The 57671-nt window shown below is 43.1% G+C and carries 45 protein-coding genes and 3 tRNA genes; 31 read left to right on the forward strand and 17 right to left on the reverse strand.

The annotated features are described in order from the left end of the window. Positions 1–92: 92 nt before the first annotated feature. The 11 genes from NNC77_RS04570 (at position 93) to NNC77_RS04620 (ending at position 11859) form a co-directional block, all read left to right on the forward strand. Complete coding sequence (locus NNC77_RS04570) at positions 93–575, forward strand: DUF3408 domain-containing protein (RefSeq protein WP_254986863.1); 483 nt, start codon at positions 93–95, stop codon at positions 573–575. 184 nt (positions 576–759) lie between these two features. Next, positions 760–1173: a plasmid mobilization protein gene (locus NNC77_RS04575; protein ID WP_254970177.1), complete on the forward strand. Its 414-nt coding sequence runs from the start codon at positions 760–762 to the stop codon at positions 1171–1173. Next, positions 1170–2120 carry a relaxase/mobilization nuclease domain-containing protein gene (locus NNC77_RS04580; protein WP_254970178.1) on the forward strand — a complete coding sequence of 317 codons (951 nt, stop codon included), beginning with the start codon at positions 1170–1172 and terminating at the stop codon, positions 2118–2120. The genes NNC77_RS04575 and NNC77_RS04580 overlap by 4 nt, the downstream gene beginning before the upstream one ends. A 32-nt stretch (positions 2121–2152) precedes the next feature. Further along, positions 2153–2908 (forward strand): hypothetical protein, encoded by a 756-nt coding sequence (locus NNC77_RS04585; protein WP_254970179.1) that lies wholly within the window; start codon positions 2153–2155, stop codon positions 2906–2908. A gap of 283 nt (positions 2909–3191) precedes the next feature. Next, entirely contained in the window at positions 3192–3380 is a 189-nt protein-coding gene (locus tag NNC77_RS04590) for a hypothetical protein (RefSeq protein ID WP_254970180.1), read from the forward strand. A 66-nt stretch (positions 3381–3446) separates the two neighbouring features. Then, positions 3447–4211: a leucine-rich repeat domain-containing protein gene (locus NNC77_RS04595; protein WP_203055480.1), complete on the forward strand. Its 765-nt coding sequence runs from the start codon at positions 3447–3449 to the stop codon at positions 4209–4211. Positions 4212–4237: 26 nt separating this feature from the next. Further along, positions 4238–5749, forward strand: coding sequence for a vitamin K epoxide reductase family protein (locus tag NNC77_RS04600; RefSeq protein WP_254970181.1), 1512 nt, complete (start codon positions 4238–4240; stop codon positions 5747–5749). Positions 5750–5751: 2 nt separating this feature from the next. Then, the gene (locus tag NNC77_RS04605; RefSeq protein WP_254970182.1) at positions 5752–6585 is read left to right on the forward strand and encodes a GLPGLI family protein; all 834 of its coding nucleotides are present in this window, start codon (positions 5752–5754) and stop codon (positions 6583–6585) included. Positions 6586–6605: 20 nt separating this feature from the next. Further along, complete coding sequence (locus NNC77_RS04610) at positions 6606–9176, forward strand: carboxypeptidase-like regulatory domain-containing protein (RefSeq protein ID WP_254970183.1); 2571 nt, start codon at positions 6606–6608, stop codon at positions 9174–9176. A 3-nt stretch (positions 9177–9179) separates the two neighbouring features. Next, positions 9180–11369, forward strand: a complete 2190-nt coding sequence (locus NNC77_RS04615) for a peptidase domain-containing ABC transporter (protein ID WP_254970184.1) — start codon at positions 9180–9182, stop codon at positions 11367–11369. Positions 11370–11382: 13 nt separating this feature from the next. Then, positions 11383–11859, forward strand: a complete 477-nt coding sequence (locus NNC77_RS04620; RefSeq protein ID WP_254970185.1) for a hypothetical protein — start codon at positions 11383–11385, stop codon at positions 11857–11859. A gap of 761 nt (positions 11860–12620) precedes the next feature. Here the strand turns inward: NNC77_RS04620 and NNC77_RS04625 are convergent. From NNC77_RS04625 to NNC77_RS04665, 9 genes are all read right to left on the reverse strand, one after another. Beyond that, entirely contained in the window at positions 12621–13121 is a 501-nt protein-coding gene (locus tag NNC77_RS04625; protein ID WP_022120786.1) for a hypothetical protein, read from the reverse strand. Next, positions 13111–13626, reverse strand: a complete 516-nt coding sequence (locus NNC77_RS04630; protein ID WP_022120785.1) for an RNA polymerase sigma factor — start codon at positions 13624–13626, stop codon at positions 13111–13113. Before NNC77_RS04630 ends, NNC77_RS04625 begins: the two co-directional genes overlap by 11 nt. 113 nt (positions 13627–13739) lie before the next feature. Then, positions 13740–14510, reverse strand: a complete 771-nt coding sequence (gene argB, locus NNC77_RS04635) for an acetylglutamate kinase (protein ID WP_254970186.1) — start codon at positions 14508–14510, stop codon at positions 13740–13742. Between the two features lie 81 nt (positions 14511–14591). Further along, positions 14592–16484: a biosynthetic arginine decarboxylase gene (gene speA / locus NNC77_RS04640; RefSeq protein WP_117695298.1), complete on the reverse strand. Its 1893-nt coding sequence runs from the start codon at positions 16482–16484 to the stop codon at positions 14592–14594. 63 nt (positions 16485–16547) lie between these two features. After that, a complete protein-coding gene (locus NNC77_RS04645) occupies positions 16548–17075 on the reverse strand; it encodes a shikimate kinase (RefSeq protein WP_006849199.1) in 528 nt (175 codons plus the stop codon). A 31-nt stretch (positions 17076–17106) separates the two neighbouring features. Next, complete coding sequence (topA, locus tag NNC77_RS04650) at positions 17107–19437, reverse strand: type I DNA topoisomerase (protein WP_117695295.1); 2331 nt, start codon at positions 19435–19437, stop codon at positions 17107–17109. Between the two features lie 125 nt (positions 19438–19562). After that, complete coding sequence (locus NNC77_RS04655; protein ID WP_006849196.1) at positions 19563–20090, reverse strand: NUDIX hydrolase; 528 nt, start codon at positions 20088–20090, stop codon at positions 19563–19565. A gap of 118 nt (positions 20091–20208) precedes the next feature. After that, entirely contained in the window at positions 20209–21663 is a 1455-nt protein-coding gene (locus NNC77_RS04660) for a sialate O-acetylesterase (protein ID WP_234564156.1), read from the reverse strand. Between the two features lie 192 nt (positions 21664–21855). After that, on the reverse strand, positions 21856–23034 hold the full coding sequence (locus NNC77_RS04665; protein ID WP_022120778.1) for a TlpA disulfide reductase family protein: 1179 nt from the start codon (positions 23032–23034) through the stop codon (positions 21856–21858). A gap of 196 nt (positions 23035–23230) precedes the next feature. Between NNC77_RS04665 and pnp the strand changes: the two genes are divergently transcribed. Continuing rightward, a complete protein-coding gene (gene pnp, locus NNC77_RS04670) occupies positions 23231–25549 on the forward strand; it encodes a polyribonucleotide nucleotidyltransferase (RefSeq protein WP_022120777.1) in 2319 nt (772 codons plus the stop codon). 185 nt (positions 25550–25734) lie between these two features. On the opposite strand, the gene NNC77_RS04675 is transcribed toward pnp, so the two are convergent. Next, positions 25735–25808: transfer RNA gene (locus tag NNC77_RS04675), tRNA-Asn, on the reverse strand. A gap of 50 nt (positions 25809–25858) precedes the next feature. Further along, a tRNA-Asn gene (locus NNC77_RS04680) sits at positions 25859–25932 on the reverse strand. 277 nt (positions 25933–26209) lie between these two features. On the opposite strand from NNC77_RS04680, the gene NNC77_RS04685 reads away from it, so the two are divergent. The 14 genes from NNC77_RS04685 to NNC77_RS04750 all read left to right on the forward strand — a co-directional run bounded on the left by NNC77_RS04685 (position 26210) and on the right by NNC77_RS04750 (position 42023). Continuing rightward, positions 26210–27874: a S41 family peptidase gene (locus NNC77_RS04685; RefSeq protein WP_153093589.1), complete on the forward strand. Its 1665-nt coding sequence runs from the start codon at positions 26210–26212 to the stop codon at positions 27872–27874. 153 nt (positions 27875–28027) lie between these two features. Then, positions 28028–28495, forward strand: a complete 468-nt coding sequence (gene rimP / locus NNC77_RS04690; RefSeq protein ID WP_006849190.1) for a ribosome assembly cofactor RimP — start codon at positions 28028–28030, stop codon at positions 28493–28495. 3 nt (positions 28496–28498) lie between these two features. Next, a complete protein-coding gene (gene nusA / locus NNC77_RS04695) occupies positions 28499–29761 on the forward strand; it encodes a transcription termination factor NusA (protein WP_022120775.1) in 1263 nt (420 codons plus the stop codon). 61 nt (positions 29762–29822) lie between these two features. Continuing rightward, complete coding sequence (infB, locus tag NNC77_RS04700; protein WP_254970187.1) at positions 29823–32666, forward strand: translation initiation factor IF-2; 2844 nt, start codon at positions 29823–29825, stop codon at positions 32664–32666. A 138-nt stretch (positions 32667–32804) separates the two neighbouring features. Further along, positions 32805–34256, forward strand: a complete 1452-nt coding sequence (gene sufB / locus NNC77_RS04705; RefSeq protein ID WP_022120773.1) for a Fe-S cluster assembly protein SufB — start codon at positions 32805–32807, stop codon at positions 34254–34256. 24 nt (positions 34257–34280) lie between these two features. Continuing rightward, on the forward strand, positions 34281–34664 hold the full coding sequence (locus NNC77_RS04710) for a hypothetical protein (protein ID WP_203068626.1): 384 nt from the start codon (positions 34281–34283) through the stop codon (positions 34662–34664). 4 nt (positions 34665–34668) lie between these two features. Continuing rightward, positions 34669–35424, forward strand: a complete 756-nt coding sequence (sufC, locus tag NNC77_RS04715; RefSeq protein ID WP_022120772.1) for a Fe-S cluster assembly ATPase SufC — start codon at positions 34669–34671, stop codon at positions 35422–35424. A 14-nt stretch (positions 35425–35438) separates the two neighbouring features. Then, positions 35439–36782: a Fe-S cluster assembly protein SufD gene (sufD, locus tag NNC77_RS04720; protein ID WP_118255334.1), complete on the forward strand. Its 1344-nt coding sequence runs from the start codon at positions 35439–35441 to the stop codon at positions 36780–36782. A 36-nt stretch (positions 36783–36818) separates the two neighbouring features. Further along, positions 36819–38033, forward strand: a complete 1215-nt coding sequence (locus NNC77_RS04725; protein ID WP_117695266.1) for an aminotransferase class V-fold PLP-dependent enzyme — start codon at positions 36819–36821, stop codon at positions 38031–38033. A gap of 434 nt (positions 38034–38467) precedes the next feature. Further along, positions 38468–39076, forward strand: a complete 609-nt coding sequence (locus tag NNC77_RS04730; RefSeq protein WP_254970188.1) for a ribonuclease HII — start codon at positions 38468–38470, stop codon at positions 39074–39076. A 751-nt stretch (positions 39077–39827) separates the two neighbouring features. Next, on the forward strand, positions 39828–40316 hold the full coding sequence (locus NNC77_RS04735) for a hypothetical protein (protein ID WP_254970189.1): 489 nt from the start codon (positions 39828–39830) through the stop codon (positions 40314–40316). A gap of 4 nt (positions 40317–40320) precedes the next feature. Beyond that, complete coding sequence (locus tag NNC77_RS04740) at positions 40321–40857, forward strand: hypothetical protein (RefSeq protein WP_254970190.1); 537 nt, start codon at positions 40321–40323, stop codon at positions 40855–40857. A 343-nt stretch (positions 40858–41200) separates the two neighbouring features. Continuing rightward, positions 41201–41665 (forward strand): hypothetical protein, encoded by a 465-nt coding sequence (locus tag NNC77_RS04745; RefSeq protein ID WP_254970191.1) that lies wholly within the window; start codon positions 41201–41203, stop codon positions 41663–41665. Then, positions 41658–42023 (forward strand): hypothetical protein, encoded by a 366-nt coding sequence (locus NNC77_RS04750; protein ID WP_254970192.1) that lies wholly within the window; start codon positions 41658–41660, stop codon positions 42021–42023. Before NNC77_RS04745 ends, NNC77_RS04750 begins: the two co-directional genes overlap by 8 nt. 177 nt (positions 42024–42200) lie before the next feature. On the opposite strand, the gene NNC77_RS04755 is transcribed toward NNC77_RS04750, so the two are convergent. Together NNC77_RS04755 and NNC77_RS04760 are read right to left on the reverse strand one after the other, a co-directional pair. Then, a complete protein-coding gene (locus tag NNC77_RS04755; RefSeq protein ID WP_153139290.1) occupies positions 42201–43775 on the reverse strand; it encodes a glycosyl hydrolase family 28 protein in 1575 nt (524 codons plus the stop codon). Between the two features lie 235 nt (positions 43776–44010). Beyond that, positions 44011–44095: transfer RNA gene (locus NNC77_RS04760), tRNA-Leu, on the reverse strand. A 229-nt stretch (positions 44096–44324) separates the two neighbouring features. On the opposite strand from NNC77_RS04760, the gene NNC77_RS04765 reads away from it, so the two are divergent. Continuing rightward, positions 44325–45413, forward strand: a complete 1089-nt coding sequence (locus tag NNC77_RS04765; protein ID WP_254970193.1) for a mannose-1-phosphate guanylyltransferase — start codon at positions 44325–44327, stop codon at positions 45411–45413. An 80-nt stretch (positions 45414–45493) separates the two neighbouring features. Here NNC77_RS04765 and NNC77_RS04770 read toward each other — a convergent pair whose 3' ends face one another. Both NNC77_RS04770 and greA read right to left on the reverse strand, forming a co-directional pair. Continuing rightward, positions 45494–45895, reverse strand: coding sequence for an HIT family protein (locus tag NNC77_RS04770; RefSeq protein WP_118063359.1), 402 nt, complete (start codon positions 45893–45895; stop codon positions 45494–45496). Positions 45896–46080: 185 nt separating this feature from the next. After that, positions 46081–46548 (reverse strand): transcription elongation factor GreA, encoded by a 468-nt coding sequence (greA, locus tag NNC77_RS04775; RefSeq protein ID WP_022120765.1) that lies wholly within the window; start codon positions 46546–46548, stop codon positions 46081–46083. 319 nt (positions 46549–46867) lie between these two features. Between greA and NNC77_RS04780 the strand changes: the two genes are divergently transcribed. Together NNC77_RS04780 and NNC77_RS04785 are read left to right on the forward strand one after the other, a co-directional pair. After that, entirely contained in the window at positions 46868–47953 is a 1086-nt protein-coding gene (locus NNC77_RS04780; RefSeq protein ID WP_254970194.1) for a DUF1848 domain-containing protein, read from the forward strand. A 17-nt stretch (positions 47954–47970) separates the two neighbouring features. Then, complete coding sequence (locus tag NNC77_RS04785; RefSeq protein ID WP_254970195.1) at positions 47971–52920, forward strand: AAA domain-containing protein; 4950 nt, start codon at positions 47971–47973, stop codon at positions 52918–52920. Between the two features lie 75 nt (positions 52921–52995). Here the strand turns inward: NNC77_RS04785 and NNC77_RS04790 are convergent, their stop codons facing one another. Further along, a complete protein-coding gene (locus NNC77_RS04790) occupies positions 52996–54132 on the reverse strand; it encodes an AAA family ATPase (RefSeq protein ID WP_254970196.1) in 1137 nt (378 codons plus the stop codon). A 217-nt stretch (positions 54133–54349) separates the two neighbouring features. On the opposite strand from NNC77_RS04790, the gene NNC77_RS04795 reads away from it, so the two are divergent. Together NNC77_RS04795 and NNC77_RS04800 are read left to right on the forward strand one after the other, a co-directional pair. Beyond that, positions 54350–54817 carry a nucleoside deaminase gene (locus NNC77_RS04795; RefSeq protein ID WP_006847694.1) on the forward strand — a complete coding sequence of 156 codons (468 nt, stop codon included), beginning with the start codon at positions 54350–54352 and terminating at the stop codon, positions 54815–54817. Positions 54818–55023: 206 nt separating this feature from the next. After that, positions 55024–56331: a nucleobase:cation symporter-2 family protein gene (locus NNC77_RS04800; RefSeq protein ID WP_118063365.1), complete on the forward strand. Its 1308-nt coding sequence runs from the start codon at positions 55024–55026 to the stop codon at positions 56329–56331. Between the two features lie 231 nt (positions 56332–56562). Here NNC77_RS04800 and NNC77_RS04805 read toward each other — a convergent pair whose 3' ends face one another. Further along, positions 56563–57549, reverse strand: coding sequence for a YqiA/YcfP family alpha/beta fold hydrolase (locus tag NNC77_RS04805; protein WP_254970197.1), 987 nt, complete (start codon positions 57547–57549; stop codon positions 56563–56565). Positions 57550–57671 lie beyond the last annotated feature (122 nt).

Genomic DNA, 57671 nt, shown 5'->3' on the forward strand with positions numbered 1-57671 from the left:
ATGGCTGCACTCAGTACACTTACTTTGCACCCGACAATCGGTCAATGGTGCAAACCGTGACCACTATACTAACAAATAAAACAGCATAAGCTATGGCAAGAACAAAAGATGTAGTCTTGGCTCCTGAGCAAAAGGAGCTGATGGAAAAAGAGTATTTGGATTTTGTTAAACCATCTACGTATGGCAACAAAGCCAATCCAAGTAGTTGTAATTCTCTCTATGATGATGTAGAGAACCCAGAGTTGAGAGCAATTGTAGAGAAAGTTGCTGCAACAACTCCCTATAGAGAGGAAACATCAACGAACGAGGCTCAATCGCCACCGAATCCGCAGAAGCGCATCAGCGGCAAGCAGCGCAAGGCGACATTGGAGGAGTATCAGCAGACCTTCCTCCAGGTTCCAAGGATTGACGACCGCAAGCCAGTCTTCGTCAGTTCCGATGTACGAGACCGTCTTGATCGTGTCGTCCGCATCCTCGGAGGGATACGCATGAGCGTATCGGGCATCATCGAGAACATCGTGCGCCACCACCTAAGCCTTTATGAAGAAGACTTCGAGGCTTGGCGCAAATTGTGAGAATTAAGGTCTGCGACCTTGGACGTGGATAGCTGAAAGGCTGTAGTTCCAACTAACGTGTTCTGAGAGGGAGCGAGGTTATGTTTTGGGAACCCCAAAACGCCTCGCTCCACCATGAGGGCGGAGGAATTTTGCTCCCGGCGGTCGCAGAAAGTGAGTGTACCAACTGTAAACAGTATATCGAATGACAAGCATACATGAACAGGACAAGAAAAAGGGCGGAAGACCGCCCACAGGCAGGGTTCGCAAGTTGTCGAAGTCTGTCACGGTGAAGTTCTCGAAGCCAAGCTACGAGGCATTGAGACTGAGGGCGAGAAAAGCCAACCGCAAGTTGGCGGAGTACATCCGTGAGTCCGCCTTGAACGGCGAGGTGGTCAGCGGACACAACGCAGAGACGGTAGCCATCGCCAAGCATCTCATTGGCATGGCGAACAACCTCAACCAACTTACCAAGCTGTCGCATCAGAGAGGTTTCCACGAGACCCATGAGTACGTGATGGACTTGTTGAGAAGATTGAAAGAAATCCTTGGCGAGTATCGCCAAGCAAGTTATAAACCGAAGCCAAGCAGTATGGGCAGAAAGGAGGATACCACATGATAGGCAAGCTAAAGAAAGGTGCATCCTTTGGTGGTTGCGTCCGCTACGTGACAGGCAAGGACGAGGCGAAAATCCTTGCATCCGATGGAGTGTTACTCGGCACGAATGCCGAGATGACGCAAAGTTTCGAGCAACAAAGGCAGCTAAATCCAAGGATTAAGAAGCCTGTGGGACACATTGCATTGAGCTTCAAACCCGAGGACAAGCCACGTTTGACGGATGAGTTCATGGCTAAGATAGCCCTTGAATATATGCAGATGATGTGCATCACCGATACTCAATTCATCATCGTAAGGCATCACAACACGGACAATCCACATTGTCATATCGTATATAACCGCATCAATAATGAGGGCAAGCTCATATCAGACAGGAATGATTACAGGCGTAATGAGCAGGTGACCAAGGCTCTAAAATCCAAGTATGGACTGACTTATGGAACGGACAAGAGCAAGACTAACACTCGCAAATTGCGCAATGCTGAGCGTGCCAAATACGAGATTCACAATGCCGTCAAGGATGCCTTGAAAGGCGCTGATAGTTGGCAGAAGTTCAAGAATGAACTTGCAAAACGAGGTATTCTCTTGGAGCTTGTCTATAAGGATAAGGAGCAAACCAAGGTGCAAGGTATCCGTTTCTGCAAGGATGGATATAGCTTCAAGGGTACGCAGATTAGCCGAGAATACAGCTTTGTCAGGTTGGATGCAAGACTTGGCACTGAGTATAATCGTGTATCGCCAAGAGCCGAATCTATGCAGGGAGGACAACCAAGTTGTCACCAAGTAGAACAGACTCAACCAACGGCAGAACATACCCAAGACCCTTGGAGTGGTATTTCTTCTATCGGCTTGTTCGCTCCGTCTAATGCCCAAACTTATGAGCCATTCCCAGAGGATGAATCCGCCAAGAAGAAAAAGAGGAAACGCAGAAAGGGCTTCAGCCTTTGATGCAAGTTACAAACTTAAAATTAGAATCGAACATGAAAGAAGAACTATTGGAAGCCATCTACGGCACAGTTGAGAGATTGGAGCAGAAAGTTGATGAACTTTCTGTCTCCACAAAGAACGCAGGAGCGGAAACCGTTCCTGCAAGTAATGACATAACCAAGTTGGATAAGTCAATCAATGCGATGTTTATCAAAGAAGAGGAAGTCAGAGGTAAAATATCCAAATTAAGAGATGCCATTATCGTTTTTGCTGACCTTATTAAGGTTGAACTTGGCAAAAATGAGCAGCGAAGCAAGTTCTTGGTTGATGCAGTCAAGCAGATGATACAAGGGAATGATGTTTCCTCAAAGGCATTGCAAGATAAACTTGAAGTGATGAACAATTCACCTCAAAAGAAGGTTGTAACCCATCGCTTCGAGCCAACCTCAAAGAATGTTCTTCTTTTCACAGGTGGCTTGGCTCTATCTCTTGTCCTCTCCATTTGGGGCAATCTCAGCCAATGGCGAGAGCATCAAGATTGGGAGGAGGCAGACTTGAAATATAGGGCATTGAAAATGGTTCTTCCATCTGATGACCCGAATATTCGCTACATCGAAAAGCATTTCAATGTGCAACGAGATGAAGATGTGATATACAAGCTCAGAACCAGAGTTGATGTTTATGAAGATTCTGTCTATCAACACCATAAAATGGTTGAGGTAGCATCATATAAAGATAGTGTAGCAAGACAACTTATTAATGAATCAAATAGAATAAAGATGCAAGTAAACCGTAAAAAAAGTAAGTGAAAATGCTATTTTAGCGTTATTATGCAAAGTGTAATCACGTATAACATAGTTTAATGTAGTTTAAATATTCTCTGAAAATTACTTTGTTTCAAAAAGTCTTCATATCTTTGCACTCGGAATACAAAATGAGGCAAATAATTGCAGTTTGCTTTTGTTTTGGTGCAATTGTTCCAATAACCTTTACACAAGGTTGATACAGCCCCGTCTGTTTGAAAGGCGTAACTTCTAAGACACGTAGAATCCTAGGCAATTAACTGATGGTTTAATTTTAAAACTAAAGATTATGATTGTAAGTTTTAAAAATGGAGAAAGAGTGTTCACAATGGAAAACGCAGATTTGCGTTCCATTTGTGGTGGTACTGCGGTAGCAGCACAAAGTTTCCCTTGTACAGTTCATGAAAGTGATGGTTCTGTACACACGAAAGAGGTTTCTAGTGTTGAGGAATGTTTAGAATATGGTGGACTTAAGTAATTAAGTAATGTTGAAAGTTCTGAGTTTCGACTCAGAACTTTCTTCTTAGTTTTTAAATTTCTTAATATGCTTAGACTTATTTTTATATTTTTGCTTATATTGGCTCATTCTGTTTCGTATGGGAAAAAGTATACATTGTCAGAAACCCCTAATGGGTTATGTCTAAAGCAATGGTTAGGAAAGGATTCTGTCATAGATTTCAACAGCCATAAAGAACTAAAGAAAGTTAAGATTATAGGTGAGATGGCTTTTGAAAAGAACAATCATATAAAAAAAGTTATATTGCCAGCACAATTAAAAATTATAGAGAAGAGGGCTTTTAACACTTGTGAAAAGTTAGAACAGGTAAAGATTCCCCCGTCTGTAACATATATTGGTAATAGTGCATTTAATATGGACAGAAATTTACTTTTAGCTTCCTTACCAGATAGTTTAACAGAAATAGGAGAGTGGGCTTTTTGGGATTGCAATAAAGTCTCTATATCTACCATACCGCAATCTGTCATAAAGATTGGAAGACAAGCATTTACTTGCTGTGAAGGTATCACAACTCTGATTTTCAAAAATAATATGGAAGTCATTAATGATAGATGTTTTTCTGGTTGCAAAAACATAGAAAGAATAGTGTTTCCAAAAAATCTCAAGGTCATCGAGCATTTTGCATTTGCTCGTTGTATAAAACTAAAATGTGTGGATTTTCCCAAAAGTCTTGAAAAAATCAGTCATCAAGCATTTGCCAATTGTTGGGATTTAGAAATAGTGAATTTTTCATCAGCTCCCAATGTTGATTCGACGGCATTCGACAACTGTAAATATCACTTTGGTAAATAGCAATAAACATTTAAATACAGAAAATCATGGATGTTTTGAAGCATATATTATTTCTTTTAAATATAAAATTTACGTGCACATTCTTGCATAAACTTTATATGGAAAATCCTAACAATACTAATTTGTTAGGATTTTCAAATATGCTTAGACTTTATGGCATTGATACACAAGCAGGGAAAATTACCAATACGGAAACTTTTGGAAATGAGATTCTTCCATTTCTCACAAGAATAGATGATGCTTTTGTAGTTGTTGAAAATTGCAAAGAAAACATATATAAGCTATATACAGATGAATATACATATATAGAGAAAGATGCATTCTTTGAGAAGTGGGATGGTACCTTTCTTGCCTTTGAGAAAACACAATATAGTGGTGAACCTCAATATGAAAATCATAGAAAGGAGGAAAGACTGCAAACTCTTTATATAATATTGGGCTATTGTGGCTTATTGGTATTGTGTGTGTTTTCTGTTTTGGCAAATGAGAATATTTTTTCAATTTGCATGAATCTTTTAGGATGTGGAATCGGAGGATTTCTCACATACTGCATTATGGCTCAGCATGTAGGCAAAAACATTGCTAAGAAAATATGCACAAATAGTCATCATTTTGATTGTAATATAGAATATCGGTTGGGTGGTATAATAGACTTGGCTGATATTTGTGCAGCATATTTTGCTACCTTTTTCTCGTTAATAGTATTTTTAAAACTTTCAACATTATTTACAACATTATTTTGGGCATCAGCAATACCTGTTGTTGCCTGGAGTTTGTGGACACAAATCTTCGTGGTGAAGAAATTTTGCCCTATATGCTTATGTTTGCTAACAGACATATTTGTATTAAATGTATTCAATATATGTACTTTAGATTTTGGAAATGTGCATTTTTCGAACTCTGATATTAGGGATGTTATGTGTTGTGTTCTTCTTTTTATTGTATATTTGTCATTTTCGTTAAAATATTCAAAAGATATATTGGGGAAGTGTGTACAAACTGAAAATATTAGAAGAAGTAATAATTATCTAAAAGAACAATATTTATTGATGTTAAATACTTTCCCTCAAAATATAGATTCTATATCACAATGTTTGGATAGTATTAATTGGGGAGAGACAAATGCGCATAAGCATCTTGTTGCTGTATTGAATCCAACATGTGCTCCTTGTGCTTTAGATTTCTTGAACATGTATAATGCTATGGCTTTAAGTAATTCCATCAAAGTACATGTGTTTTTTGCATATTGGACAAAAGAGCAGCATGAAAAATTGGAGCTTTTAGTTTCTGCAATATTACAGAATCCCAATAAGGCAATGTATGTTATTCAAAATTGGTATGAGATTGGAGTTTATGACCAAAAGCTATTTGAGGAAAAATTCTGTGCAAAAAATATAGAACGTAAGTCTATAGACCAACTTATTGATAGGCAAAAAGAATGGTGTGTGAATAATAACATTCACTCCACCCCTTCATTTATGCTTAATGGACACTTCTTGCCAAAAGGATTTAATTTTATGGACATAATAAACTTTTAGATATGAAAAAAATAAGACTAACTTCACTTATTTTGTTTTTAGGTATGACACCTACTATAATGGGACAAAACAGTTCAACTTCCGTAGATGAATACGAATGTATATACGAGTATCAAGTAAAGAATGACAAAGGTTCTTCGGATGTAACTTCTACCATTTTGCAAATCGGCAGAAACATAGCCATGTTTTCCGATTACACTGCATTCCGAGCTGACTCTGCCATTGCCTGTAAAGCTCCAGAGACAGACATTCAGAAGTTCAAGACACAAGAAATGAGAAACGATATGTTCTTCGACCAGTCTGTCTCTCAAAATGTGCCAAAGGGTAAGCTGTCTGTTTATAGTGTCATTACGCCTAATTACTACAGCTATGCGGAGAGTGGCACACCGATTGTTTGGAATTTTGACGAGGATACAGACACCATCTGCGGATATACTTGCCAGAAGGCGGTGGGAGAATATGGCGGTAGAACTTGGATGGTTTGGTATTCCACCGAGATACCTGTGTCTTTTGGTCCTTGGAAACTTTGTGGTCTGCCAGGGTTGGTATTGGCGGCAAAGGATTCTGAAGGCATACATCAGTTCAAGGCAATCACTTTCCGCAAGTCGAGCACTCCTATGAACTTGAAACCATACGCCAATGCCATCAAGACCTCAAGGGAACAATTCATCAAGTCGAAGAACAAGTTTGAGCAAAATCCGCTGGTCAACATACCTGCTGAATCCATCAGTGAGATGACTATCGAGAAGTATGAGGATGGTGGACACAGGGCCTTGGTTAATGGTGTTGTGCTGAGAATGCGCCCTAACGGATATGTTCCTCTCGAATTGAAATAGACAAAAGGAGATTTTGGTATATGAGAAGATTTTTGTTTTTGATGATGTTGGCTTGCTTCTGTAACTGCACTTTTGCACAAAGTGTGGTTACAGGAGTTGTGCGTGATACCACAGGCACGAACTTGGAAGGTGTCATCGTTAGAATAAATGCCGACAAGGCAACGCTTGGTTTTGCGAGAACGGCAGAAAATGGCTCTTACAAGATAACTTTCAAGACCGATGCCAAGCAGATAACTATTACAGCCGAAGCCATCGGATATGAGAAAGCCAAGAAGGAAATCAAGAATCTCTCACAAGCGTGTAACTTCAATCTGAAGGAGAAGTCAACAGCCCTCAAGGAAGTTGTCGTAAAAGCCCCTGCCATCTATCAGCGTGGTGATACCTTGTCTTACAACTTAGCCTCATATATCGGAAAGAACGACTATACGCTGAAGGATGCCATGAAGAAACTTCCAGGAATCGAAGTTGGTGACAAAGGTTCCATCAAATATCTGGGCAAGGAGATTTCCAACTTTTATATCAATGGCATGGACTTGTTGGGGGGAAGATATAACATTGCCACAACCAACATACCTGCTTCCTTTGTCAACTCCGTCCAAGTGCTCAACAACCATCAGGCAGTAAAAGCCGACAAGGATGTTTTTTCAGACAATGTTGCTATCAACGTGAATATGAGCAACAAGGCTAAGTTCAAGCCTGTAGGCTCTTATGGCGTTTCGCTCGGTGCTGGCAAGCATACCTTGTATGAAGTGAATGGTGCGGGAATGCTCTTCAAGTCAAACTTCCAAATGTTGGCTTCGCTAAAAGCAGGCAACATCAGTCAGTTCGCATTGAATGAAGGAACGAACCATTTCGATAGCAAGGAAACTGTATCTACAGTGTCAAGTTTGCTGGGAAACATTTCCGCTTCCACTCCTCCCATTGAGGTGGATAGGTATGCCTCACCAACTGACCGCTTGTTGTCGTTCAACATATTGAGGAAGATTAGAAAGGATGTTACCCTTAAGGGAAATGTCGGATATAGCTATGCGAAAAGTCAATATGACTATAGCTTGACTAGAAGCTATACCGATGCGGAAAACAATATCGTTATCTCACAAGCATATTCACCTCTGTCATCTGTGCATCGCCCAAGCATTCAGTTGGAATACAAAGACAACTCAGACAAGACTTATCTCGTCAACACTTTGTCGGGCGTAGGCTCTTTCTTGACATCAGAGTTGCCGACAAGGGAAAATGGCACGCTCTTTAACCAGAAGCAGACCATGCGAGAGTTCTTTCTGAACAACAAGTTTTCTACATTATGGCATCACAAGGACTTGCGATGGTCGTTGACGTCGGTTGTCTCATACCAAGGTTCTCCCATGGGAAAGGTAGCTCTTGACAAAGAAACGAAAGATGCTGTTGTACAGAATGCCAATGGGCAAAGTTTCCGCACAGAGAACACACTCTCTCTGTCTAAGAAGCATCGTAATTCACGTATCTATTTGCCGATATTACTGAACTATTACATGGATAAAGTACAGACGACTTTACATCCTATGGATGAAAGCAACGATGTGAGTATGCAAAATCTCAGAGTGGCATTGGCTCCACAATATGAATATTCGCATTTTCAATACAGATATGTCTTACGTTTGGAAGTGCCTGTGCGCATGGACTATATAGCTCACAGAGACCACATGATTGCATCTTCTTCTGGCTCTTGGTATTTTTCTGTTTGCCCAAGTATGTATTGCAACTATAAGCTCACTTCTCGCTCAGTGCTTCGTACCAACATATTCTACGCCCGTACATTCGGAGACATCTTGGATTTCTTGAAATCTCCTGTCCGAATCGATGATACTTCCATGAAGATGGGTTCGGGCATCTTGGCGGATAACAAGAGTTTGAACGCCTCGTTGCATTACGACTATAAGATACCGCTGAAAATGTGGTTCTTCAATGCTGATATTCTGTATAATCAAGAGAGAAGCAACATTCTGGCAAGCCAGGATGCAAGCAATACGCTCGTAACCATGTCGAAGATATATGCCCCAAACACAGCAAAAAGTCTCATAGGGCAAGTAGGCATTACCAAATTCATAGAGTCCATCAAGACCAAGATTTCCTTGAACGGTGGCTATCAGTGGAGACGGCAAATGACCTTGCAGAATGGTTATCAACAGAAATATACATGGAAGAGCTTGACGTTCTCTCCTTATCTGACATCGCAACCTTGCAAATACGTAGAGTTGGATTACAATGGCATGTTTGCCAAGACTTATCTTTATGCTGCTTATCAAAACGACAGCTATCTGAGCCAACAGCACAAGGTTTCTTTGAAAATCATGCCCTTTGATGGCTTCGTATTTGACACATCTACAGATATTGTAAAAAATGAGTTGACGAAAGATGTGACCAAGACGATGGCTCTATTGGATATGGGCTTGTCTTATCGAAAAAAAGCGATAAAGGTATCCCTTGACATCAGAAACATTCTGAACCAACATCAATATGGCTACAGCATCTACAATTCCGTCAACACTTTCACATATAATTATCAACTGAGGGGAAGGGAGTGTGTCTGCTCGGTAAAACTAACGATATAAAGAATGAATAAAATACATTTCATAAAGCAACACGATGGCATGCAGTGTGGTGCTGCATGTTTGGCAATGATTGTCAATTCATATGGTGTCAAGTGTTCCTTAGAATATGTTTCACAAATGTTACATATAGGGAAAAATGGCGTCTCAATGTTTGCTATTACAGAGGCTGCAAATGAAATTGGTTTCAATTGCCAAGGGCAATTGTATACTGTTGAACAATTGAAAGAAGCACAAATGCCTTGTATTTTACATTGGAACCAGAACCACTTTGTTGTATTATTTAAGATTAGTAAAAAAGAAGTTTTTTGCATTGCAGACCCAGGAAAAGGATTGCTAAAATTAACTTTCGAAGACTTTTGTAGACATTGGATTAGTACAGAACAGCAAGGAACGAGGGGGACTGTGTTATTGCTGACTCCTACAGAAAAGCTGGAAAACTTTCATATAGACAAATATCACTCAAACAAATCCAAGCATGTTTTGTGGAAATACATATTGAAATATAGGTATTTGTACATTATGTTATTATTGGGGCTATTTGTCGGTAGTCTCTTGCAACTTGTCTTGCCATTCCTTACCCAATCCATCGTGGATGTTGGTATCAAGAACCAAAACATAGGATTCGTTTGGCTTATACTGTTGGGACAGTTAATGCTCACAATCAGTAGAACGGCTATTGACTTTATCCGCAGATGGCTGTTGCTCCACATATCACTGCGCATCAACATATCGTTGGTGAGCGACTTCTTCATCAAGCTATTGAAGTTGCCGATGTCTTTCTTTGACACGAAACTCATGGGCGACTTGATGCAGAGAATGAACGACCATAGTCGAGTAAATACTTTCTTGACACAGCAGACTCTCAACATAACTTTTGTAATATTCACCTTTGTGGTGTTCTCATTGGTTCTGTTCTTCTACAACAAATTGGTGTTTGTCATCTTCTTGTTGGGAAGCATCCTCTATGGTGTATGGATGACCTTGTTTTTGAAACGAAGAAAGGTTCTTGATTATGAACTGTTTGAGCAGCAAGCCATCAATAATAACAAGACTTATGAATTTATCACTTCTATGCAGGAAATCAAATTACAGGGTTGTGAGCAACGCAGAAGATGGGAATGGGAGGACACACAAGCTGACTTGTTCGGCGTGCAGATGAAGTCGCTCAAACTCCAACAGACTCAGGAGGCAGGAAGCATCTTTATTAACGAGGTGAAGAACATCATCATTACGGTAGTCGCTGCAACCGCCGTGATTCATGGGCAAATGACACTCGGTATGATGCTTGCCGTGCAATACATCATCGGACAGCTCAACTCACCAGTGGAGCAACTGATGAACTTCTTCTATTCCCTGCAAGATGTGAAGATTAGTTTGGAACGTATCAACGAGATTCACCAGATGGATGATGAGAACGGAAAGGAAGGCTTGCAGACTTCCATCGAGGACAAGAGCGAGGGCATTGACATTAAGAACATCATGTTCAAGTATGACCCACATGCTTTGCGCAAAACCATAGACGATGTGGGCATTCACATTCCGCAAGGTAAGGTAACAGCCATCGTTGGCGCATCTGGCAGTGGAAAGACTACCCTCATCCGTTTGATGCTTGGTTATTATCCTGTCTTGGAGGGAAAAATCAATATTGGAAATACTGATATCAACAAACTCAACAAAAAGTGGTGGCGCAGACAATGTGGCGTTGTGATGCAGGATGGTGTCATATTCTCGGAGAGTATCGCACGAAACATTGCCGTTGACGATGGCGACATAGACAAGGAACGGTTGTTGAAAGCAGCCGAGATAGCTTGTATCAAGGACTATGTGATGGCTTTACCTCTGAAGTTCAACACCAAGATTGGACGTGATGGCGTGGGACTGAGCCAAGGACAGAAACAGCGTATCTTGATAGCAAGGGCGGTGTATAAGAATCCCGACTACATCTTCCTTGACGAGGCGACCAACTCGCTGGATGCCAACAATGAGAGAAGCATCGTGGAGAACTTGGATAAGTTTTACAAGGGAAAGACTGTCGTGATTGTAGCTCATCGACTGAGTACGGTGAAGAATGCCGACCAAATCGTAGTCATAGACCATGGTAAGGTCGTTGAGGTTGGCAACCATGAGTCTTTGACTGCCAAGCGAGGGGCATACTATAATCTTGTGAAGAATCAGTTGGAATTGGGAAACTAAAAAAGCGTTTGATATGGAACAGAAAGAAAAAGAATCAGATAACATCGAGTTGAGAAGCGAGAAGGTGAGGAACGTGATAGGCAAAGTTCCTCCTCGCCTCGTCAGTTTGGGGACAGTTATCATTACGATCATAGTCCTCGCCCTCGCAGTTGCTTTCTACAAGATACCTTATCCTATATCCATAGAGGCTAATGGTGAGGTCATCAATCAAAGAACAGTGCAAGTGTTTGTACCATATAAGTATTTGCATCTTTTCGATGAGCCAAGGACAGCTCATGTTTCTTTCGAGGGCAACGACAATGTATCTTATAACTGCAACATTATAAGCCATAATGCCAAGCTCATACATAGGGAAGATGGCAACTATTTTATGGCTATAGCCACAGTGAGCACACAGGGACAAAATACTCCTATACTGCAAAAGTATATGAAAGCTGATGCCAGAATCATTGTCAGCAATAAAACGTTATGGCAGCAGGTGTTCGGATAGTCTATGTCCGAACACCTGCCGTTTGTTTTAGGATGCATATTGTGTTGCTAAGCATCAGATTTTACGCAAAAGTTCTAATTTCCATAAAATTCCTCTTGTAAATCATTGGATATTTAGAAAAATATCGTATCTTTGTCCCCGAATTGAGGCGTTCTTTGCATATTGCAAAATACAGAAACGAGCAGAAGTCCGCTCGTTTCCATATTGTTACCTATATAATATAGGCAAACGCCCAACTTCTTGATTTTCAATCAAAGCCCAATTTAGAGCGAGTTAGTATTTTTAACAAAAGGGGCAAAGGGTTAACAGGTTAACAGTTAACAGCTGTTTTTTGCATCCTCCCCCTCTCCTATACCTTATATTATATATAAATATATATACTTATTATTATATGTGAGTGGGGGAAAGTATACATTTTGGGCTGTTAACTGTTAACCCTGTTAACCCCCATCAGGAAAAAGTACTCTCTCAAGAGTCTTTCTTAAGCTAGCCAAGAGCCTTATATGAAGGCAGGCAAGAGTCATCAATGATGACCGGAAGGAGGCTTAAATGAAGCCTCGCAGTGGCGATAAATTGAGCCACTTGTGTATCCTTTATCATACGCTTGCGTGCAAAATATATAAAATAAGTAAGGGCTGCCAGTACATCCTGGCAGCCCTATTACGTTAGTATGTTATGAAAAATTTGAGAGAATTGAAACTTCACAGCTTCAGAATTGTTTTACTAAACATGATTTTTTATAGAGAAAGCATAGAAATAATCTACTTTAATAACGTTGGAGACGTTGTTGGAGTGCTTACCTGATCGATGCCTGTGCGTTGCATAGAATCAACCGAAGCAGAATCTCCCATGGCTACGGACACGCCCTTGCCACTCTTGATGTATCCTACGTTTTCAACAGAATCAATGTCATTGCTCTGGAAAGGAACCTGAACTGCATTGCCTAATGTCAGGATGATAGCTACTACGGCAGCAGCCTTGAAGAGAGGCTTCAAGCGCTCTGTCAAAGAAATCACCTTTGCCTTGTTAGGCTTCTTGGTGTATTCGTCCTCAATCATCGCCATCATCTTCTGGTCGAAGTCATCACCCAGCGCCTCTTGCTTAGCCTCGCCCATCTCGTAAGAGAAGAGCGCTTGATATGGCTTCAGCTCGGCAGGCAACTCGTCCTGGCTGAAGAATGCGCGGAGAATCTCCTCTTCTTCGAGAGAAGTCTCGCCCTTCCAGTAGCGATCCAAAAGTTGGTTGATGTACTTATAATCCATATCTGTCGAATTGTTGAAATCTTTGTTTGACTGTTTGACGGGCCCTGAAGATGTTCACCTTGACCTGGTCTTCCGTGATGCAGAGGATGTCTGCTATTTCCTTGTAGGACTTTCCTTCGATGTCTCGAAGCTGCAGACAGCTGCGCTGCTTTTCAGGCAACTCGTCGATAATATTCTTTACGATGTTCAGTTTGTCTTTCTGAATCATCCTTTCGGAGGGGGTAGAAGTGTTTTCGTCTAACCTTTCTGTATTCTGCTCTTCCAGCGAATCATTCTGATTTTCCATCTTCTTGATGCGGTCGAGCGAGAGGTTGCGAGTGATGGTGAGGCTGTATGCCTCGATGGAGTCAAGCTCCTGCCATCTGTCGCGGGCGTTCCAGACTTTAATCAGCGTATCCTGCACAACGTCTTCCGCTTCCTCCCGGTTGAGAGTAATGCGAAGGGCCAGCCTGAAGAGTTTGTTCTTCAGCGGCAAAACATCGTTCTGGAAACTGATTTCTTTCATCCCTCTATAATTAATGACGACTATGTTATAAGAAAGTTACAACCAATCTTGATTTATTTCTATTTTTAACTCTTGTTAAGAAAAAAGGTGATGAATTCTTCACTCTTCGTTCTTCACTTAATCACCGTTCCGTGCTTTCCGTCGATGGCGGTAGCAAGGGTAATAATCACCTCTTTCACACCAGCATCGATGGCTGCAAGGGCATTCTCCAACTTAGGAATCATGCCGCCTGCCACGGTACCATCTGCTTTATATCTCTCAAAATCGGCATGGGTAATCACTGGAATCACGCTGTCGTCATCCTCAGGATTACTGAGCACGCCTTTCTTTTCAAAACTATATATCAATGTCACATCGTAGTAAGGAGCCAGAGCCTTGGCAGTCTCGCTGGCTATGGTGTCGGCATTGGTGTTGAGGATATTGCCCTTGCCGTCATGGGTCAATGGGGCCATCACTGGAGTAATGCCTTCATTAATAAGGGTCTGGAGCATCTTGCCGTTGGCACGCTCTACATCGCCCACGAATCCGAAGTCGATACCGTCCTTCAACGGACGCTTGTGACTGTGGATTACGTCCATATCAGCACCGGTCAGACCGAGAGCATTCACGCCGTTAGCCTGGAGCTTGGCAACCAGGCTCTTGTTGACCAGACCGCCATAAACCATTGTTACCACTTCCAGCATGTCTGCATCTGTGATGCGGCGGCCGTTTACCATCTTGCTCTCTATGCCGAGGGCTGCGGCTACCTTAGTGGCACGGCGGCCACCGCCATGTACCAATACTTTCTTGCCAGGAATGGCTGCGAAATCCTTCAAGAGCTGTGCCAGCTGCTCGCTGTCTTCAACGATGGCACCGCCTACCTTTACTACTGTTACTTTTTCCATCTTTAAGTTTAGTTTATAGTTTATAGTTAATAGTTTATAGGGCAATCTTGCTGTAAACTATTAACTATCAACTGTTAATTCTTACTGAAGATATGTGTATCCGAAGAGACCATTGCGATAGGTGCCCAGGAATTCCTTGCCCTCATCGAGCGAAATCTTACCTTCCTTCACACTCTTGGTTACCCACTGCTCCAACTGGCGGACGAGCTTCTTCGGATTGTACTGTACGTAATCCAATACCTCCTCTACGGTCTCGCCATCGAATATCTGGTCGATGCAATATTTGCCGTCCTTTACAGAGATGTGGGCAGCATTGGTGTCGCCGAAGAGATTGTGCATGTCGCCCAGAATCTCCTGGTAGGCACCAACGAGGAATACACCGAGATAATATGGCTCGTTCTTCTTCAATGGATGAAGAGGAAGAACGTTGCCGATATGACCGTCGGTAACGAAGTTGGCAATCTTTCCGTCGCTGTCGCAGGTGATGTCCTGCAAGGTAGCGTTGCGGGTAGGACGCTCGTTCAGACGCTGGATAGGCATGATAGGGAAGAGCTGGTCGATAGCCCAACTGTCTGGCAGGCTCTGGAACAGAGAGAAGTTGCAGAAATACTTATCGGCAAGAATCTTGTCCAGACCTCTGAGCTCCTCAGGTACATGCTTCATGTGCTTGGCAAGATTGTTGATCTCGTGGCACACGCTCCAGTACATTGCCTCAATCTCTGCACGGGTCTTCAAATCTACGATGCCGTGAGAGAAGAGCTGCAAGGCCTCTTCGCGAATCTGCTCGGCATCATGCCAGTCTTCCAGCATGTTGCGAGGATTCAGGTTGTCCCATATCTCATAAAGATCCTTCACCAGCTGGTGGTCGGTCTCCTTCGCCTCAAATTCCTCAGGCATCTCTGGCAGGGAAGCTGTCTCCAAGACATCGATGACCAGGACTGAGTGATGGGCAGAGAGCGAACGGCCGCTCTCGGTGATGAGGTTAGGGTGCTCGATATTGCTCTTGTTGGCTGCATCTACGAATGTATAGACACAGTCGTTCACATACTCCTGGATAGAGTAGTTTACGGAGCTTTCGCTGCTTGAAGAGCGGGTGCCGTCGTAATCTACACCGAGTCCGCCACCGCAATCTACGAAATCTACATTGTAGCCCATCTTGTGGAGGCTAATATAGAACTGGGCTGCCTCACGGAGAGCAGTCTGAATGCGGCGAATCTTGGTAATCTGACTTCCGATATGGAAGTGGATAAGGCGCAGACAGTCGTGGAATCCCATCTCGTCTATCTTCTTGAGGGCTGTGAGCAGTTCTGCGCTGGTCAAGCCGAACTTAGATGCATCGCCGCCGCTTTCAGCCCATTTGCCTGAACCTGAAGAAGCCAGTTTAATGCGGATACCGATGTTTGGCTTTACGTTGAGCTTTTTGGCTACCTTTTCGATGATATCCAGCTCATTGAGCTTTTCTACTACGATAAAGATGCGCTTGCCCATCTTCTGAGCCAGCAAGGCAAGTTCGATGTAGCTCTCGTCCTTGTAGCCGTTACAGATGATGAGCGAGTCGCTCTGTGCCTGTACGGCGATGACGGCGTGGAGTTCAGGCTTAGAGCCAGCCTCCAGTCCGAGGTTGAACTTCTTGCCGTGAGAGATAATCTCCTCAACGACCGGCTGCATCTGGTTCACCTTAATAGGATAGATGACAAAGTTTTCTCCCTTGTATCCATACTCTTCCTTTGCCTTTTGAAAACAGCTGGCTGTTTTCTCGATGCGGTTGTCGAGGATGTCTGGGAAACGGAGCAGTACGGGAGCGTTGATGTCGCGTAATGCCAACTCGTCCATGATGTCGCGCAGGTCTATCTGTGTGTTGTCCTTGCATGGAGTTACATAGACATCACCCTTGTCGTTGATGCCAAAGTAAGAAGTACCCCAACCACAGATGTTGTAGAGCTCCTTCGAGTCTTCAATAGTCCATTTCTTCATTTTCTAATCTTGCTTGCTGGAAATCAGTTTTGTTTGTTACCTTTATTATTTTATTAGATACGGCTATATGTTCAGCAGGTCTCTGATCTGCTGAACAATAGCGTTGATTTTATCATAATTGTCCATCACGTTGATATCGATGATGTGTTTTGCCTTCTCGTAGTAAGGCTCGCGAAGTTTCAGCTGCTCATGGATAAACTTGTCTACCTCTTCCGGTGTTTTGTTGAGCAGCAGAGGGCGTACGCCTTTGCCCATCTTCAGATGAGCGTGAAGGGTCTCTGGAGATGCCTTCAGGTAAAACGTTTCGCCAAGTTGGTTCATGTAGTCCATGTTGTCGAAGAAACATGGTGTTCCTCCTCCGCAACTTACCACTACATTTTCAAACTCTGCCACTTCGTGTAGCATATTGTGCTCTATCTTGCGAAATCCCTCTTCTCCAACTTCGTCGAAGATCTGTTTAACGGTCTTGCGCATTCGGCTCTCGATATACCAGTCGAGATCGTAGAACATAACGCCAAGGTCTTTGGCGAGGGCTTTGCCGACCGTTGTCTTGCCGGCGCCCATGTATCCTATGATGATGATTGACTTCATTTTCTTCTGTTTCTATGTCAATGAGGCATGTTTATGATTTCTTTCTGCCTCTAGCCTTTGGTTCTGGAGCAGCTTTGATAATTTCCATACACTCCTCGTATGTAAGCTCCTCTGCACTCTCATGTTTTGCCTTTGGAATGCGGTAATTCTTGCCGTCGTAAGCAATGTATGGACCATACTTGCCATTGAGAATTTCCATCTTATCGTCCTCATCGAAGACTTTGAGATGGCGCTTCTCTTCGGCTTCGCGCTTTTCCTTGATCAGTTCGATGGCTCTATCCAGGGTGATGGTCAGCGGATCATCCTCCTTTGGAATAGAAACATACTTGCGGTTATGGAGGATGTAAGGGCCGTATCGGCCAGAGCCAACTGTTACAGTAATGCCTTCATAATCACCGAGTTCTCTTGGTAGCTTGAAGAGTTCCAAAGCCTCTTCCAAGGTGATGGTTTCGATGCTCTTGTCTGATGGCAACTGGGCAAACTGAGGCTTGTCCTTATCCTCAGCAGAACCAATCTGTACCACTGGTCCAAAACGGCCAATCTTGACGAATACTGGCTTTCCTGTCTTTGGATCATTTCCGAGATTGCGCTCGCCGGCTTTGTGCTGGTTGCGGGCTTCCAGGACTTCCTTCACTTCAGGCTCAAAGCCCTTGTCGAAATCCTTCATCCAGTTGGTCCATTCGGTCTTTCCTTCTGCAATATCATCAAACTTCTTCTCTACGTCTGCCGTAAAGTTGTAGTTCATGATGTTCGGGAAGTTCTCCATCAGGAAATCGTTTACTACGATGCCGATATCAGTAGGCAGAAGTTTGCCCTTTTCAGAGCCTGCCATCTCTTTCTTCAACTTCTGGGTTATCTTGATGCCCTTCAGAGAATCTATGGTAAATGTGCGCTCTTCACCCGTCTTGTCACCCTTTACCACGTATTGACGCTGCTGGATGGTACTGATGGTTGGAGCATAGGTAGATGGACGGCCGATGCCGAGATCTTCCAGTTTCTTCACCAGACTGGCCTCGGTGTATCTTGCAGGAGCCAGAGAATACTTCTCTGTAGCAAGGATTTCTCTGCGCTGCAATTCATCGCCTTCTTTCAGGGCTGGAAGAATGTGGGAAGAATCCTCAGCATGCTCTTCATCGTCGGTTGACTCGAGATAAACCTTGAGGAAACCATCGAATGAAACAACCTCGCCGGTAGCAACAAACTTTTCGCTTGTGTTGCCGATATTGATGTTGATGGTTGTCTTTTCGAGTTGTGCGTCAGCCATCTGAGATGCGATGGTACGCTTCCAGATGAGTTCGTAAAGGCGCTTCTCCTGAGCGGTTCCTTCAATGGTTGGTTCATTCATATATGTAGGACGGATAGCCTCGTGCGCTTCCTGTGCACCCTTTGAACTGGTGTGGTAGGCACGAGTCTGGCTGTATTCCTTGCCATATTCTCTGATAATCTCATCTTTGCTGGCGTTGGAACAGAGCGTAGAGAGGTTTACGCTATCGGTTCGCATGTAAGTGATGCGTCCGCTTTCGTAAAGTTTCTGGGCTATCATCATGGTCTGTACAACGGTGAAACCAAGCTTGCGTGCAGCTTCCTGTTGCAAAGTAGAAGTAGTGAAAGGTGGTGCAGGAGAACGCTTTAAAGGCTTCTTGGTTACAGATTCAACCATAAACTTAGCGTCTTTACACTTCTCAAGGAAAGCTTCAACCTCTTCGTGGGTATTGAAACGCTGGTCCAGTTCTGCCTTTACCTCTGTTGCATTGCCGCTGTCGCTGATCAGGGCGAAAATAGCGGTAACGCGATAGTATGGAACACTCTGGAACTTCTGGATTTCACGCTCACGTTCTACTATCAGACGGACAGCAACACTCTGTACACGACCTGCAGAAAGGGCTGGCTTAACCTTTCTCCACAAGATAGGAGAAAGTTTGAAACCTACCAGTCGGTCGAGTACACGACGTGCCTGCTGGGCATTCACCAGGTTCATGTCCAGATGGCGTGGGTTCTTGATTGCGTCAAGAATAGCCTGTTTGGTAATCTCGTGGAAGACAATACGGTTTGTCTTCTCCTCATCCAATCCCAGTACTTCGCAAAGGTGCCAGCTGATGGCTTCTCCCTCGCGGTCCTCATCGGATGCTAACCAGATTTTCTTGGCTTTCTTCGCATTCGTTTTCAATTCTGTAACGAGTTTTTTCTTTTCCTCTGGAATCTCATAATCAGGTTCCATGGTTTTCTCGTTTATACTAAGTTCCTTCTTCTTCAGGTCACGGATATGACCGTAAGAAGACATAACCTTATAGTCCTTACCTAAAAACTCTTCGATCTTTTTAGCCTTCGCAGGGCTCTCGACGATTACTAAATTCTCTTGCATAAGCTTATACACAATTTTTTTCGGTTGGCAAAAGTAAGTAAACTTTTTGCTTATACCTTATTATATGGTGTTTTTTTTGGTTTTTTTAATGTTTGGGAGCCATATTTGGCTGTATTGAACCCTTTTTACCCCAATTTCGTTTCCAAATAACGATGGAGCCCCTTGCGTATGGAATCGAATGCAAACTCATCAGGATTGAGTCTGCTCAATGGTATCCAGAATGATTCTTCTGCATCGTCCATTGCTTCTATATGAGTGTCGTCTTTCACCTTCACTTCATAGAACATATCGAGGGTATGGACCATGAAACCTGAGTAAAGGTAGAGATTTGGGTAGCTGAACTGATACTTAACCTCAGTTGCATCCAGTCCGGTTTCCTCTTTTACCTCTCTTGCCATACCTTCTTCACCTGTTTCATCCATGTCAACAAAACCGCCTGGCAAATCGAGTGCTCCTTTGGCAGGGTCTTTCTTTCTTCTTACTGCCAGGAGTTCTTCCTTGCTGTTGAGTATGAGAGCTACCGTAGCACTGCTTGGATTGAGGTAATAAGAGAATCCGCAATCCTTACACTTTTTGCTCTTGATGTTGTTGATTTCGAAATGATTAGAGCCGCAAACCGGGCAAAACTGAAACTTATCTAATACGTGACTCATATTATGATTAATGTATAATGATTGATGTTTAATGGAAAAGAATTTATCTTCATGTTATAATTGAAAAGCGGCCGGTCTTTGACTGCTGAACAAAGATCGGCCGCTGGTTATCTGATATTTACCAATTATCTGTACGGAATGGGAAGAGAGGCAGGTTGCCTGCATTTGCCATATTGCCGAGTTGGAAGTTGCGGAAACAGTAGCGAAGGGCTACTGGTTTCTTTACCTCAGGACTAGTTACGATGACGCACTCATTCCAAGGATCGGTGCCTTCCTGCCAGAAGTGCTTGGCTGTAGCCTTATGGAATACCTTATCTTCGCCTGCAACTTCGAAACCTTCGATACCTTCAAAGCGGTTGTAGGCTCCGTAGGTGTTGTCGAAATGCACCTTTACAGTATCACCTACAATCTTCATCTCCTTGAAGGTCATGCTCTCGCTGAAGAGTCCCTTCATGCCATAGGTCTTGCTGAGTGCCTGGAGTGCAAGACGTTCGCCTACAGGCTGTTTCTGACATGGATGAATCTGCTCAACCTCGTATGGGTAAACCAGGTCTTCGGTACAGACGATGCCGCTGTTTGGAATCACCTTGGCTGCATTGAACTGCTGTTCACGGAGCTTAGGTCCCCAATCGCCATTTACGTCGCCATTATGATAAGGTGCAATCTGTACGAAATAGAATGGCAGTTCGCCCTGCTTGAAGTCTCTGCGCCACTGGGCAACGAGGTCGGCAAGACGTTTGGTATACTGGCCGTCCGGGTCGCCCACGTTAGAACATCCCTGATAGAAGAGAATACCCTTTACGCTATAGTTGAGGATAGGGTGGAAAGTTCCGTTACCCCAGAGAAGAGGGTAGAGGAAATCCCACTTAAACTTAGGGTTCTTGGTCATCTTTACAGAGTCGAGATCTTCCTTGGTGTTCTTCTTCAGGTAGTCGCGGTCGAGCCAGCTTTCTACACGGCTTCCACCCTTGTTTGCCATGACCAGACCTACCGGAATATCAAGAGTCTTGTTTATTACCTGTGCAAAGAAGTATCCTGTAGCAGATGCATCGCCTACGGTTTCCGGGTTAACCTCCTTCCATTTGCAGTTGGTATCATCTAACGGCTTACTGCTCATTACGCTAGGAATCTTTACGTAATGTACGCCTTTGTACTGGTTCGCTTCGAGCACCGCCTTGTTGTAACCTTCTACAGGGCAGTTGCCGAATCCTTTTACAGGCATCTCCATGTTGCTCTGACCTGCACAAACCCATACTTCTCCTGCCAGCACATTGTTGAGAGTGGTCTTTTCGCCATCATCGAAAGTGATGGAGAGTGGGGTGTAGCTCGCCTTCGGGGTTTGTACTTTGATAGCCCATTTGCCATCCTTTCCGGTCTTGGCAGAATATTTCTGCCCAGACCATGAGGTGGTTACCTCTACGGTGGTTCCTGGTTTGTCCCATCCCCAGAGGCTAGCCTCTGTGTTTTGCTGTAAAATCATGTTGTCACCCAAGATGTGTGGCAACTTTACTTTAGCCTGCGCTCCTGTTGTGATAAGTGCCAAGGCTGCCATTGCTAAAAATTTCTTATTCATTTTTTAGGGTTTAAAAGTTTATCGTTTTTTGTTCTTAAGTTCCTTGTATGGTTTGTATTCTGATATTGCCATCTATGTTATCATGAAAGCAGATACAGAACTGACGTTAAAGAATAAGAGTTAGAAGCTGGAAGATGAAAAACCGAAACTGTTCTCTCCAAACTTCTAACTCCTGGTTATCTTATGGTTATCTTAAAGAAGGTTCTTGATGGCTGCCTCTATGTCCTTAATCTGTGCATCACGTGCCTGCAGGGTGTTGGTGCGGTCGATCAGGAAGAAGGTAGGAATGCTCTGGACATTGTAGAGAGCCAGACTCTTGCCCTGAATGCCATCTTCATCGCGTACGCAAATCCAAGGGATGGCAGCGGTAGAGGTCTTCCAGAAGTGCTCGTCAGGGTCTACTGATACCTGATAAATCTCCAGTCCGGCAGCATGATACTTGTTGTAGAGTTCACGCAACATCATGATGCGCTTGGTGCTCTCTTTGCTGGCGAAGAGATGGAAGTCGAGCAGTACCACCTTGCCCTTGAGGTCGGAGAGACGGCGTACCTGTCCCTTGTTGTCCTGAAGTGCAAGTTCGATGCATCCGTTTACGCTCACCTTGCTGGCCTCAATCTGCTGCTGTGCCATCTGGTTCTCGATGATGCGGATGTCCTTCATTCCCTCGATGGCGATATTGTGGAGGTTCTTGCCACGCTCAGCGCCAGGATAGTAGGTATCCCAACTGGTTGCTACGGCAGCAAATACCTTCACGTCGTCTTTGTTGTTGCGAGGGTTGAAGATAAGTGTATTCACATTGCCCAACTGTACCGTTTGGAAGAGCGCATAGTAAGCGTATGCCTTCATTGGCTCCTTGAAGATGTAGTTGGTCTTGATGTCCTGTTTGTAAGCCTGGAGCATGCGGCCTACGATGGATTCGATAGAATCGTTGCCGATGTTAGGATCTTTCACGAGCCCGTTGATATTGCTCTGGAGAGTCATCTGCTTAAGAGACAACTCTTTGATCTTGTTGCAGTTTTCAGAACCTTCCACTTCGTATTTGAAGCTCATCTGCGGATAAGCCGCCTTTACCTTGACGGTTTCTGTAGAATCGATGGAAAGATTGATGGTTTGGTTGGCGATGCGTAAGCGGTAGAACTCTGGGGTAACAGAGTCCATGGCAGCCTCGTCGAAGGCAAAGGCACCATCCTCGCCCAGTTTCACAGAGTCGATTTTCACAGGACCGTTCAGGCTGATGTTCTCCAAATAGAGCATAGAGTCCTGAGCCTCTGTGATATTGCCGTTGATGTGGAATTTCTTGTTGTTACAAGAAGTTAAAGCCAGTGCAGCTACCATAATCGCTGCCACTGAAAAGAGTCTAGTTATCTTCATGAATTTTATTATTTTGCAAAATTATCGAGTGCAAAGATAGTAATAAAATTGCGAATAATGCACCTTCTATAGATAAATTATTTAAAAAAGTGGAAAATAATTGCTTATTTATTTGTTTATTAATAATTAAAGAGGTATCTTTGCAGCGTTTTAGATATTTTAGATGTTAGACAAAACAATAAGTTTTTTAATTTAGATGAACGTAATTACAAAAAGTGTTCAGTTGCCTGATGGAAGAACCATCACAATTGAGACCGGAAAAGTTGCAAAACAGGCTGATGGTGCTGCGGTTCTCCGCATGGGTAACACAGTGCTTCTCGCAACTGTTTGTGCAGCAAAGGATGCAGTTCCGGGTACAGATTTTATGCCTTTGCAAGTAGATTATCGTGAGCAGTACAGTGCTGCAGGTCGTTTCCCTGGTGGTTTCACCAAGCGCGAAGGCAAAGCCAGCGATGAGGAAATCCTTACCTCTCGTCTTGTGGACCGTGCTTTGCGTCCACTTTTCCCTTCTAACTACCATGCAGAAGTTTACGTACAGGTAATGTTGCTCTCAGCCGATGGTGTTGACCAGCCAGATGCCCTCGCAGGTTTCGCTGCTTCAGCTGCCATGGCTTGTTCAGATATTCCTTTCGAGTACTATATCTCTGAGGTTCGTGTAGCTCGTATCAATGGTGAGTATGTTGTTAACCCTACATTCCAGCAGATGGAAGAGGCAGACATGGATATCATGGTTGGTGCTACCAAGGACAATATCATGATGGTAGAAGGTGAGATGAAGGAAGTTTCTGAGCAGGATCTCATTGGTGCCCTCAAGGTGGCTGCCGAGGCTATCAAGCCTATGTGCGAACTCCAGTATGAGTTGGCTAAGGAGAAGGGTACTGACGTGAAGCGTGAGTATGACCACGAGATCAACGATGAGGAACTCCGTGAGCAGATCAAGTCTGAGCTTTACAAGCCAGCTTATGATATCAATCATCAGGCTTTGGAGAAGCATGCACGTCAGGATGCTTTCGACAAGGTTTTGGCTGATTTCCTCGAGAAGTATGACGCTGCTCATACCGATCTTTCTGAGGAAGACTTGGAGGAGAAGCACGCTGAGGCTACCCGTTACTATGATGACGTAATGCGCGATGCTATGCGCCGTTGCATCCTCGACGAGGGCTTGCGCCTTGATGGCCGTGCTACTACAGAAATCCGCCCTATCTGGTGCGAGGTATCTCCACTCCCAATGCCTCACGGAAGCGCTATCTTCCAGCGTGGTGAGACAATGTCTCTCTCTACATGTACGCTCGGTACCAAGATGGACGAGAAGCTTATCGACGGTGTGCTCGAGAAGAGCTACCAGCGCTTCCTTCTTCACTATAACTTCCCTCCATTCTCTACAGGTGAGGCTAAGGCTCAGCGCGGTGTAGGCCGTCGTGAGATTGGTCACGGTCACTTGGCATGGCGTGGTTTGAAGGGTCAGATTCCTACAGACTTCCCTTACACCGTACGTTTGGTAAGCCAGATCTTGGAGTCTAATGGTTCTTCTTCTATGGCTACTGTTTGTGCCGGTACTCTCGCCCTGATGGATGCAGGTGTTCCTATGAAGAAGCCAGTTTCTGGTATCGCTATGGGTCTTATCAAGAACCCAGGTGAGGACAAGTACGCTATCCTCAGTGATATCCTCGGTGATGAGGACCACTTGGGTGATATGGACTTCAAGACCACTGGTACCCGCGATGGTTTGACCGCTACACAGATGGATATCAAGTGTGATGGTTTGAGCTTCGAGATTCTTGAGGAGGCTTTGATGCAGGCTAAGGCTGGTCGTGAGCACATCCTCAACTGCATGATGGAGACAATCTCTGAGCCACGTGCTGAGATGAAGCCACAGGTTCCACGTATCGTAGCATTCGATATCCCTAAGGAGTTCATCGGTGCTGTTATCGGCCCTGGTGGTAAGATTATCCAGCAGATGCAGGAGGATACTGGTGCGACAATCACTATCGAGGAGACTGATGGTAAGGGTCACGTCCAGGTATCTGCTCCTAACAAGGATTCTATCGATGCAGCTTTGGCTAAGATTAAGGCTATCGTAGCTGTTCCTGAGGTTGGTGAGGTTTACGAGGGTACTGTCCGTTCTATCATGCCTTACGGTTGCTTCGTAGAGATTCTCCCTGGTAAGGATGGTTTGCTCCACATTTCTGAGATTGATTGGAAGCGTCTTGAGACAGTTGAAGAGGCTGGCATCAAGGAAGGCGACAAAATCAAGGTGAAGTTGATGGAGATTGATCCTAAGACTGGCAAGTACAAACTTTCTCATCGTGTATTGATGGAGAAGCCAGAGGGTTATGTAGAGCGTGAGCGTCGTCCACGTCCTGAGCGCGGTGAACGTCGCGGTCGTCGTGATGATCGTCATGAAGGTCGTGGTGAGCGTCCAGCTCGTCAGCCACGTCGTTACGAGCATCGTAATGATGAGCAGGCTCCTAAGGAGTTCAACGACTCTTTGGATCACAACAATGATGTAGAATAATCTGCGTATTAGACACATTATTATATATAAAGGCACATTCCGCATAGGAATGTGCCTTTTTTAAATAGTACTTTCTCTAATTATTGCCGGATATTGTATTTGTATATGGGAATGGAGAATGTAAAGTGTGGATCATGTAGGGATAAACAAAAAGAGTCACAAGTAAAACTTGTGACTCTTTTCTGCGCTTCAAGATGGGCTTGAACCAACGACCCCCTGATTAACAGTCAGGTGCTCTAACCAACTGAGCTATTGAAGCAATTTGCTATGAAAGAAGATGAGTTACGAGGCTAACCTGAAACTCTCTTGCGCTTCAAGATGGGCTTGAACCAACGACCCCCTGATTAACAGTCAGGTGCTCTAACCAACTGAGCTATTGAAGCGTTTTTTTTTTCTGTAAAGAACATGACGTTCCTTATTTGCGTGTGCAAAAGTACTAACTTTTCTTCATTCTGCCAAATTTTTTGCTGACTTTTTTCGCTTTTTCCCTAAAAAAGTGTATTTTTTCTTATCTTTGTGCCACTTTTTGCCTATTTTATGGTGTTTTTCGCAAAGAAATGAGTACTTTTGTGGTCGAAATCTTCTCCCGAGGGCGAATGCCGTGAAGAGGGGGAGGAAATAACCAATAAGTTGAATCATATACAATTAAATAAGGTAACAATGAAAAGAATACTGTTCTCCTTGCTTATGGTGCTCCTGGCAGTTCCTACTTTTGCCCAGGTTGACAAAGATCATGACTTCAAAGCCGCAAAGAATATGGAAATATTCAATGCCATCTACAAGAATCTCGATTTGATGTATGTTGATACGCTCGATGCTGAAGTTGTGGTCGGAAATGGTATCAATGCCATGTTGCGTAGTCTCGACCCTTATACTACCTATTATCCTGAGCAGAAGATGAAGGAACTCAAGAACCTGCTCACCGGCAAGTATGCGGGTGTAGGTGCGGTGATACGCTACAATTTCCAGTTGCAGCGCGTCTGTATCAGCGAGCCTTACGAGAATATGCCTGCTGCAGAAGTGGGACTGAAGAAGGGTGACATCATCCTGAGTATTGATGATGAGGATATGACCAATAAGGAGGTGAGCTATGTCAGCGATCATCTTCGTGGTGACCCGGGTTCTTCTTTCATGCTGAAAGTTAAGCGTCCAAGTACAGGCAAGACGATGAAGGTGAAGGTAACACGCCGTACCATCCAGTTGCCGTTCTTGCCTTATTATGGCATGTTGGAGGGTAACATCGGTTACATCAACTTCAATTCCTTTACCGAGCAGTCTGCCAAGGAAGTGCGTCGTGCTTTCATCGATTTGAGAAAGCAAGGAGCCAAGAGTCTTGTCTTCGATCTGCGTAATAATGGTGGTGGTTCTGTTACCGAAGCGGTCAGCATCATCAATATGTTCTTGCCTAAAGGTAAGACAGTCTTGGAGATGAAGGGAAAGTTGCAGCGTTCTAATCATGTTTATAAGACCACGGTTGAACCGATAGATTCCGTTATGCCGATGGTGGTATTGGTGAACGAGAATTCAGCCAGTGCCAGTGAAATCATGAGCGGCAGTCTGCAGGATTATGACCGTGCTGTAATATTAGGTACGCGCACGTATGGAAAGGGATTGGTGCAGACTACCATGGATTTGCCTTATAACGGACAGGTGAAACTTACTACTGCTAAATATTTCATTCCTAGCGGTCGATGCGTTCAGGCACTCAACTATAAGCACGATAAGGGTGGTTATGTGGAGCATGTTCCCGACTCTCTTACCAAGGTGTTCTATACCGCAGGTGGCAGAGAAGTGAGAGATGGAGGTGGCGTGAAGCCGGATGTAGAAGTAAAGCCTGATTCTTTGCCAAACATCGCCTTCTATCTGGCTGGTGCCCGCGACAGTAATGAGGTGATGCTTAATTATGAGGTGGATTATATCGCCAAGCATCCTGCTATTGCTCCTGCGAAGGAATTCTCGCTGACCGATGCCGACTATGATGAATTCAAGACACGCGTGTTGAAGGCTAACTTCCAGTACGACCGTGAAACAGAAAAGTATCTCAAGGACTTGGAAAAACTCGCTAAGTTTGAAGGCTACTACGATGATGCCAAGGCAGAGTTTGAGGCTTTGAAGAAAAAGCTGAGCCATAATGTGGCAAAGGATCTGGATTATAACAAGGATTACATCAAGCATCTGTTGGAAAATGACATCGTTTCTGCCTATTATTTCCAGCGCGGTGCCATCCAGAATTCCATGCGTTATGACAAGCAGATTAAGGAAGCAGTAAAATTGCTGAATTCTCCATCAGAATACGAAAAAATACTGCATCCTGTGAAGAAATAAGTACAAAAACGTGCACAATCGATTAAAAATGTGCACGTTGCGAATAAAAAGTTGCATTTTTTTTGGCTAATCACAAAAATATTTGTAATTTTGCAACGTTCAGTGGAATGAGGGGCTCACAAGAGTTCCTCATTTTATTTTAATAAGGTATATATGATTGATAAAAACGTCGTAAAAAAATTAGTTGAAGAATGGCTCCAAGATAAAGAATATTTCTTGGTAAGCATTGAAATCAGTCCCGACGATAGAATCGTTGTTGAGATTGACCATGCCGATGGAGTATGGATTGAGGATTGTGTTGCCTTGAGTAAGTATATTGAGGATCATTTGAACCGTGACGAGGAAGACTATGAGCTCGAAGTTGGCTCTGCAGGCTTGGGTCAACCGTTCAAAGTTCCGCAGCAGTATATCAATTTCATTGGCAAGGAGGTAGAGGTGCTTGATGCCGACGGCAAGAAGGTGAAGGGTATCTTGAAAGCTGTTGAAGGAAATGACTTCACAGTTGGCGTTGAAGAAAAGGTAAAGGTTGAAGGTAAAAAACGTCCGGTTAAGCAGGAGGTTGATCACGTTTACCAGATGGATAAAGTAAAATATACAAAATACATAATTAGTTTCAATTAAGTTATGGCTAAAAAAGAGCAAGAATTGACAGCGAGTATGATTGATACATTCCGCGAGTTTAAAGAAACAAAGAATATCGACCGTACTACATTGGTAAGTGTATTGGAGGAGAGCTTCCGTAATGTACTTGCCAAGATTTTTGGTAGTGACGAAAACTTTGATGTCATCGTGAACCCTGACAAGGGTGACTTCGAAATTTATCGCAACCGTATAGTTGTTGCTGATGGCGAAGTTGAAGATGAAAATAAGGAAATTACACTTTCTGAGGCTCGTAAGATTGAGCCGGATTACGAGGTTGGTGAGGATGTAAGTGAGACGGTTGACTTCAATAAGTTTGGTCGTCGTGCCATCTTGACTCTTCGTCAGACTTTGGCTTCCAAGATTCTTGAGTTGGAGCATGATTCACTCTACAACAAATACAAGGATCGCGTAGGTCAGGTTATCTCTGGTGAGGTTTATCAGGTTTGGAAGCGCGAGGTTCTGATTGTAGATGATGAGAACAACGAGCTCATGTTGCCTAAGACTGAGCAGATTCCTGGTGATACTTACCGCAAGGGTGAAACTGTTCGTGCGGTCATCCTTCGTGTAGACAACGAGAACAATAATCCAAAGATTATCTTGAGCCGTACTGCTCCAATCTTCCTGCAGCGTCTGTTGGAGGCTGAGGTTCCTGAGATTGCAGACGGTCTGATTGCAATCCGCCGTATCGCCCGTCTTCCGGGAGAGCGTGCTAAGATTGCTGTTGAAACATTCGATGAGCGTATCGACCCGGTTGGCGCATGTGTAGGTGTTAAGGGTAGCCGCGTTCACGGTATCGTTCGCGAACTTTGCAACGAGAATCTCGATGTCATCAACTACTCAAGCAATACCAAACTCTTCATTCAGCGTGCGTTGGCTCCAGCCAAGGTTTCTTCAATCAATGTTGATGATGAGAACAAGAAAGCAGAGGTTTACTTGCAGCCTGAGGAAGTTAGTTTGGCTATCGGCCGTGGCGGTATGAACATCAAACTGGCTTCTATGCTTACAGAATATACCATCGACGTATTCCGTGAGGTAGACGAGAATGAGGCCGATGAGGATATCTACTTGGATGAGTTCTCTGATGAGATTGACCAGTGGGTTATCGATGCTATCAAGGGCATCGGTCTTGATACTGCCAAGCAGGTACTCAATGCACCTCGCAACTTGCTGATTGAGAAGGCCGACCTCGAAGAGGAGACCGTTGATCATGTACTCAGTGTGTTGCGCGCCGAATTCGAACAATAATTCCCTTGCCAGCGAGTGCTTGCAGGGAATCTAACTTTAAAAATAGGAGAATAAATAATTTATGAGCATCAGATTAAATAAAGCACTACGTGAATTAAATATAGGACTTCAGACGGCAGTTGAATTCCTAGAGAAAAGAAAAGACCTGGGAGATGTCAAGGCAGAACCGAGCTTCAAACTCACCGACCAGCAATACAAGGCATTGAATGATGCCTTCAGTCAGGACAGAGAGGTTCGTGATCAGGCTGAGAAACTCTTTACCAAAAAAGCAAAAGATAAGAAGCGTGCGCCAGAGCAGAAGGACAATCGCGCTGAAAGCTTGTTGGAGTCTAATGGACAGCAGCAGTATAAGCCGCTGGGAAAGATTGACTTGGACAATATCGGTAAGAAGCCTGCTGCAGAGTCTGTTGCGGAAAAGCCTGAGACTGCTGCCGTCAGTCCTGAGCAGAAGAAAGACGCTCCTAAGGCTGAGCAAAAGAAGGAACAGAAGCCACAACAGGCTTCTCAGCATAAACAGCAAATGAAACAGGAAAATCATCAGAAATCACAGCAGTCAAACGCTCAGATGAATAAGCAGAATGCTCCTCAGGGAAAGAAAGAGCATCATCATGCTAAGAATGAAACTGCACAGCATTCTGCTGGCGCAGCAGACAACAGCGTGTTTACTCTCAAGAGTGAGAAGAAGTTTACTGCTAATGAGCCTAAGGTGTTGGGCAAGATAGATTTGTCTTCTCTCAACCAGAGCACTCGTCCTAAGAAGAAAACCAAGGAGGAGCGCCGCAAGGAACGTGAGGAGAAAATGGCTCAACAGCACAATGAGCGCAAAAAGCGTGTTCGTATCAACAAAGAACGTGTTGACATCAATGCCGAAGCTAAGAATAATGGCGGAGGTAATGGCAACAACGGCGGTAATAACAAGAAGAATAAAAACCGCAACAGAAATAATAACAATAATAATCGCGGCAATAACAACAACCGCGGCAACCAGCGCCAGATCGAGGTTGATGACGAGGCTGTAGCACGCCAGGTTAAGGAGACTCTTGCACGTTTGACCAGCAAGAGTCAGAACAAGAAGGGTGCTAAGTACCGTAAGGAGAAGCGTGAGGCTGTTCAGGAGAAGTTGCAGGATCAGGCTCGTCAGGAGCAGAAGGAAAGCAAGACCCTGAAACTTACTGAGTTCGTTACCGTTAGCGAGTTGGCTACGATGATGGATATCAGCGTTACTCAGGTTATCTCTACCCTGATGGGTGTAGGTATCATGGTTTCTATCAACCAGCGCCTGGATGCAGAGACCATCAACATGGTAGCTGAGGAGTTCGGTTTCAAGACCGAATACGTGAGTGCCGAGGTTCAGGAGGCCGTGAGCGAGGAAGTGGATGATGAGAACGACTTGGTTCCACGTGCTCCAATCGTAACCGTCATGGGTCACGTTGACCACGGTAAGACCTCTTTGCTCGACTATATCCGCAATACCAATGTGATTGCCGGTGAGGCAGGTGGTATTACCCAGCATATCGGTGCCTATAGTGTGACCCTGAAAAGCGGTCGCAAGGTAACCTTCCTTGATACTCCAGGTCACGAGGCGTTTACCGCCATGCGTGCCCGTGGTGCCCAGGCTACCGATATCGCCATCATCATCATCGCAGCCGATGACTCTGTGATGCCTACTACCAAGGAGGCTATCGCTCATGCGCAGGCTGCCGGTGTGCCTATGGTATTCGCAATCAACAAGATTGATAAGCCAGGTGCTAACCCAGACCGTATCCGTGAGGACTTGGCTAACATGAACCTGCTCGTTGAGGAGTGGGGTGGTAAGTATCAGTGCCAGGAAATCAGTGCCAAGAAGGGTATCGGTGTTCACGATTTGCTCGACAAGGTGCTCCTCGAGGCTGACATGCTCGACTTGAAGGCTAACCCTAACCGTCGTGCTACAGGTACCATCATCGAGTCTTCTCTCGACAAGGGTCGTGGATATGTTTCTACCATATTGGTTGCCAACGGTACCTTGAAGGTAGGCGACATCGTACTCGCCGGTACTTCTTGGGGTCGTGTCAAGGCGATGTTCAATGAGCGTAATGCCAACATCAAGTCAGCAGCTCCTGCTGAGCCAGCTATCATCCTCGGTTTGAACGGTGCGCCTACTGCAGGTGACCAGTTCCACGTAATCGAGACAGAGCAGGAGGCTCGCGAAATCGCCAACAAGCGTGAGCAGTTGCAGCGTGAGCAGGGCTTGCGTACTCAGAAGCGCTTGACCTTGGGTGATATTTCTCACCGTATCGCACGTGGTGAGTTCCACGAGTTGAACGTCATCGTGAAGGGTGATACCGACGGTTCTGTTGAGGCTTTGAGCGACTCATTCATCAAGCTTTCTACCGAGAAGGTTCAGGTGAACGTGGTGAACAAGGCTGTGGGTCAGATTTCAGAGAACGACGTGATGCTGGCATCTGCTTCAGATGCAGTCATCGTTGGTTTCCAGGTTCGTCCATCTGCCGATGCTCGTAAGGCTGCCGACCGTGAGGGTGTTGAAATCAACACATACTCTATCATCTACGATGCTATCGACGATATCAAGAGTGCGATGGTTGGTATGCTCGACAAGGTGAAGAAGGAAATCGTTACCGGTCAGGTTGAGGTTAAGCAGACCTTTAAGATTTCTAAGGTGGGTACTATTGCCGGTGGTCTCGTTACCGAGGGTAAGGTACACGCTAAGGATAAGGCTCGCGTCATCCGTGACGGTATCGTGATACGTACTGCTGAAATCGGTGCCTTGAAGCGTTACAAGGACGATGTCAAGGAGGTGGTTACCGGTATGGAATGCGGTTTGAGCCTCGTCAACTACAACGATATCCAGGAGGGCGACGTTATCGAGACCTTCACTGAGATCGAGGTAGAGCAGAAGCTTTAATAAAGTGAAGAGTGAAGAACGAAAAGTGAAGAATTCATTTGTTTTTCGCTCTATCATATATATAATAAGGTAGGGATGAGTCCTCAGCGGCTTATCCCTATTTAGGGTTAAAATAACGAAAGGTTATTCTAAATAACAATGGCAGAAATAGAGAAAGAACAGAATCAGGTTGTCAAGGATGTGATAGACCAGAAATACGAGTATGGTTTTACCACCGATGTACATACTGAAATCATAGAAAAGGGTCTCAACGAGGATGTTGTGCGCCTGATCTCGCAGAAGAAGGGAGAGCCAGACTGGATGCTCGAATTTCGTCTGAAAGCCTACAATTACTGGAAGACGCTCAAGGAGCCAAAGTGGGGACACGTTCACGTGCCACCTATTGACTACCAGGAGATTTCATACTATGCCGACCCTTTGGCAAAGAAGCCAAAAAACAAGGAGATTGATCCTGAGCTGGAGAAGACATTCGATAAACTCGGTATTCCTCTGGAGGAGCGTCTGGCTTTGAGCGGTACCGCCGTAGATGCCATCATGGACTCTGTGTCGGTAAAGACTACTTTCAAGGAGAAACTCCGTGAAAAGGGCGTCATCTTCTGCAGTATCGGTGAGGCTGTGAAGGAGCATCCTGATTTGGTAAGAGAGTATCTGGGAACCGTAGTTCCTTATCGTGATAACTTTTATGCAGCCTTGAACAGTTGTGTTTTCAGTGATGGCTCATTCGTTTATATTCCTAAGGGCGTCCGCTGCCCGATGGAGTTGAGCAGTTACTTCCGCATCAATGCCCGTAACACCGGTCAGTTTGAGCGTACATTGATTATCGCTGATGATGATGCTTACGTTTCTTACCTGGAGGGATGTACAGCGCCAATGCGTGATGAGAACCAGCTCCATGCAGCTATCGTAGAGATTATAGTCAAGGATAATGCTGAGGTGAAATACTCTACTGTTCAGAACTGGTATCCTGGTGATGAGCATGGTAAGGGTGGTGTGCTGAACCTGGTAACCAAGCGAGGTGACTTGCGTGGTGTGAACTCTAAGTTGAGCTGGACTCAGGTAGAGACCGGTTCGGCTATTACATGGAAGTATCCTTCCTGTATCTTGCGTGGCGACAACTCTGTAGCTGAGTTCTACAGCGTGGCTGTTACCAACAACTATCAGGAGGCTGATACCGGTACCAAGATGATTCACATGGGTAAGAATACCAAGAGCACCATCATTTCGAAGGGTATCTCGGCTGGTCATAGCCAGAACTCCTATCGTGGTCTGGTTCGTGCTACATCCAATGCCGACAATGCGCGCAACTACAGTTCCTGCGACTCCTTGTTGCTGGGCAGCGATTGTGGAGCGCATACCTTCCCATATATGGATGCCCATAACGACACAGCCGTGTTCGAGCATGAGGCAACTACCTCGAAGATTTCAGAAGACCAGCTCTTCTATTGCAATCAGCGAGGTATTCCTACCGAGGAGGCTGTCGGCTTGATCGTAAACGGTTATGCCAAGGATGTGCTCAACAAGTTGCCTATGGAGTTTGCCGTAGAGGCTCAGAAACTCCTCAGTGTTTCACTCGAAGGCACCGTTGGCTAAGAATAATAAGAAAGAGAGGTGGTTATGAAAAGAATGTTGTTGATGTTATTGTTAGTTGATAGCTTGAACTTAACGGCTCAAGACCTTTTCAATCATCAAAAAAATGGCTTGACGGCACAGCAAGATTCCATCGTTGCATCTTTTGTTGCGAAATGCAAGCAAGAGCAAAATGTGTATCTTCGTTGTGGTCGATATTGTCATGTTGATGAGTCTGACCCTACATTGACCAAGTCCATTATGCAGACATCGAGTTATGTTCTGCAGATGAAGGGTAAAGTCATACGACCAGGTGAGTGCTCATTTTGGGTACTAGACCCTCCTTCGTTGTTTGTGCAATGGGGCTGGGAGAAGCCACCATCTTTCTTTGAAGAGTTTTGTTCCAATATTTTGAACGCATTTTTTAAGTAATAATATGTTAGAGGTAAAGAATCTGCATGCTACTATTGCAGGCAAAGAAATATTGAAAGGTATCAACCTGACTATTAACGATGGTGAGATACACGCTATCATGGGACCTAACGGTTCCGGTAAGTCAACCTTGAGCGCTGTGCTTACAGGTAACCCTCTCTATACCGTAACCGAGGGTGAGGCTATCTTCAACGGCAAGAACCTCCTGGATATGAAACCAGAGGACCGTGCCCGTGAAGGCTTGTTCCTCTCTTTCCAGTATCCGGTGGAGATTCCTGGTGTATCCATGACCAACTTCATGCGTGCGGCTATCAATGCCAAGCGTGAGTATCAGGGTTTGGAACCATTGAATACAAGCGAATTCATGAAGCTGATGCGTGAGAAACGCGAGTTGGTGGAATTGGACAGCAAGTTGGCTCGCCGTTCAGTAAACGAAGGTTTCTCGGGTGGTGAGAAGAAGCGCAACGAGATTTTCCAGATGGCTATGCTGGAGCCAAAGCTCTCTATCCTCGATGAAACCGACTCTGGTCTCGACGTGGATGCGATGCGTATTGTAGCAGATGGTGTGAACAAGATGCATACCGACAAGACTTCAGCCATCGTCATCACTCACTATGAGCGTCTGCTCGATATGATTAAGCCAAGTGTGGTTCACGTTCTCTATAAGGGTAGAATCGTGAAGACAGCCGGTCCTGAACTTGCCAAGGAGATTGAGGCTCGTGGCTATGACTGGATCAAGGCAGAAGTAGATGAGAAATAATAGGGAGGATGGCTATGCATTCAGAAAAACAATATTTAGACTTGTATCAGTCTTCTTCGAGAATAATCAAGAAGAACAGTGCTGAGGTGCTCAATGCGGTGCGCGATGCTGCGTTTGAGAACTTCCGTCGCTTGGGCTTCCCTTCCCGAAAGGTAGAAAGATACAAGTACACAGATATGAGCGCCATCTTCGAGCCAGATTATGGCTTGAACTTGAATCGTCTGGAAATTCCGGTAGATCCATACGAGGCTTTCCGCTGCGATGTGCCTAACCTGAGCACTTCGCTCTACTTCGTTGTAAACGATGCTTTTTATAACAAAGCATTGCCTAAAGTAGAGCTTCCGGAGGGCGTAATCGTGGATTCTTTGAACAAGATTGCTGCAGAAAACCCTGAATTCATCGGGAAATACTACGCTAAGATTGCCAAAACCGATGAAGATGGCATCACCGCATTGAATACATTCCTGGCACAGGATGGCTTGCTTATCTACGTACCAAAGAACGTGAAGGTGGAGCGAACCATTCAGGTCATCAATATTCTCCGTTCGGATGTTGATTTGATGGTAAACCGCCGTGTTCTCATCGTCATGGAACAGGGTGCTGAGGCTAAATTCCTCTTCTGCGACCATGCAGCCGATGACAAGAACTTCCTCGCAACCCAGGTAATCGAGGCTTATGTTGGCGAGAATGCCAGTCTCGACCTCTATTGTCTGGAGGAGACTCATTACAAGAACCGCCGTGTCAGCAACGTTTATATCGAGCAGCAGGCTAACAGCCGCGTGAACCATAACGTTATCACGCTTCATAACGGTATTACCCGCAACCGTCTTGACCTCGTATTCAAGGGCGAGGGAGCTGAGTGCTTCTGCAATGGTTGTGTGATTGCCGACAAGAACCAGGTGGTTGATAACAATACGCTCATCGATCATCAGGTGGGTCATTGTACCAGCAACGAACTTTATAAGTATGTGCTCGATGGTGAGGCACGTGGTGCTTTCGCCGGCAGAGTATTGGTTCGTCATGGTGCCCAGAAAACTGTTTCTCAGGAAACCAACCAGAACCTCTGTGCTACGAAGACTGCCCGTATGTTCACCCAGCCGATGCTGGAGATTTATGCCGATGATGTGAAGTGTGCGCACGGTAGTACTGTAGGTCAGCTCAACGATGCCGCATTGTTCTATATGCAGCAGCGTGGTGTGAGCCGCGAGGAGGCTAAGTTGCTCCTTCAGTTTGCATTTATCAACGAAGTCATCGACAAGATGGAGCTGGAGCCATTGCGCGATCGCCTACATCATCTCGTAGAGAAGCGATTCCGTGGTGAACTCAATAAGTGTGAGGGCTGCAAGCTTTGCAAGTAGATAATATCCTTTTAAAGGAGTTAAGTTCTTAAAAATATGTATGATATCAATCAAGTAAGAGCAGATTTCCCGATTTTATCGAGAAAGGTCTATGATAAGCCATTGGTGTATCTGGATAATGCGGCAACCACGCAGAAGCCATTGTGCGTGCTCGATGCCATGCGCGACGAGTATCTCAATGTAAATGCCAATGTGCATCGTGGTGTTCACTATCTCTCTCAGCAGGCTACCGACCTTCATGAGGCAGCCCGCGAAACTGTGCGCAAGTTTATCAATGCGCCGAAGGTTGAGGAAGTCATCTTTACCCGTGGCACTACAGAGAGTCTGAATCTCGTGGTTTCATCGTTCTGCGATGCCTTTATGAGCGAGGGCGACGAGGTGATTATCTCTACCATGGAGCATCACTCCAATATCGTGCCTTGGCAGTTGCAGGCTGCCAAGAAGGGAATCGCTATCCGTGTAATCCCTATCAACGATAAAGGTGAGATTAACCTCGATGAATTCGCCAATTTATTTACCGAACGCACCAAAATCGTGAGCATTGCCCAGGTGAGCAACGTGCTCGGTACGGTGAATCCGGTAAAAGAGATGATAAAGATAGCTCATGAGCACGATGTACCTGTCATGGTGGATGGCGCTCAGAGTACTCCTCATTTTGCTGTGGATGTACAGGATATGGATTGCGATTTCTTCGCTTTCAGCGGACATAAGATTTATGGTCCTACCGGTATCGGTGTGCTTTACGGCAAGGAAGAATGGCTCGACAAGTTGCCTCCTTATCAGGGCGGTGGCGAAATGATTGAGAGCGTAAGTTTCGAGAAGACTACTTTCGAGAAGTTACCTTTCAAGTTCGAGGCTGGTACTCCTGATTATGTAGCTACCCATGGTTTGGCAAAGGCCATCGATTATGTCTCTGCACTCGGCATGGATAACATTGCCAAGCACGAGCAGGAACTCACCCGTTACTGCATGGAGCAGATGCGAACCATCGATGGAATCAGACTTTTTGGTGAACAGGAGGGCAAAGATGCCGTTGTCAGCTTCTTGGTTGGTGATATTCATCACATGGATATGGGCACCTTGCTCGACCGCCTGGGCATCGCTGTACGTACCGGTCATCACTGTGCTCAGCCTTTGATGGATCGTTATGGCATTCTCGGCACCGTTCGTGCCAGCTTTGCCCTATATAATACAAAGGAAGAAATAGATGCGCTTGTAGCGGGCGTAAAACGCGTGGCTATGATGTTCTAAAGATAAAGACTTTTTAGCCGCATACTGCGCACGTAAAAGCCTTATTTAGCCAACTGGCGAGCGAAAGACAACCTACTGGCAAGCAAAGAACAGCCAACTGGCGCTACTGCGGACAGTTGGCTGTTTGCGTTTGGCAGTTATCAGAAAGTTGAGGTTGGAATGCCCAAATACTCTTCACTCTTCACCCTTTTGCCGTAACGTATTGTTATACTGATACTTACGCGCTGAAGAGACGCTCTGACTCTTCACCCACTCTTCACCCTCTCTTCACCGCCTGGTGCTATGAGGGTGAAGAGTAGGTGAAGAGTAGGTGAAGAGTAGGTGAAGAGTGGGTGAAGAGTTAAAATGCCCTTATCTTTGTAACTACCCTATAATTAGGCGGTTACAAAATAGAGGTGAAGAGTGAAGAGATAAACGTAAAATTCATCATAATTATGTTAGAAAGTCATTATTATAAGGATATGGTAGAGGCTGGCTGCGATGAGGCTGGCAGAGGATGTTTGGCTGGCAGCGTATATGCTGCAGCCGTCATTCTTCCTCCCGGTTATCAGAATGCCGATTTGAACGACAGTAAGAAACTCACAGATAAGAAGCGCAAGGCGCTCCGCGAGCAGATAGAGCGTGATGCTGTAGCTTGGGCTGTGGGCATTGTTACTCCCGAAGAAATCGATAAAATTAATATCCTCAACGCCAGTTTTCTGGCTATGCACCGTGCCCTGGACCAGCTCAAGGTTCGTCCGGAGGCAGTTATCGTGGATGGTAACCGCTTCAAACCCTACAAGGATTTGCCTTATACAACCATCGTAAAGGGTGACGGCAAGTATCTGTCTATTGCAGCTGCCAGCATCCTTGCCAAGACCTATCGTGATGATTACATGGATGCGCTGGCAGAAGAATACCCACAATACGATTGGAAAAGCAACAAGGGCTATCCTACCAAGAAGCATCGTGCTGCCATCAGGGAATTTGGTGTTACCCCATATCATCGCATGAGTTACAATCTTTTGGGCTCCGGTGAACTGTCCATCGATTTTGAGGAATAATATACTGTCGCCATGAAGCATTTGAGGTGGGATATTTTATAGGAGGATATGCGGGCAGTGGCTTTGCTTCTGTTCCTTTATCTATATGTGGTGGTATTGCTGTTGAGTATTTAGGAGGCGGGTTTGGTTCACTTATGGGAGGACTGATTTATGATGCATTGTATTAAAAACGTCAATATAAAAATGAAATTGTTTGAGAATAGAATATTATATTCTTTCTACTGTTTTGAGCAGTGGATTGATGGCTCGTTTCATATGTTGTTTCGTGGTGTCAAGGTTTGGTCGATGAAAAAAATGTATAATTTAAATCCATTTGGTTATATAAAAAACGAAACAAATCTTTGGACGAATATGTCAATAATGTTTATTTGGCTGCTAATGAGGCTGCTGGAAATTTAGATTATGGTTTGAGAATATCACATGCTCAGGGCTTCTTGGGCGTACTGTTGGGACCATATATGATGCTAGCAGTTTCTCTTGTTAAATATTTTGGTCCAGTCAATATACCAAATACAAGTTTTAAGGTGTTTGTTTTGGTATGTTTGGGCGTGTCATATCTGATAGCTTATTTGTCAGCTTTCAAGGATGATGTGTATAAAGCATATTTCAAGAAGTTTAAAAAGGAAAAGAATGATTTGAAATGGCACGTCCTAACGTTTTTTGTGTGTCTTGGTTCCTTATACTCGGTTTATTTATCCATTGTATATTGGAATAAATAGGTAAAATGTGATGCTTTGATATGATGCTAGATATGGCTAAACGAGTAATGAATACAATCGGTAGTGTATATCGTATGTACCTAGACGATGGGAGAAAGGTCTATTTTCAATATGTGGCGATAGATAGATCTATGTTGAATAGTGGAGTCTTCCGAGTGTTTAAAAAGAAGTATTCGCAAGATGATGTTGAAGATATCGAAGAGATAGTTCGTGGAGAAGTATGGTTCTATACTCATACTTCTCTGCGACCAGCTATACGTGATGGATGTTGGAAAAAAATAGGTAGTAGTAGGTTTTGGGGTGATACAACCAATATAAAGTTTCGTTTGTATTCGGAAGGTAATACAAGCCATCTGACTGTATCCCACAAGTGGTATGTCTGGACTATTAATCAAGAAAATATCCATATAGGGGATTTGACAGGTGAGTATAAAAAATATGATATGGGTTGGCTTTATCCGCCTTCTTTTGTTTGTACAAAAATAAAGACAGGCAAGTATCCTAATCATGAGTTGGAATAGAAAAATGAAGCAGAGATTTACTCGATTATTATATTCTTTCTACTGTTTTGAAGTGTGGAGCAATAATTTAGCGGATAAATTATTTAGTTCATTGATGAACAAAGCTTACGAACTTACATATAAATGGGATCCGTTTAGCCTTATAAATAAGGAAAAAACGACATTGGAAGAATATATAGCATGGCGCAAACGTATATCTAAGAATGTTGTATATAATTTAGATTACGGTGTTAGTATGATGTATGCTAAACCCATATTTGGAATTTTGTTTGGGGCTTATATAATGTTGTTTGTCTCCTTGGTTAGGCATTTGGGATTAGTCGTTATACCAGACGCTTATTTTGAAATATGCGTGATAATATGCTTGGGCTTATCGAGCTTGATTGCTTATTTGTCCGCATTCAAAGATAATGTATATAAAGTATATTTTAAGAAGTTCAAAAAGGAAAAAAACAATAAAAAATGGCACTTCATAACGTTATGTGTGTTTCTGGGTTCTTTGTATGCTGCTTATTTGTCCATAGTGCTTTGGGTGAAGTAGGTGCAGTCTAATTTGATATAAATGTCGTAATTTTGCAAAACATGGCTAAGAAAAGAATTCAAAATAGAGTAGGAGACATCTATTATGTGACGTTGGAAGATGGTGCAAGAATCTATCTTCAGTATGTAGCAATAGATACGGAACAATTGTATTCGCCAGGCAATACGAATCATCTAACAGTGTCACACAAGTGGTATGTGTGGACTATTAATCAGAAATATATACATATAGGTGATTTAGTGGGAGAATATAAATCGTATAGTATGGGATTTGTTTATCCTCCTTACGCTGTTTATCAGAAGATAATAACAGGGAAGTACCCTTTTCACGAATTGAAATAAAAATGAAAAAGTTATTCATATTTAACGTATTCTTGATGATTCTGTATTTGGTTTCATCTTGCTTACCATTTGGTTATTACAAAAGAAGTGTGGAGTTTAAAAATTGCACAGGTGATACATTAATTATAGGACATTCTTACTTTGATGCCATTGATAGTGTGCATTGTCAGATATTGCCTGCTTATGATATACCTTGTGTGGAGGAATTTGATACCATTAATGTTCCTGTAAACAAAGAATTATCTTTACGAGGTATTATGGCTGTCTTCCCTGATTCAACGTGTTGTGAGGATTCGGTATATTTGTTTTCAAGGAAAGATACGTGCTATTTATTTTTGATTAAATTCGAGGATGTAAAGCGCAATTCTTGGAAAGAAATTTGTGAAAAAAAACTATATCATAAGTGGATGGTTATTCGAGGTAAGAGTGGATTTGTTTATAGAAATATAAGATACGAATATGAGTGACTTAAAAAACATAGCCAAGATATTCGGAATCCTCTTGATTGTCTTTGGGTGGTTCTTCTATGAGTTTCGCTTGTATGAAACAGATGATGATGTAAAGAAGCAGATTCTTGACGAGGAAGTACCCAAGGCTTATGTATTTCGTGTTGTTTCGTGCAAGGAATATAGAGGTTTCTCTTTTGTTGGTGTAGATCCTCATGGAGATACAATCCATGAGAATCTATCTGCCTTTTGGGATTTGTATCAAAAATACCAAAAGGACGATCGAATTGTAAAGAGAAAAGGGGAGAAAACGCTCCTCTTGATTCATCATGCAGATACAGCTTGTATTCATTTATCTTATAAACAAAATGACTTATAGGTGATATGGAAGATTTTGTCTGCTCATGAAGACTTTTTCTACCGCTTTGTCGGTATGACGAGGGAAGGGAAGAAGGTGAAGAGTGAAGACATGTACTATAAGCAGAAATGCCGCCCTAACTGCCATTTTTGATGGGGTTAGGACGGCATTATAAATGTTTTGTCTGATGAATGTCGGTTAGAAATCGAGGGTGATACCCTTTTCGTCAATCTTCTTGTATGTCTTGTCGTTGACAGTCACATTCTTCGAGTTCTTTGCATCGAAGGTGTGATTCTTTGCACTAACCTTGATGTTTTCGAGCTTCACGCCGTCAGTACGGTTGATGACGATACCATACTCTGCATTGTTTACCTCCATATCCTTGATGTGGATGTTGCTTACCGGCATCTCTGGGAGACCGTTGAAGTAAGCTGCACGACGGGCTGTGCGGCAGATGACATGGTTGATGTCGATATTGCGGAAGCAAGGTGTTGTCTCGTCTACCTTGAACTTCTGTACCTTCTGGCTCTTAGCCTCATCGCCATCGTTGAGAACCTCAACGGCAGACTTGCCACCATAGTAAAGGTCGAAGGTGATGACATCTGTCTGGATATCAAACATTGACATGTTGTCGATGTAGATATTCTCTACTACACCACCACGACCGCGGGTACTCTTGAAACGGAGACCTACATCGGTGCCGAGGAACTGGCAGTCGCTCACCTTGATATTCTTTACGCCACCACTCATCTCGCTGCCAACAACGAAACCACCATGACCCTTGAATACGGTACAGCCGTTTACGATGACATTCTCGCAAGGAATGCCGCGCTTTCTTCCGTCAGCATCCTTACCACTCTTGATGCAGATACCATCATCGCCTACATCGAAAGTAGAATTGACGATGAGTGCATTCTTGCAGCTCTCCAGGTCAAGACCATCACCATTCTGAGCGTAAGAAGGGTTGCGGACTAATACATCTTCTATAAGAACGTTCTCGCACATCAGCGGATGGATGTTCCATGCAGGTGAATTCTGGAAGATGACACCATTGAGCCAAACGTTCTTGCAGCTTACGAGACTGATCATTACAGGGCGGAGGAAACGCTTGATCTCATTCCATTCTTCTTCTGAAGCTGGAGTTTTAGGCACATTCATGTTGGCACTGTTGTCTGCCTTCAATGCACCTTCTGATGGGAACCAGTAGTCAGCTCTCTTGAATGCACCGCCACGTGAAGTAATCTGCTTCCACTGTGCAGCGGTAACCTTCTGCTTCTTCAATGGGCGCCAGTATTCTCCGTTTCCGTCAATGCAACCCTGACCGGTAATTGCCACGTTGGTAAGATGATGACCAGAGATAGGCGACTGGCAGCGGCGTGTATCCAGACCCTCAAACGATGTTTCTATAAAAGGGTAGAGGGCATCATCTGGTGAGAAAAGGATGACTGCACCTTTTTCGAGATGCAGGTTGATATTGCTCTTCAAAACGATAGGACCTGTGAACCATACGCCCTGTGGAACGATGAGTTTGCCGCCGCCTTTCTGAGTCAGCGCATCGATAGCCTTGGCAAAGGCTGTGGTACAGAGAGAAGAGCCATCGCCAATGGCACCAAAGTCCTTGAGATTTACCTCATTGGCTGGGAATTGCGGACGGGTTACCTTTTCCATCTGGAATGGCAGATTCTCATATAGAGCATCATACTTTTTGATGTCGGTTGCCTGGGCACTTAGCGCCAACAAGCAAGCACATACCATGCTAAAAAATTTCTTCATCTATTTTTTCGGTTTGTTGGGTTATTATATATAAGTTATTTCTTCTGCAAAGATAAATATTATCTTTTGAAAAGCCAAAAATAGAAAGGCTTATTCTAAATAAATCGTTGTAAACGTTTTCGTGAAGTGGGTGATATGATAAGATATAAGTGGATATATAATGATGTTATAAATGCGTATATATATAATAAGGTATATAAACGAAAAAAGGAGAGAAGTGAACTTCTCTCCATCTTGGTACCCAGACCCGGGATCGAACCGGGATGGATTGCTCCACTGGTGTTTGAGACCAGCGCGTCTACCGATTCCGCCATCTGGGCAAATACCACCTTGCTTATTTGCGGTTGCAAAGGTACTAATAATTTTTGAACTGACAAACTTTTTGGTGACTTTTTTTCCTAAAAATGCATTTTTAATGCAGAAACATTAAATTTTTGTTGTTTTTATAGTCCACTTTATTAAATTTCAAGAAAATCTTTGGCACTTTCACGGATAATCACTAACTTTACAGATGAATTTTGAAAACCAACAAAATATTAGACTCAAGATATGAAGAGTAACGGAAATAATTATTGTGTGATATTGGCGGGAGGTAAGGGCCGCAGACTCTGGCCTTGCAGCCGCAGCAACTATCCGAAGCAGTTTGTCGACTTCTTTGGAGTAGGGCGCACCCAGCTTCAGCAAACCTTTGACCGTATGGCAAAGATTGTGCCTGCCGACCATATATACATCAACACAAATGAAGAATATGTTCAACTGGTAAAGGAACAGTTGCCTGAGGTTCCTGCAGAACGGATATTGGCGGAACCTATTCATCGCAATACGGCACCTAGCATGGCATGGGCCAATCATCGCATCTCGATGCTCAATCCTGATGCCTGCATCATCGCCACTCCTTCGGATCAGGCTATCTTCAATGAAGATGCTTTCCGGGAAAACGTATTGGAAGGTCTGGCTTTTGTGGCTGAACATGACCGTTTCCTGACGATGGGTGTGAAGCCAACCCGTCCTGAACCTGGATATGGATATATTCAGATGGGTGAAGCTATCGGCAACGGATTGTACAAGGTGCAGTCGTTTACAGAGAAACCGGAAAGAGAGTTTGCCAAGATTTTTGTAGAGAGTGGAGAGTTCTATTGGAATACGGGTTTATTCCTTTCTAATGTGAAGTATCTGCGTGAGTGTTTCTGCAAGATTCTGCCCCCTGTACTCCGTGATTACGATAAACAGTATCCGGAATTCAGTGTGGAGACTGAGAACGCTTACATGAAGGAGAGTTTCTCTTCTTATCCGAATATCTCTGTAGATTTCGGAGTGCTTGACAAACCTAGCAATGTCTATATGATGAAGTGTGACTTCGGCTGGGCTGATCTGGGTACCTGGCACAGTATCTACGAGGCGATGCAGAAGAGCAGCGATGACAACGTGGTGATTGACAGCGATGTGATGATGGAGAATTGTCACAACAATGTAATCAAGTTGCCTAAAGGAAAGCTGGCTGTATTGAACGGACTGGATGGTTTCATAGTAGCCGAGAATGACAATGTATTGTTGATATGCAAGAAAGAAGATTCTTCTGCCCTGGTGCGTAAATATGTAAACGAGGTGCAGATGAAGAAAGGCGATGAGTTCGTCTAAGCAAGAGCTTATGAAATAAAGATATAAAAAGAGCTGCGAAGCATATTCGCAGCTCTTTTTCTGTTTGGAACTTCTTGCATTTAAAGTTTCTTGAATTCTGTATAAATCTTATCAGCAATTTCCTTGAACTCTTCCTCTGTGAGTTTGAGATGCTCCTTGCGGAAGTTTACATCAGCTTCGCTGTTCATAGGGATGAGGTGGATATGGGCATGAGGAACCTCCAGACCCAAAACAACCTGCGCCACTTTCTTGCATGGGAAGGCTGCCTTGATAGCCTTGGCTACCTTCTTGGCGAAAACCTCAAACTCAGCCAGGTCTTTGTCTTCCATATCGAAGATGTAATCAACCTCCTTGCGGGGAATTACCAGAGTATGACCTTTGCCGATAGGGCTAATGTCGAGGAAAGCATAGAACTTGTCGCTTTCTGCACACTTGTAGCTAGGAATCTCTCCTGCTGCAATCTTTGAAAAAATGCTTGCCATAATCGCTAATCAATTTATAATTAATAATTTATAATTTACAATTCATATTTTCTTATTCTCTTTTTGGTGTCGTTGCATCGGCTACTTTCATTTTCTGTAGAATATATCGGGTAGGCTTACATATAACATAAAAGGAACCGTCATACGGGCATCGCTGCCGATATGATAGTTCCTTTTATTCCGTTTTATTCAAATGAAATCTTGTCGATGCGAAGGTTGATGGTGCCGCGAGGAATCTTGATTTCTGCAATCTCACCTACCTTCTTGTTGAGCAATCCCTGTGCGATAGGAGTCTTGATGGAAATCTTGCCTTCCTTCAAGTTTGCCTCGCTCTCGCTCACGATGGTATAAGTCATCTTTGCCTTGTTAGCCATGTTGGTCATCTCTACCTTCGACATAATCTGCACGCTGTCGGTGCTGAGCTGCTTGGTATCGATAATCTTGGCCTCGGCAATGGTGAGCTTCAGGCGATTGATCTTATCTTCCAGATGAGCCTGTGCCTCTTTAGCGGCATCATACTCAGAATTCTCACTTAAATCACCCTTGTCGCGGGCTTCAGCAATTGCGGCTGATGCCTTAGGGCGCTCTACAGATACGAGCTGTTTCAGCTCAGCTACGAGTTTGTCGTAGCCTTCTTGTGACATGTAAGCCATAATTTTCTTGTTGTTTTAATGTTATTAATAATCGGTTGGCAAGTAGCATAAAAAATAAAGAATTCCAGTGCCAGTGGAGCACCGGAATCCTATATCTGTATTTATGTCTCTTGTTTATCCTTTTGTGTATAATCCGAATGCAAAGATAGGACTTTATTTCCGTATCACCAAATTTTTTGGGGGAAAAATTTGCAAAATGAGCGTTTTTTGTTGATTATAGAGGTTTTTCATTGAATTTGTTGATAAAATAAAAAAAAGTAATTATTTTTTTTGATTATCAAAAAAATAACTGTATCTTTGAAGCCTAAATAGAAAGTATATGGAGTTGATTAAGAAAAATGGAAAATGGAATCCAACACTATTGCCTCGTGAGAATGGGGAGATGGTTATGATGCAGACACCCCAAATAGTATCTGCTAGTAGAAGTACGGACATACCTGCATTCTATTCTGACTGGTTTTTCGATAGGCTTGACAATGGCTATTGCGCTTGGACGAATCCATTTAATGGTGTGCGAAGCTATGTCTCTTTTCTGAATACTCGCTTTATCGTGTTTTGGTCTAAAAATCCTAAACCTCTTCTTTCTTATCTTGATAGGCTTGAGGAAAAGAAGATAGGTTGCTATATACAATATACTTTGAATGATTATGAAAACGATAGACTTGAAATAGGAGTACCTAAGTTGAGTAGCAGAATAGAAACGTTTAAAACTTTAGTTGAAAAGTTAGGAAAAGGTCATGTGATTTGGCGCTTTGATCCTTTGATGTTAACTGAAGATATAGACATTTCAGTTCTTCTTTCAAGGATAAAAAATATTGGGGACCAGCTAAAGGGGTATACAGAAAAATTAGTCTTTAGTTTTGCTGATATAGGAATTTATGGTAAGGTTAAAAGAAACTTAGAAGACAACCATGTGAGGTATAAAGAATGGACAAAGGGAGATATGGTATATTTTGCGCAAGAATTAGTTAAGCTTAATGAAATGCAAGGATGGAACTATGAGTTGGCAACTTGTGCGGAAGAAATAGATTTGGAAGGAGTAATCCATAATCATTGTATAGATGATGAACTTATTATAAGGTTGGCGTATCAAGATAAGGTGCTTATGGATTTCTTAAAAGTGAAAATCTTACCAATGCCGATACCCAATTTGTTTGGTGATACGGAAGAACTTCCTAAAGATGCAATACTGTTGCCAAACAATATGTATGCTACGCATGGCTGTAATAAGGATAGTGGGCAGCGGAAGTTTTGTGGCTGCATAAATGCTAAGGATATTGGACAATATAATACTTGTGTACATTTATGTGAATATTGCTATGCAAATTCAAGTAAAGCAGCTGCAAAAGCAAATTATCAATGTCATTTGAGTAACCCAAAGGCAGAAACAATAACAGGAAAATAAATAATAAACAATGTTATATGAAACCAGTAATCTATAAATATGGAGAGTTTGACCACAAATATGAGGAATTCATGTTTGATGAGTTGTTGCTTGTATTAAGTAAAGTGCATGTTTCCTACCTCCTTTTAGGAAATTACACTTTTGGGGGCTTACGGTCTAATGCTGTACTTATTACATCAAAAGAAATTCGACTGTTTATTTTTAAAGACTATTTTTCCGAAATAACTCCTTCCAAAAAGGAAGTTTGGACAACATCTGATGGTAAAATTATTGAAGGTGGTTTTGGTGCTATTAACCCTTATAAACAGGCGCATATATACAAGGAACAGGGTGAAAAATGGTTTGGAAAGATTTTGCCTAGGAAAAAAGTGAAAGTTTGTGTCGTTTTTCAAAAGGGTACTAACTTGTTGCCTTCGGATGTGGATGCAGAAAAGGATTGGCTACATGTTTTGTCTGTTGATAAACTCGATACGTATTTAGATTCATGCTTACAGTCTTTTTCCGAAGAAAATTTTGATGTGAATAAAGTGGTAAGTATGCTGGAGGTGGATTTGAAAGGCGTTGATGTGCAGAAAAGTCTATCTCCTGCAGAAACTGTTTTTGAGTTTTTTGAAGAGTTGGAAGCGATTCCTGCAACGTTGTCTATAAGGGACAAATATGCAATATTGGATAGAGTCTTAAACAATGCAGTCAATCAAAAGATAAAAGGTATAAGCTTGAAATTTACTGGCTTGTTTTCTAAAATACAGTATCTTATTCGTGAGTATAAGATATATGAAAATGTTAAATACCAAAATCTTACGCATGCTATTAATGATGTACGTGTCCGTCTAAGAAAGATAGATGAAATAAAAAATAATGAACTTGCTTGTCTCTTTGGGGAGGATTTGAGAGCTGTTTGTACATTTATTAGCTGTATTTATGATGGCAGACAAATTCCTTTGAGTTTGTCTTCACAGTTCCCTGTTTTAAAAACAAAGGATTTTATAGAGCGACTTAAGGATAGTATTGGAAAAGTTGTAGATTGCATTCGTTGCGTTGTCAATGAGTGGGATGCTACGTATCTATATGTGACAAGGGATGACAATGGAGAGAATGTAAAAGTGGATTATGTGACTTCAAAGGAGTTTAACCAGACACAATACTCGAATAGGAAACTTAATGAAAGCTGGTCATATATAGGTCTGATTATAGAAAAAGGTGAGATTCTAAACTTGGTAAAACCAAGGATAGAGAATGGAATTTTATATCCAGAGCTTATAATTGTAGAGCCAGATTATCTTGTGAATGTAACAACAATAGCGAATTGTTTTGAGGAATATGGTGATTCTTATAAGATGAATCTTATAAAGAAGATTGAGCCAATGGTTTCTACACCATCTATACTTTTGGGTAACTTTGCTGGTCAGTTGTTAGATGAAGCTTCATACAAAAAGAAAATGACATATGAGGAAAGCTTGAAGAGCTTTTTCAAGAAAAATGCGTTGGCTTTTGCTTGTTGTAAGGATCCATTGGCAACATTTCATATAGAGGCGCAGAACCAAAAAAGAATTATAGAAGAGGTATTGGATGGTGAATACATTCATAAGAAAGATGGAAGCAAAATTAATGTGGACGAACTTATTTTGGAGCCATCTTATTTTTGTGGCATATTGGGATTGCAAGGTCGTTTGGACTTTATTGGTTTAAATCTTGATACGATTATAGAGCAAAAAAGTGGTAAAAGTGCATGGTCTGGTGATGCTAATACGGCAAAACACCTCCAAAAGCATTATGTACAGTTGCTCCTTTATCGAGCTATATTTCATTATTCTTATAAGAAAATGAGCTATGATAAGTTGGCTTCATGGTTGTTTTATTCAAAATATGCTAAAGGCTTGCTTGGATTAGGGTCTGCTCCAGTGTTGCTATTTAAGGCTCTCAAAATCAGGAATTTGATTGTGTGGGCAGAAAAACGTTATGCAAAAAATGGTTTTAATGATTTGGAGAAATTAAGTGCAGATGCTATTTTCCCAAATGTAAAGGATAAAACGTATCTAAAGTGGGGTAAGGATAAAATTGAAAAAGTTTTGGTTCCCTTGGATAAGGCGTCTGAATTGGAAAAGGCATATTATTATAGGTATATGCAGTTTGTTGCAACCGAACATATGTTGTCAAAAATAGGAAATAAGACAAAAGAAGAATCGGGATTTGCTACTTTGTGGAATAGCTCATTGCAAGAGAGAAAAGATGCTGGCAATATTTATACGAAGCTAAAAATGGAGCCGTTGTCACCAAATTCAGAAGTTGAAAAAGTAAAGTTCTTCTTTGATAAAGATGAAGATTTGGATGTTTCTAATTTCCGTATGGGGGATATTGTCGTATTTTATCCATATCTTGAAAGTGAAGAACCTAAAGTTACATCTGATATTGTTTTTAGAGGAACGATTATTCAGATAACGTTACAGTATGTAGAGGTAGAGCTTAGAAATTCTCAACATCAGTATGTATTTACATATAAGGAGAATGAAAATAAAGATAAAACAGTATGGGCTATAGAACATGATTTTATGGAGTCGTCTTATTCCTCTTTATATAAAGGAATGCATGCTTTTTTGTCAGCAAATCAAGACCGTAAGGATTTGATTTTGGGGCAAAGAAAGCCAAGTGTAGATGAATCTGTAAAGTTGAGTGGTAATTATGGTTCTCAAGAATTTAATGAATTAGTGCTGCATGCAAAGCAAGCAAAGGACTTATATCTTATTGTTGGTCCTCCTGGCACAGGAAAAACATCTTATGGTATGTTGAATGTTTTAAAGGAACATTTGACAGACCCCAATGTATCCATACTTTTAATGGCATACACCAATAGAGCTGTTGATGAAATTTGTAGTAAGTTGGTAGAGAATAATCTGAACTTCTTACGTTTAGGTAGCAACCATGGATGTAGTCCTGAATATAGAAAGTATCTGTTGGATGATAAAATGGCGAGCCTTGACAACATTAAACTTAGTGATCTGAGAACGTTAATTGTAGATACAAAAATATTCTGTGGTACGACAACTGCATTTATTAGCAAGATAGAAATCTTTAATCTTAAGAAATTCGACCTTGCTATTATAGATGAAGCGTCGCAGATTTTGGAACCTTTTGTGTTAGGATTATTAAGTGCCAAGCATGGAGCAGAAAATGCAATAGCTAAGTTCGTTCTCATAGGTGATGAAAAACAGTTACCTGCAGTTGTACAACAAGAACCACAAGAGTCTATGGTTAATGATCCTATGCTTAATAAGATTGAATTAGAGAATTGCAGATTGTCGTTGTTTGAACGTTTTGAAAAGCTGTTGGGAAAGAACAATAAGCAATATTGTCATGTCCTTACGCATCAAGGAAGAATGCATCCCGAAATTGCTAAGTTCCCTAATTATACATTCTATCAGAACTCTTTGAAAGTAGTTCCTGTAGAACACCAAAAAGAACAAACTCCATCAGTCGGGGCGGGTAAGAATGGTATTGAGGACTTATTGACTACTCGTAGGGTATCTTTCTTGTCATGTACTCCTTCCTTAGACCCTAAAGAGTCAGATAAAGTTAATGGTGAAGAGGCTAAGCTGATTGCAGCAACAGTTGTGCAGGCTTATTTAATGATGAAAAATCATTTTGATATAAATAAGTCTATAGGTGTTATTGTGCCTTATAGAAACCAAATATCTACAGTCAGAAACATGATAGATAATATGAGTACACAACATGGTATTGATTGTTTGCATGATATAACTATTGATACGGTAGAACGCTATCAAGGTAGTCAGCGTGATCTTATTATATATGGCTTTACTGCAAAGAAGCATTATCAGTTGGCGTTCTTGACAAGCAATGAGTATTATGATGAGAACGATGGCGCAATAATAGACAGAAAACTGAATGTTGCAATGACTAGAGCAAAGAAAAACCTTGTTCTGGTAGGGTATGAGCGTTTGTTGGCTCAAGATATAACTTTCTATAAGCTGATAGAATATTGTAAGAGCATACAAAGCTTTTTTGAAATTGATGTAAATAAGTATGTTAAAGGTGAATTCTCTGTCTCTAAGAGGGAAGTTGTTGATAATGCAACCTTTGACACTTTTGTATATACTGTTGATGATAAGTTTGAAAAGGCTTTTAATAAATTAGTTGTTGCTCCTATAAAGCAGGCATCAAATACGGAATGGCCTAATTATATCTTTGGGAACAAAATGGAGGTGAATATGAACCTTATTGGATATGGAAGAATAGATTTTTCAAATCAATTGTCCCTATTTTCAGATATACAAAATGAATTGACAGTTGTGTCTCCTCAACAGCAAGTGTTATTGTATGGCTATTATATCATGCGACAACACTATTGTAGTTTAAAGGCTATTCTGAATTCTTACAGAACATTTCTGCAAAATGAACTAGATGGGTGTAAGGGTAGGGTGCATTACATTGATATAGGTTGTGGACCATCAACATGCATATCTGCATTTATGAATGAGTTTTCAAATATTGAGCAGATTGATTATGTAGGTGTGGATATTTCCGTTGCGATGCAGAAACTTGGACAAAAGTTTCTGCAAGAGCAGGCATTTGACAAAATGAATACAGAGTTTGTTACTTCTTTTAATGAATTGACAGATGAATATTGGGATAAAGAGTCTCAAGTATCATCTCTGTTTATTATCAATTTCTCGTATTTCTTCTCTAATGTAAAATCAGATTTTACGGAGAAGTTAGCAATGAGAATGGTGGACATTATAAGAAAGTATCCTCTAAATAGGTATGTGTTTGTCATACAGCAATCTGAGACAGACTGTAAGAATTTTAGGTCTTATAGCATTTTCCGAAGGATTATTTTAGAAGACTCCTCTTTGGTAAAAGTGTTAAAACATGGTGAGGATAACTTTTGCTATCAGCTAAATGGAGGAAGTAAATCCTTGAAGTTCTGCTATGACATTTGGAGTAATTGATAACATTTTCGAGGAAAGAGATGTTTACCTCATCTCTTTCCTCGAAAATGCGATTATTGGCTGTTTTTATTCCCATTATGGTAAAATGTTGTATTCTCTCTTCAGCCAAAGCTCGAAGACAGGATCGACGAATGAGAAATCTTGAAGATGTTTCTCAACGAGATCTTTCTCTACTAATACTTTTTTGTTACGTGTGATGCTCTGTGGCTGCCCCAGACTATACGTCTCTACGACATCCTTGGCATTGAAGTGCTTTTCGCCAGAAGCGATGGCTTTCAACATGCCGATTTGGGTGGGAGTGAGCTCGTCCATCTCTGTCAAGAACAAGTCTTCGTTGGTGTCCAAAACCAGTTGGAGCTGGTTGTCGAGGAGTTCTTGCGTCACCTCTTTGTCTGTGTGTGACCATAGGAAGAAGCAATATTGCTGTACGTACCAAGAGTTATACTTCACTCTTTCGCATAGACATTCTGCTTGGCTCTCAGAGATAGTTTTTCCTGTCTTCTTAAAATTGCTCATGATGTATGGAATCCAATATTCCTTGGCTATTCTCTTCAGGTTCATCAGTTGTCCGAACTTAAAGAAAGGACTGTTCGCTTTGTTGAAAATATCTTTCATCATGTGCATCTTGCTGCCGTAGAGACAATAGGTGGTATGGTGCTGCAACTGCCATTCAGCCCTCAGCATAGCTTCAAGGTTCTTCCATTTTGGCAGGTTGGCGAGCTGCTGAAACTCATCGATGCAGACGATAATCTTGATGCCTTTAGCCTCGGCTATCCTTTCGGGGAGTTGCAGAATGTTTTCAGGACTTTCCTTTACAGGATTCACCTTTAGGTTGACCTCTACACTATTCATTGGGTCGGAAGCTATCGTGATGCTTGGGGTAAAACGATTGATAAATTTCACCAAGTCAGATAATTTCTGTTCCAATGTGGAAGAAACTCCTTGTATCACGATGGAGGCAAATTTGTTGTAGAATTCCTCCTCCGTATGAATCTTGGAGGCATCCATGAAGCAAACCTTTGTCTTGGATTCTTCCTGCATTAATTCTTCCATAGAGGTTCTGACAAGCGAAGATTTTCCCCATCTTCTTGGAGATACCAAGATGACGTTGATGCCGTGGCGAAGGAAATTCTTCAGTTCCCTTCTGTCTTCTACTCTGTCGATAAAACTCTCTTTCTCAGCGAGTCTTCCATAAATAAAGGGTATATCCATAATCAATTTTTTATAAGTGATGGCGCAAAGTTACAAAAATTATAAATACTCTTATAATAAATGTATTTATAATTATGGATAATTAACGAGGTGATGGGAAAAAAGTATTCCATTAAGCATTTTTTCGTATGAAATGCTTGCCGTATCATTTCTTTTTTGTATATTTGTAGCCCCCAATTGAAAAGAAGGGGTATTATTAATCTAAAAATATTAAACAATGACAAAGGAAGAATTGATGCATAGAGCCATTGAGCTCTCAAAGAATAGCGTGAAGACGGGGGGCGGACCTTTTGGTGCTGTGATTGCCAAGGACGGTATCATCATCGCTGAGGCTTCCAACAGTGTAACCATCGACCTCGACCCTACGGCTCATGCCGAAGTGAACTGTATCCGACAGGCTACCCGCAAACTGAAGACCTTCAATCTGGAAGGTTGCGAAATTTATACCTCCTGCGAGCCTTGCCCGATGTGCCTGGGTGCCATCTATTGGGCACATCTCGACCGTATCTATTATGCCAACGACCGGAAGGATGCGGCAAAGATAGGTTTCGATGATGAGTTTATCTATGAGGAGATAGACCGCAAGATAGAAGACCGCCACAAGCCGATGATTGCGCTGATGAGAGATGAGGCGCTCGGTGCCTTCCGCATGTGGGAGGAAAATGCGGAAAAGACGGAGTATTAATGAGATAAGATAAAAAAGGAAGGTTGCACGGAATATGAACTGCAGCCTTCCTTTTTTCGTAGATTCTTCTTGTATTCTATCATGCGGGATAGAGAAAAATGGAGAAAAGGAACGATTTCTCAGATTTTCTTTGTAATTTTGTCGCCAAATTCAGAAAAGACACTGAATTGATGGATAATGGAAATTCTCTAATTATTATAACGACAATGGAACAGTCAATAGAAAATCTCTACAAATTAGACGGCAGAGTGCCCGTAGGTAAAGCACTCCCATTTGGTCTTCAGCATGTGCTGGCGATGTTCGTCAGCAATATTGCGCCAATCATGATTCTCGCTGGTGCGATAGGTCTGGACAGTTCGGTGAGCGCCGTGCTTATCCAGAACTGTATGGTCATCGCCGGTATCGGTACCTTGGTGCAGCTTTATCCGGTATGGCGTATCGGTTCTCGCCTTCCTATCGTGATGGGTATCTCCTTCACCTTCCTTTCGCTCGCCATCGCCATTGCCGGTGCTCATGGTATGGGTACTTTGATAGGCGCTGTCATCATTGGTGGTCTGGTAGAAGGAACACTCGGACTTTTCGCCAAGTATTGGATCAAGCTCATTCCGCCTGTAGTAGCCGCTACCGTGGTAACAGCCATCGGTTTCTCGCTCCTTCCTGTTGGTGCCAACTCTTTTGCGGGTGGTCAGGGTGCTGCTGATTTCGGTAGCATGAACAACTGGGTTGTGGGTTCTGTCACTTTGCTGGCTTGTCTGCTTTGTCAGATTTTCGCCAAGGGTTTCTTGCGTTCACTCTCTGTATTGGTAGGACTGCTGGTAGGTTATGTTCTGGCTCTGTTTATGGGAATGATAGATTTCAGTGGACTTTCTGGTCTCTCTATCGTAGCTTTGCCAAAGATTTTGCCATTCACTCCTGAATTCAATATCGGTGCTATTCTCTCGGTGGTAGCAGTATATCTGGTTTCTGCCACAGAGACGATTGGTGATACTTCTGCGCTCTGCAACAGTGCGTTGAAGCGTGATCCTAAGACTAAGGAGATGGGTGCAGCAGTCTGCTGCGATGGTTTCGTCAGTTCGGTTTCCGGTCTTTTCGGTTGTACTCCTATCACTTCTTTCAGTCAGAACGTAGGTTTGGCAGCGATGTCGGGAGTAGTGAACCGCTTTACTATTGCCATGGGTGCCATCATCATGATTATCGGTGGTATCTTCCCAGCTATCGGTTATGTATTGACTACGATACCTCAGGCTGTATTGGGCGGCTGTACCATCATGATGTTCGGTAGCATCCTCTTTGCCGGTTTCGGCATGATGGCTCGCACGGGCTTCTCTCAGCGCAACATGGTCATCGTGAGCCTCTCGCTCAGCGTAGGTCTCGGATTCACATCTGCAACAGGTATGTTCAACATCTTCCCAGAGATTGTCCGCACCGTATTTGCCGATAACTGTGTAGCCGTAGTCTTCCTGCTCGCCGTTATCCTGAACCTCGTGTTGCCGAAGAATCTGGATAAGGCATAATCGCAGCTCGCCCTGAAAGGGCCGAAGCTCCTAGCCCAGGGTAACACCCTGGGGGTATGATGATTTTAACAACCTCGCCCTGTAAGGGCAAAAGCTTTGATTATGTGAAGCTTTTGCCCTTACAGGGCGACATTTTTGTTTGTATGTTAACCCAGGGTGTTACCCTGGGCTAGGAGCTTCTGCCCTTTCAGGGCGTGTGGCGAAGAAGAAGAGAATTCTTCACTCTTCCCTTTATTGTCCTCCCAGTCTTTCGAAGAAGGTGATGATTTCTTCGAAGGTCTTGAATTCATCGCTGCCGTATTCTATCGTCGTACCCATGAAACCATCGCATGGGCTAGGGTCGATGAAGTAATCGCCGTAGAGCAGGTTCTTCTGGTTGCAGAAGATGATGTGGTTGTAGGCTGGGGTAGAGAGATATTCCTCCACCCAGGTCTGTACCTTCGCCATGTATTCATGGTCGTTGGTTGGCGCTGGGGCTACGATGTATACATTATAATGCTCTATCAGCATCTCGTAAGCCTTGTGCATCGAGCTGGTTGCCTTCATGTAACTGTCGTGCAGGGCATCGAAGTCGATGTATACGATAGGGCGCTCCTTGCCGTTCTGCTTGTCGTCAATCCAGCGGATTACCGGACAGAGATAGTGGAATGCTACCTTGTCGATAAGTCGGTGCTCGCCATGGAATGGGATGGCGAGCGGATAGTGCTCATGGAAGAGGTCGAAGGTATGGACCAGCGGATCAGCATCGCCGAAGAGACCGTAAACACGTTGCTGCTCCTCGGGAGTAATGTCCTGGAAGCAACGCTCGGTAAAGTCACGGTATTCCTTGATGAGGCCTTTGGTAACCATCAGTTCGTTCACTCCGTCCTTTCTCGGGTTCTGGAATTCCTGCTTGCCGGTCATGCTGCTCATTGTATCGCCCATCTCGAAGGCAGGGTTTACGAGGATGCGGTCGAATCCTTTCAGCAGTTCGGTATACATGCCTCCCATCGAGGTACCGATGATGAGGTCAGGCTTCTCAGTCTCCGCCATCTTCTGTAGCATCTCTATGGCCTCTTCCGGATGTACCGGGATGTCTTCAGCCACGAGGGTGGCATTTGGCATCAGTTCCTGCAACATCTTTACGGTGCCGCTCTGTGCAGAAGAGAGGAAACCGTGAACATACATGATTTTCTTGCCCGCCATGAGGTCGGGGAATTGTTTGATATATGGATTCATATTCTTATAGTTTAATGTACTGCTATTTCCTTAAACGATTTGTACTTAGTTTGTGGTGCAAAGATACTAAAATTATAAATACGCATATAATAAAGGTATTTATAATTATTGATAATTAACCA

The organism is Segatella copri (genome assembly GCF_024330485.1).
In the GTDB taxonomy this organism is placed as follows: domain Bacteria; phylum Bacteroidota; class Bacteroidia; order Bacteroidales; family Bacteroidaceae; genus Prevotella; species Prevotella copri_L.

Bases quoted from the DNA above. Each gene is read 5' to 3' on its own strand.
- NNC77_RS04570 (WP_254986863.1), top strand. From the start codon at position 93: ATGGCAAGAACAAAAGATGTAGTCTTGGCTCCTGAGCAAAAGGAGCTG.
- NNC77_RS04575 (WP_254970177.1), top strand. From the start codon at position 760: ATGACAAGCATACATGAACAGGACAAGAAAAAGGGCGGAAGACCGCCC.
- NNC77_RS04580 (WP_254970178.1), top strand. From the start codon at position 1,170: ATGATAGGCAAGCTAAAGAAAGGTGCATCCTTTGGTGGTTGCGTCCGC.
- NNC77_RS04585 (WP_254970179.1), top strand. From the start codon at position 2,153: ATGAAAGAAGAACTATTGGAAGCCATCTACGGCACAGTTGAGAGATTG.
- NNC77_RS04590 (WP_254970180.1), top strand. From the start codon at position 3,192: ATGATTGTAAGTTTTAAAAATGGAGAAAGAGTGTTCACAATGGAAAAC.
- NNC77_RS04595 (WP_203055480.1), top strand. From the start codon at position 3,447: ATGCTTAGACTTATTTTTATATTTTTGCTTATATTGGCTCATTCTGTT.
- NNC77_RS04600 (WP_254970181.1), top strand. From the start codon at position 4,238: ATGGATGTTTTGAAGCATATATTATTTCTTTTAAATATAAAATTTACG.
- NNC77_RS04605 (WP_254970182.1), top strand. From the start codon at position 5,752: ATGAAAAAAATAAGACTAACTTCACTTATTTTGTTTTTAGGTATGACA.
- NNC77_RS04610 (WP_254970183.1), top strand. From the start codon at position 6,606: ATGAGAAGATTTTTGTTTTTGATGATGTTGGCTTGCTTCTGTAACTGC.
- NNC77_RS04615 (WP_254970184.1), top strand. From the start codon at position 9,180: ATGAATAAAATACATTTCATAAAGCAACACGATGGCATGCAGTGTGGT.
- NNC77_RS04620 (WP_254970185.1), top strand. From the start codon at position 11,383: ATGGAACAGAAAGAAAAAGAATCAGATAACATCGAGTTGAGAAGCGAG.
- NNC77_RS04625 (WP_022120786.1), bottom strand. From the start codon at position 13,121: ATGGATTATAAGTACATCAACCAACTTTTGGATCGCTACTGGAAGGGC.
- NNC77_RS04630 (WP_022120785.1), bottom strand. From the start codon at position 13,626: ATGAAAGAAATCAGTTTCCAGAACGATGTTTTGCCGCTGAAGAACAAA.
- argB (WP_254970186.1), bottom strand. From the start codon at position 14,510: ATGGAAAAAGTAACAGTAGTAAAGGTAGGCGGTGCCATCGTTGAAGAC.
- speA (WP_117695298.1), bottom strand. From the start codon at position 16,484: ATGAAGAAATGGACTATTGAAGACTCGAAGGAGCTCTACAACATCTGT.
- NNC77_RS04645 (WP_006849199.1), bottom strand. From the start codon at position 17,075: ATGAAGTCAATCATCATCATAGGATACATGGGCGCCGGCAAGACAACG.
- topA (WP_117695295.1), bottom strand. From the start codon at position 19,437: ATGCAAGAGAATTTAGTAATCGTCGAGAGCCCTGCGAAGGCTAAAAAG.
- NNC77_RS04655 (WP_006849196.1), bottom strand. From the start codon at position 20,090: ATGAGTCACGTATTAGATAAGTTTCAGTTTTGCCCGGTTTGCGGCTCT.
- NNC77_RS04660 (WP_234564156.1), bottom strand. From the start codon at position 21,663: ATGAATAAGAAATTTTTAGCAATGGCAGCCTTGGCACTTATCACAACA.
- NNC77_RS04665 (WP_022120778.1), bottom strand. From the start codon at position 23,034: ATGAAGATAACTAGACTCTTTTCAGTGGCAGCGATTATGGTAGCTGCA.
- pnp (WP_022120777.1), top strand. From the start codon at position 23,231: ATGAACGTAATTACAAAAAGTGTTCAGTTGCCTGATGGAAGAACCATC.
- NNC77_RS04685 (WP_153093589.1), top strand. From the start codon at position 26,210: ATGAAAAGAATACTGTTCTCCTTGCTTATGGTGCTCCTGGCAGTTCCT.
- rimP (WP_006849190.1), top strand. From the start codon at position 28,028: ATGATTGATAAAAACGTCGTAAAAAAATTAGTTGAAGAATGGCTCCAA.
- nusA (WP_022120775.1), top strand. From the start codon at position 28,499: ATGGCTAAAAAAGAGCAAGAATTGACAGCGAGTATGATTGATACATTC.
- infB (WP_254970187.1), top strand. From the start codon at position 29,823: ATGAGCATCAGATTAAATAAAGCACTACGTGAATTAAATATAGGACTT.
- sufB (WP_022120773.1), top strand. From the start codon at position 32,805: ATGGCAGAAATAGAGAAAGAACAGAATCAGGTTGTCAAGGATGTGATA.
- NNC77_RS04710 (WP_203068626.1), top strand. From the start codon at position 34,281: ATGAAAAGAATGTTGTTGATGTTATTGTTAGTTGATAGCTTGAACTTA.
- sufC (WP_022120772.1), top strand. From the start codon at position 34,669: ATGTTAGAGGTAAAGAATCTGCATGCTACTATTGCAGGCAAAGAAATA.
- sufD (WP_118255334.1), top strand. From the start codon at position 35,439: ATGCATTCAGAAAAACAATATTTAGACTTGTATCAGTCTTCTTCGAGA.
- NNC77_RS04725 (WP_117695266.1), top strand. From the start codon at position 36,819: ATGTATGATATCAATCAAGTAAGAGCAGATTTCCCGATTTTATCGAGA.
- NNC77_RS04730 (WP_254970188.1), top strand. From the start codon at position 38,468: ATGTTAGAAAGTCATTATTATAAGGATATGGTAGAGGCTGGCTGCGAT.
- NNC77_RS04735 (WP_254970189.1), top strand. From the start codon at position 39,828: ATGGCTAAACGAGTAATGAATACAATCGGTAGTGTATATCGTATGTAC.
- NNC77_RS04740 (WP_254970190.1), top strand. From the start codon at position 40,321: ATGAAGCAGAGATTTACTCGATTATTATATTCTTTCTACTGTTTTGAA.
- NNC77_RS04745 (WP_254970191.1), top strand. From the start codon at position 41,201: ATGAAAAAGTTATTCATATTTAACGTATTCTTGATGATTCTGTATTTG.
- NNC77_RS04750 (WP_254970192.1), top strand. From the start codon at position 41,658: ATGAGTGACTTAAAAAACATAGCCAAGATATTCGGAATCCTCTTGATT.
- NNC77_RS04755 (WP_153139290.1), bottom strand. From the start codon at position 43,775: ATGAAGAAATTTTTTAGCATGGTATGTGCTTGCTTGTTGGCGCTAAGT.
- NNC77_RS04765 (WP_254970193.1), top strand. From the start codon at position 44,325: ATGAAGAGTAACGGAAATAATTATTGTGTGATATTGGCGGGAGGTAAG.
- NNC77_RS04770 (WP_118063359.1), bottom strand. From the start codon at position 45,895: ATGGCAAGCATTTTTTCAAAGATTGCAGCAGGAGAGATTCCTAGCTAC.
- greA (WP_022120765.1), bottom strand. From the start codon at position 46,548: ATGGCTTACATGTCACAAGAAGGCTACGACAAACTCGTAGCTGAGCTG.
- NNC77_RS04780 (WP_254970194.1), top strand. From the start codon at position 46,868: ATGGAGTTGATTAAGAAAAATGGAAAATGGAATCCAACACTATTGCCT.
- NNC77_RS04785 (WP_254970195.1), top strand. From the start codon at position 47,971: ATGAAACCAGTAATCTATAAATATGGAGAGTTTGACCACAAATATGAG.
- NNC77_RS04790 (WP_254970196.1), bottom strand. From the start codon at position 54,132: ATGGATATACCCTTTATTTATGGAAGACTCGCTGAGAAAGAGAGTTTT.
- NNC77_RS04795 (WP_006847694.1), top strand. From the start codon at position 54,350: ATGACAAAGGAAGAATTGATGCATAGAGCCATTGAGCTCTCAAAGAAT.
- NNC77_RS04800 (WP_118063365.1), top strand. From the start codon at position 55,024: ATGGAACAGTCAATAGAAAATCTCTACAAATTAGACGGCAGAGTGCCC.
- NNC77_RS04805 (WP_254970197.1), bottom strand. From the start codon at position 57,549: ATGAATCCATATATCAAACAATTCCCCGACCTCATGGCGGGCAAGAAA.